This is a genomic window from Castellaniella sp., assembly GCF_034675905.1.
GTDB lineage: Bacteria > Pseudomonadota > Gammaproteobacteria > Burkholderiales > Burkholderiaceae_B > Castellaniella.
Genome location: NZ_JAUCCV010000009.1, coordinates 111,349 through 169,019 on the forward strand (window position 1 = coordinate 111,349; position 57,671 = coordinate 169,019).

Genomic DNA, 57,671 nt, shown 5'->3' on the forward strand with positions numbered 1-57,671 from the left:
CAAGACCGAGGTCGCCCGCCAGTTGGCCTTTGTGTTGGGCATCGAGCTCTTGCGTTTCGATATGTCCGAATACATGGAACGTCATACGGTATCGCGCCTGATCGGGGCGCCGCCGGGCTACGTGGGATTTGATCAAGGGGGCTTGCTGACCGAAGCCGTGACCAAGCAGCCGCATTGCGTGCTGCTGCTCGACGAAATCGAAAAAGCCCATCCGGATGTCTACAACATTCTGCTGCAGGTCATGGACCATGGCACGCTGACCGACAACAACGGTCGCAAGAGCGATTTCCGTAATGTGATTCTGGTCATGACGACCAATGCCGGCGCCGATACCCTGAACCGCAATGCCATCGGTTTTGCCACACCGGCGCGCGCTGGCGACGAAATGTCCGAGATCAAACGCCAGTTCACACCGGAATTCCGCAACCGCCTGGATGCCATCATCGGCTTTTCCGTGTTGCCGCGTGACGTCATCCTGCGGGTGGTGGATAAGTTCCTCATGCAGCTGGAAGACCAGTTGCATGAAAAGCATGTGGATGTCCTGTTCACGACCGCGTTGCGGGAACACCTGGCGCATGCGGGCTTTGATCCGACCATGGGGGCGCGGCCCATGCAGCGCCTGATCCAGGACACCATCCGCCGGGCGCTGGCCGACGAGCTGCTGTTCGGACGGCTGGTGCATGGCGGGCGGGTGCAGGTCGACCTGGATGCTCAGGATCAGGTGGTGCTGAGCTTCCCGGACGGTCCGGATGACGCCGGCGCAGTGCCGACACCGTCCCATCCTGAGCCCGAGCTCGTGGATTGATGGGGGCAGGCAGGGGTTTGCGGCCGCTGATCGCCTGCCCGCATTGCGATACGCTGCATCAGCGACTGTTCCTGGAGGTTCGGGGGCAGGCCGCCTGCCGCTGCTGCGACACGGTGCTATACCGGCGCGGCATCTTCAGTCTGAACCAATGGCTGGCTCTGGCATGGACGACGCTGCTGGTCTTTGCCCTGGCTCAGGGCTTTCCTTTGGCGGTGTTGTCGGTTCAGGGGCTGGACATCACCTTGACCTTCTGGGGTGCTTTGCGCCTGTGCTGGGATCGGGGCTATTACGGCGTCTCGGTCATGACCGGCCTGGTCGGTTTCTGGATTCCGCTGCTGCAGATTGTGCTGACGCTCTGGGTGATGCAGGCGATTGTCAGGCGGCGTCTGCCGCCGGACATGGGGCGTACTTTGCGTTGGCTGGCGCGTCTGGCCCCTTGGTCGATGGCGCCCGTTCTGGTGCTGGGGGTGCTGGTGGCGGTCGTCAAGGTGGCCGGTATGGCTCGCTTGCAGATTCAGCCGGGGCTGCTGGGATTTTTTGCGCTCAGCTTCCTGCTGTCGGGCTTGTCCCGATGGGATGCGCAAGCGCTGTGGCGCGAGGCTGAAGACGCTGGCATGGCGCCGATGTCAGGCGCGCAGGGGGCGGGAGCGGTGTGCGAATCCTGTGGCTATGTGCAGGCGCCTGGCGGGCGGCGTTGCCGGCGGTGTGCTGCTTCCATGGGGCCGCATCGCCACGGTACCGCCCCCGAGGTCTGGGCGCTGCTGCTGGCGGCGACGATTTTCTATATTCCGGCCAATGTACTGCCTATCATGCGGGTGCAGACGCTGCTGGGCAGCAGCAATCACACGATCCTGGGCGGCGTGATCGAGCTGTGGCGCATGGGATCCTGGGATCTGGCCGTGATCGTCTTTGTCGCCAGTGTCTTGGTGCCGGTCACCAAGCTGCTGGCCTTGTCCTTTCTGTTGCTGCGCACCGAGCCGCGCGGAGGGCGCATTCAGCGCCAACGCACCCGTCTATATGCGGTGGTGGAATTCATCGGCCAGTGGTCGATGCTGGATGTCTTTGTGGTGGTGCTGATGGTGGCCATGGTGAATTTTCCGGGATTGTCACGCATCGATGTCGGCCCGGCCGCCTTGAATTTCGGGGCCGTGGTGGTTCTGACCATGTGGGCGGCCATGCGTTATGATCCCCGTCTGGGTTGGGACCGTCTGCGGGCGGCGAATGTCCGCGAGAAAAACCATGACGATTGACGAAGACGGCAAGCAACAGCCGATATCCGATGCGCCTGCGGCGCCGGTGATCCGGCCTGGGCGGGCGCTGCGGTGGTCCTGGGTGTGGCTGGTGCCTTTATTGGCTTTGGCCGTGGCCCTGTCCCTGTTGGCTTCGGTCTGGGTGCGCACCGGTCCGGTCATCACCATCAGTTTTGTCTCGGCGGCCGGCATCGAAGCGGGCCAGACCAAGCTGCGCTACCGCGATGTCATCGTGGGCGAAGTCAAGGATGTGCGCATGGCCGAGGACCGGCAGCATGTGCTGGTCGATGTGCAGCTGGCCCGTGAAGGCGCGGCCTACATTACGCAACCGGATGCAAAATTCTGGATTGTGCGTCCACGCGTCGGCCTGACGGGGGTTTCAGGCCTGGATACCCTGTTTTCCGGCGTCTATCTCAGCGTTGATGCGCCTGCTGCATTGCCCAAAGAGGATGCCGTCACCTCGTTTCAGGGGCTGGCCAATCCGCCCGAGGTGCTCAGTGGTCAGGTCGGCACGCGCTTCCAGTTGACCACTCAGTCCTTGGGGTCGCTGGCGGTCGGTTCACGGGTCTATTACCGTCGCCTGGAGGTCGGGCGCGTCGTCAACTACGAGATGACGCCCAACGGGCGTTCCATCAATCTGCAGATTTTTGTGGAATCGCCCTATGATCGCTATGTAACGGCAGATACGCGATTCTGGAATGACAGTGGAATCGACATGTCGCTGTCGCCTGATGGGGTGCAGCTGCGCACCAGCGGCCTGTCGGCGATCCTCAATGGCGGTGTGGCGTTTGCTCAGGCGGATGAGTCCATGTCCTACGAAGGGCAGGTGAGTACAGCGCCAGCCGCACCGGGCAGTTCTTATGCCTTGTTCGATTCGCGCGATCAAGCGCTGGCTGACTCTGATGGAGAGCCTTTCCCGATCGAACTGCGGTTTACCGACGCTGTCCGTGGTTTGCGGGTGGGGGCCGAGGTGGATTATCACGGGATGTCCATCGGGAGGGTCGTGGATATCGATCTGGAACTCGACCGCACTCGTCAGCGTTTTTATTCCCGGGTGCGGGCTCAGGTGTATCCCATGCGCTTTAGCCAGGCGTACCTGGCGCTGGTGGATTCCACCAATGGCGCGGAAGGGGGCGCATTGCTCAAACCCTTGGTGCGGCGAGGCTTGCGGGCGCAGCTGCGTTCGGCCAGCTTATTGACCGGCCAGCAGTATGTGGCGCTGGATTTCTTTCCGAATACGGATCCCGATAAGCTGCAGATTCCGGGTGATCCCGATAAAACGACGGGGTATCTGATTCCGACCGTGCCGGGGGATTTCGCAGAATTGCAGCGGCAGTTGAGCAGCGTCGTGACCAAGCTGGACAAGGTCCCCATCGAGTCGCTGGGCCGGGAATTGCAAGGCAGTCTGAGCAGTCTGCACAAACTGCTGCGGCGCCTGGATACGCAGCTGGCCCCGCAGGCCAGTCAGACGCTGGAATCCGCCCGGAAATCGCTGGATCGGATGGGGGAAATCCTGGGGCCTGATGCGCCGATGATTGGTAATCTGCAGGACACGCTGAAGGCTTTGGATGGCGCCGCTCGCGGCTTGCGTCTGTTGGCGGATGCCTTGCAGTCGCATCCCGAGGCGCTGCTGCGCAGTCCTGCTCCGGATCGCTTGCGTTGATCGGGCCATGAATAGAAAGGCGCCATATCAGGCTGCGGGCCCGCAGCACGGATGGTTTGCGTTGGGAGAGGACTGATGCGAGGCAAGATTCTGGGAGCAATATGCGGGGCGGGCGTGCTCCTGAGCGCCTGCTCGGTGACGCCCAGCAATTATTACAGTTTGGCCACCCCCGCAGCAGTGTCGGCGATTGCGGTCAAGGCGCCGTCCGGCATGCAAGCGGCGTCTTATGGCGTGCGGGTACAGGTGCTCAGCATCCCTGCCGAGTCAGATCGTCCGCAGCTGTTGATCCGCGATCCGGCGCAGGATCCTGAAGTCGACATCTTGCGCCAATCCTTGTGGGCCGCCCCCTTGGCGGATCAGATTCAGGCGGTACTGGCCGATCGGGTGTCAGCAGGCCTGGGCGTGCCTGATGTGCAGAAACTGCCGAATCTGGCAGATCAGCCGCTGCGGCAGATACGGGTTCGCGTCACGCGCTTCGATCTGATCTGGGGGCGCGGCGCTGATTTGGCCGCCGTCTGGATGGATCGCAGTCCCGAGGCTGCGGATACCCAGGTCTGCCAGGCGCAGATCCGGGTGCCTGCCGGTCAGGCGGTGGCTTCCCTGGTGGATGCGCAGCGGCAGGCGCTGCAGGCGCTGGCGGCCCTGATGATCAGCCAGGGGGCGACGGGCATGGTTGGTTCACCCGATTCAACACATATCGTTCAATCGGGTTGTACCTAATCGATTTTGGGGTTATCCATAATGGCTGAAATGGGGTTAACCTCATACCATGCCAGCTGGTGAGCGGCTTCTTGTCATGAGGGGCTGCGCGATTCAATCCCCCATTCGAGAGCCCGATCATGGCGACTGTTACCCTGGGTGTCAAGGTCGATGAGACCTTGCGCGAACGTCTTCGGCAGCAAGCCGACAAGCTGGGGTGCACCCCGCATTGGCTGCACAAACAGGCGCTGACGATCTACGTCGAAGCCATCGAGCGCGGCCAGCTGCCGGCCGACATCGATCATCGCCCGGATGCAGCCGACCCCGGCGCGGTGACGGAAGCCGACCCGCAAACCCCGTTTTATGAGCTGGCCCTGGAAATTCAGCCGCAGTCAGTGCTGCGTTCTGCCATCACGGCGGCCTACCGCCGCCCCGAAGCCGAATGTGTGGCGATGCTGCTGGATCAGGCGGGTTCTTCCCAGGCCGATCAGGTGGATGCGCTGGCGCGGCGCCTGGTGCAGACTTTGCGCGACAAACGCACCGGCGGCGGGGTTGAAGGCCTGATCCAGGAGTTTTCCCTGTCTAGCCAGGAAGGCGTCGCCCTGATGTGTCTGGCCGAAGCCTTGCTGCGCATTCCTGATCAGGCGACCCGGGATGCGCTGGTGCGCGACAAGATCAGCCGGGGCGATTGGCGGGCGCATGTCGGCGAATCCCGGTCTCTTTTCGTCAATGCGGCAACCTGGGGCCTGCTGGTGACGGGCAAGCTGGTCAGCGTCAACAGCGAACAGAATCTGTCCCAGGCGCTGACGCGCCTGATCGCCAAAGGCGGCGAGCCCCTGATCCGGCGCGGCGTGAACATGGCGATGCGCTTGATGGGTGAGCAGTTCGTCACCGGCCAGACGATTTCTTCGGCCCTGGCCAACAGCCGCAAGTTCGAGGAAATCGGTTTCCGCTATTCCTACGATATGTTGGGCGAAGCGGCCACCACGGCCGAGGACGCCGCCCGTTACTATCAGTCCTACGAACAGGCGATCCATGCCATCGGCAAGGCGTCCCAGGGGCGTGGCATCTACGAAGGGCCCGGCATTTCCATCAAGCTGTCCGCCTTGCATCCGCGCTATGCCCGGGCCCAGCGCGATCGTGTCATGGCCGAACTGCTGCCGCGCATGGCGGAACTGTCGGCATTGGCGCGGCACTATGACATCGGTCTGAATATCGATGCCGAAGAAGCCGACCGCCTGGAATTGTCTTTGGATCTGCTGGAAGCCCTGTGTTTCGATGACCGCCTGCGCGGCTGGAACGGCATCGGTTTCGTGATTCAGGCCTATCAGAAGCGCGCGCCTTTCGTCATCGATTTCGTCATTGACCTGGCGCGGCGCAGCAAGCACCGCCTGATGGTGCGGTTGGTCAAGGGCGCCTATTGGGATTCTGAAATCAAACGCGCCCAAGTGGATGGCCTGGAAGGCTTTCCGGTCTATACCCGCAAGGTCCATACGGATGTTTCTTATCTGGCTTGCGCCCGCAAGCTGCTGGCAGCGCCCGAAGCGGTTTTTCCGCAGTTCGCCACGCACAATGCGCAGACCCTGTCGTCCATCTATTACCTGGCGGGCGAAAATTACTATCCCGGCCAGTATGAATTTCAATGCCTGCACGGCATGGGTGAACCTCTGTACGAACAAGTCGTCGGGCCGCTGTCCAAGGGCCGGCTGAACCGCCCTTGCCGGGTCTATGCGCCGGTGGGCACGCACGAAACCCTGCTGGCGTATCTGGTGCGCCGCCTGCTGGAAAATGGCGCGAATACCTCTTTCGTCAATCAGATCGGCGACAAGGACCTTCCGATTGACCGTCTGATCGAAGACCCGGTACACAAGGCGCGGGCGATTCAGCCGCTGGGCGCACCGCATGATCGGATCCCGCTGCCGCGCGATCTGTATCGGACGCACGAAAATCGCGCCAATTCCGCCGGCCTGGATCTCAGCAACGAACATCGGCTGGGATCGCTGGCGGCCGCATTGCTCAGCACGGCGGATCAACCTTGGCGGGCAGCTCCTCCGGGAGACTGGCAGGCGGATCGCGCTCGGGACATCCTGAATCCGGCGGATCGGCGCGATGTGGTCGGTCAGGTGGTCGAGGCCGACGACGCCGATGTCCAGGCAGCCCTGAAGCGGGCCGAATATGCGGCGCCCATCTGGCAGGCGACCCCGGTGGCGGAACGCGCCCAGTGTCTGCGGCATGCGGCGCAGCTGCTCGAAGACGAAATGCAGATCTCGATCGGCTTGATCGTGCGTGAGGCCGGAAAGTCCTTTCCCAATGCAGTCTCCGAAGTCCGCGAAGCCGTGGATTTCCTGCGGTATTACGCCGTGCGTATCGAAGAGGAATTTTCCAACGACAGTCACCGTCCGCTGGGTCCGGTCCTGTGTATCAGCCCCTGGAATTTCCCTCTGGCGATTTTCACAGGGCAGGTCAGCGCTGCGCTGGCCGCTGGCAATGTAGTGCTGGCCAAACCAGCCGAACAAACCAATCTGGTCGCAGCCTACGGTGTGTCGGTGCTGCATCGCGCCGGTATTCCGGCCGACGCCGTGCAACTGCTGCCGGGGCAGGGGGAAACCGTCGGCGCCGCCCTGACGGCCAGCCCGGTAGTGCGCGGGGTCATGTTCACCGGTTCGACCGAGGTCGCCAGACTGATTGCTGCTACCTTGTCGCAGCGTCTGAACGGGGCGGGGCATCCGGTGCCGCTGATCGCCGAAACCGGCGGCCAGAATGCACTGATCGTCGACTCGTCCGCATTGACCGAGCAGGTCGTCTACGATGTGCTCAGTTCCGCCTTCGACTCGGCGGGCCAGCGTTGTTCCGCCTTGCGGGTGCTGTGCGTACAGGAAGACTGCGCCGACCGCACCTTGTCGATGTTGCGCGGCGCCATGCGCGAACTGCGCGTAGGGCGCCCGGAACTCTTGTCGACGGATATCGGACCGGTCATCGATGCGGATGCGCAGACCATGATCGAGCGTCATGTGCAGACGATGCAGGCCGCTGGTCATGTGATCGACCGCCAGGTATTGGATGACGAACACGTGCGCTTCGGCACTTTCGTGGCGCCCACCTTGATCGAGATTGCGGATATCGCCGAACTGGAACGCGAGGTCTTCGGGCCGGTGCTGCACGTGCTGCGTTACCGGCGCGAAGCGCTGGACAGCGTCATCGATGCCATCAACGAGCGGGGCTATGGCCTGACATTCGGCGTGCATACCCGGCTGGACGAAACCGTGCATCACGTCACTGAACGCATTCGGGTCGGCAATATCTACGTCAACCGCAATATCGTGGGGGCGACGGTGGGCGTGCAGCCCTTCGGCGGCGAAGGCTTGTCGGGCACGGGGCCGAAGGCAGGCGGGCCGCTGTATCTGCATCGCCTGTTGTCGGTGTCGTCGAATACCCTGCCGGTCGAAGGCGTGGTGGGAACGGACGCCCAGCCGCTGGATCTGCCGGGGCCGACCGGCGAGACCAACCGCTATCATCTGAAACCCCGGGGTACGGTGCTGTGCAGGGCCGTCAGCGTTGCGGGCGTTCAGGCTCAATTGCAGGCCTGCCGGCGCACCGGCAACACCATGCTGTGGGTGGATACCCCGGAAATGCGATTGTTACGCGAACAGGAAGGACTGCAGGCCATGCAGTGGGTGAATACCGGCGATCTGGATGCCGCCGATTTCCAGGTCGTGCTGTTCGAAGGCGACGGCGATGATCTGCTGGCGCTGACGCAGTCAGTGGCGACTCGCTCCGGGCCGATCGTCCCGGTACTGGCCCGCCGCTCGCACGAGCTGTCCAGCGGGCAGGGCTATCCCCTGGAAATGCTGGTGCGCGAGGTATCCGTCTGCATCAATACCGCCGCCGCCGGCGGCAACGCCACCTTGATGATGGTGGGATGATTCCGGACAGAGAAGGGTCCCTGCGGACCCTTCTCTGCCGGAATCATCCGAGTCGCTTGCAAGCGACGAGGTGGGGGGCATCACGATGTTAAAAGGGTCCCTGCGGACCCTTCTCTGCCGGAATCATCCGAGTCGCTTGCAAGCGACGAGGTGGGGGGCATCACGATGTTAAAAGGGTCCCTGCGGACCCTTCTCTGCCGGAATCATCCGAGTCGCTTGCAAGCGACGAGGTGGGGGGCATCACGATGTTAAAAGGGTCCCTGCGGACCCTGCCGGAATCATCCGAGTCGCGTGCAAGCGACTCAGTCTTCCCGGTCTGTCACTTCCACCAGGTGGTAGCCGAACTGCGTGCGCACCGGGCCTTGCACCACGCCGACCGGGGCGCTGAAGACGACCGTGTCGAATTCCGGCACCATCTGGCCGCGACCGAACGTCCCCAGATTGCCGCCATCGCGGTTGGACGGGCAGCTGGAATGTTCGCGGGCGACGGCGGCGAAGTCGGCGCCGTTTTCAATGTCGGCCTTCAGTTGCAGGCATTGTTCTTCGGTATCCACCAGAATATGGCGAGCGGAAGCTTGAGTCATGAGAGGCTCCTGTAGCGGGTGAAAAAAGAATGCGACAGCATAACCCGGATCGTTCCCGGCCCGCCCGGGCAGGTGGATGGAATACACAAGGCCGCCTCGAAGGGCGGCCTTGTTGCGCAGAGAAAAGTCCCGCTGGTTCAGTGGCCCAGATACGCAGCCTGGATTTCGGGCGAGGCCAGCAGTTCGCGGGCGGGGCCTTCGTGCGACAGCTTGCCGACTTCCAGCACATAGCCGCGATCGGCCAGCTTCAAGGCCATGCGGGCGTTCTGTTCGACGATCAGGATGGTGACGCCGGTCGCGCGCACGTCACGCAGCACCTGGAAAATATTGCGCACGATGATGGGGGCCAGCCCCAGACTGGGTTCGTCCAGCAGCAGCAGGCGGGGTTTGGTCACCAGCGCCCGGCCGATCGCCAGCATCTGCTGTTCGCCGCCCGACAGTGTGCCGGCTAATTGGGCGCGGCGCTCGTACAGGCGCGGGAAGATCTGATAGACGTGTTCGCAGCTCTCGGTGATTTCCGTCGGCGGGCGGGTAAAGCCGCCCATGCGCAGGTTTTCCGCCACTGACAGTGTGCCGAAGACACGCCGGCCTTCGGGGGACTGGCCGATGCCCAGGCGCACGATCCGATCAGCGCCCATGCGGGTGGTGTCGTGGCCGGCAAAGGTGATCTTGCCTGAATGCGGCGTCAGCAAGCCGCTGAGCGTGCGCATCAGAGTGGTCTTGCCGGCGCCGTTGGCGCCCAGAATGGCGACGACCTCGCCTTCGGCGACCTGTAGCGAAATGCCCTTCAGGGCCTGGATATGGCCGTAGTTGACACGCAGATCTTCGATTTCAAGCAGATGGGTCATGACTGGGCCTGTTCTTCGTGGATGGCGTGCATCAGGGGATCGTCTTCGTCGTCGTCCTGGCCCAGGTAGGCCTCGATCACCAGCGGGTTGGTGCGGATGTCTTCCGGCTTGCCTTCGGCGATTTTCTTGCCGAAATTGATGACGACGATATTGTCGGTGACGTTCATCACCACGCTCATGTCGTGCTCGACCAGGATGACGGTGACGCCAGTGTCGCGGATGGCGCGGATAGTATCGTTCAGTGTTGCGGATTCCTGCTCGTTCAGGCCGGCGGCGGGCTCATCCAGGATGATGAGTTCAGGTTTCGCCACCAGTGTGCGCGCCATCTCGACGCGGCGCTGCGCGCCATAGGGCAGGGACGTGGCGATTTCTTGGGCGACATCGGCCAGATCCAGCTGTTCCAGAACAGCCATGGCGCGTTCGACCAAGGCGTGTTCTTCGTGGCGCTGGGCGGGGGTGCGCAGCAGCCCTTGCCACCAGGATTGCCGGATCAACAGATGCTGGCCGGCAATGACATTTTCCAGCACGGTCATGTCGGTGAACAGGCGGATGGTCTGGAATGTGCGCCGGATGCCGGCCTTGGCAACCAGGTGAGGAGGCTGGCCGGTCATGTCCTGGCCGCGCCAGCGAATATGCCCATCCGTAGGGCGGTAGACCCCGGTGATCATATTGAAGACGGTCGTCTTGCCGGCGCCGTTGGGACCGATCAGGCCGACGATCTCGCCGCGCTTGACCTGGAAGCTGAGGTCATCGACCGCCCGAAGGCCGCCAAAGCTGATGCCGATATGATCCAGCTCCAGCAGGACATCGGATGAGGAAGTAGAGGACAGGGGCGAATTCATAGGGCTCCCTTGCGTGCGGGCCAGATGCCCTGCGGACGCAGAATCATGACCAGGATCATGGCGATGCCGAAGACCAGATAGCGGTATTGGGCGAATTCAGTAAAGATCTGCGGCACCACGAACATCATGGCGGTGCCCAGCAGCACGCCCGGCACCGACGCCTGGCCGCCGACCAGCACGATGGCAAACAGCACAACCGAATCCGTGAACTGGAAAGATCCGGGGCTGACCGCCGATAATTGCATGGCGAACAGGGTGCCGGCCAGGCCGGCCAGCCCTGCCGACAGGGCGAATGCGGCGACCTTGTAGTTGCGGGCGTTGACCCCCAGCGTGGTGGCGGCCAGTTCATCGTATTTGATATAGCGGAATGTGCGCCCCAGCGAGGAACGGTCCAGATTGCGCATCAGCCACAGCACGATGGCCAGGACCACCCAGTTCATGTAGAACAGATCGCTTTGCGAGCCGAACATGTGGCCAAAGAGCGTCGGACCGCTGACGCCGAACAGGCCGTCGGCCCCGCCCGTCAGACCGAACAGATTGTTCTTCATGGCCAGCACGAAGATCGCATTGAAGCCGATCGTGACCACCAGCAGGTAGTCGCCGCGCAGTTTGACGATGGGAGCGGACAGAATCGCGCCCAGGGCCGCCGACACGACAATGGCGACCGGGATGGTCCAGAGAATGGGCCAGTTGAAGGACAGCGACAGGATGGCGCTGACATAGGCGCCGACGCCGAAGAATACGGCGTGGCCCATGTCGTACATGCCTGCGCGACCCAGCACGATGTCCTGCGACAGGGCCACGATGGCGTAGATGGCGAAGATGCCGCCGATCGTGATCCAGGCGGGGGACATGACGGACGGGACAGCCAGGCCGGCGACCCATAGCACAGGACCCAGCACGCGTAGAAGCCGGACACCGGCGCTGGGCGCCGTGGTAGCGGCTGTCGTCTGGGCGGGAGTTTGATTGGCGTGATTCATGGCTTAGACCTTTTCCGCGACGCGTTCGCCCAGCAGACCTGAGGGGCGTACCAGCAGGATGGCGATCAGCAGCGTAAACGTGATGGCATCCTGCCAGGAGCTGGAGATATAGCCGGCTGCGAAGGCATTGAACAGACCCAGGACCAGGCCGCCCAACATGGCGCCGGGGATATTGCCGATCCCGCCGATGATGGCGGCGATAAAGGCATTCAGGCCGTAGGACCAGCCCATGGTGAAGAAGGTCTGGCGGTAGTAGAGGCCGATGAACAGGCCGCCGATTGCGCCCAGAACCGGCCCGATGATGAACACCATGGCGATGACGCGATTGACGTTGATGCCCATCAGGCGAGCGGCATCCTGGTCAATGGCGGTGGCGCGGATCGCGGTGCCCAGACGGGTGTGATGCACGAAAGAATACAGACCGGCCATCAGCAGGAAGGCGCAGATGATGATCAGCAGCTGTACGAAACTGAGATACGCGCCGCCGATCTGCCAGGTGATATTGGGCAGCAGGTTGCTGGGAAATACTTGTACGTTGGGGGACCAGATCAGCATGATGCCGTTTTCGATCAGCATGGATGCGCCCAGAGCGGAGACCACGGCCGACAGGCGGTGCGCCTTGCGCAGCGGCTTGTAGGCGAATTGGTCGAGCAGTGTGCCGGCGATGCCGACAACGATCATGGCGATCAGGAACGCCAGAATCAGTAATACGGGTGTGGACAGGCCGCCGAAGGCGCCTGATGTCAGGGTGGTCAGGCCGATGAAGGCACCCAGGATGCACAAGTCGCCGTGGGCGAAGTTGATCATCTTCAGCACCCCGTAGACCATCGTATAGCCCAGGGCGATCAGGGCGTAAATGCCCCCGACCGTAACCCCGTTGATGAATTGCTGGAGGATAAAGTCCATCGGTCGGTTTCCGTGGTGGTTTGCGAGGCGCCGTGGCGAAAGATCTGCCAGTCCTGCGTGAAAACTGCGGTCCCCGCACCAGGTGGCGCGGGGGGCAGAGAAAGACGCGACGCCGGCGGCAAGGCCGGTCCGGCGTCAGGTTCCAGAGACCTTATTTGTCTGCCGGATAGATGGTCTTGTAGCCGCCGGTCGCCAGGACCTCGAAGGCGGACATCGGGCTGCCGATGCGTTCGCCCTTGTCGTCCCAGGTGAAGGGGCCGGTCAGACCTGCGAAGGGCTGCTTCATATTGTGCAGCCAGGGGATGAGCTTGGCGGTGTCCGTGCTCTTGGTGTCTACGATCGCAGCCAGCACGGCGCGGAAGCCGTCCGCATTGGTAAAGGTGTAGATGCTGGGAGGCGGCGCGCCAAAGGCCTTGATGTAGTCGGCCAGGAACTGCTTGGCTTCCGGATAGGGCAGGTTTTCCGGCGCAGGCACGTTGACGATCACGGCCCCAGCGGCGGCGTCGCCGGCGATCTTGGCGAAGTTTTCGTTCTGGTTGGCGTCACCGCCCACGAACACGGCTTCCATGCCCAATTGCTTCATCTGAGCGCGGATCAGGCCGCCATCGGTGTAGTAGCCCGAGAAGAACAGCACGTCCGGGTTCTGGGCCTTCAGTTTCGTCAGCACGGCGCTGTAGTCCTGCGTGCCGGCGTTGATGAAGTCTTCCCCGACGATATTGCCGCCTTCTTTCTTGATGGCGTCCGTGGTGGCTTTGGCCAGGCCCGTGGCGTAGCTGGAGTGATCGCTCAGGACAGCGATGCGCTTGTACTGCTTGACCTTGACGAAGTAATTAGCGACGAATTCGGCTTCATCGCTGTTGGGCGGTGCATTGCGGAAGAAGGTTTTCCAGCCCTTTTGCGTCAGCTCGTCGCTGGTGCCGTCGGACGTCTGGATGACATTGGCGGCGGAATAGATCGGAGCGGCAGCCAGGGCGGCGCCGCTGGTGTAGGTGCCGATCACGGCGACGACGCCGTCATTGACCAGTTTGCGACCGCAAATGGCGGCCTGAGCGGCTTTGCCTTCGTCGTCGCAGACGACGACTTCGATCTGGCGGCCCAGCACGCCACCGGCTTCGTTATGCTGCTTGGCGATCAGTCGGACGCCGTTTTCGATGCCCTGGCCTTCGGCCGCGTATTCGCCGGTAATGGGGGCCTGCACACCGATCTTGATGGGGCCGTCAGCCGCCACTGCCGTACCCACGCCCATCAGGGCCAAGGAAACTGCCGCCGAAAGCGTGGAAAGTTTTGTCAGCCTGCTCATGTCTGGATTCTCCTTTGCATGGACCCGGATGGAACCATATATTCGTAATATATTAATAGCGCGCTTCTGACACCATGAGGGTATTCCCGATGGCAAGGCGCACCTGCTGCAGGGAAGCGGAAAGCCGGGGTGCGGTTCGGATGCGTTTCCGGCTTGGTTCGACTGGCTTGATCAGGCAGGTTGCTCTAAAGGTGCAACCTGTTGAGGACAGCAGAACCGTTCTGAAGTTTAACTATCGCTGCTGTCAGGTACAACCAGGGGTTTTACTAATAGGAGAGGCTTGAGTCAGACAGGTGCAAGCAAGGGCCATGGCGGCCCTGACAGGCGGTTCAGAGCTGTCCAGTACTGCCGAAGCCGCCCGCGCCGCGCTCGGTTTCGGTATCGAAGGTGTCCGTCAGGCGCAATCCGACCTGCACGACAGGCTGAAACAGCAGTTGGGCAATGCGCTCGCCCGGCTGGATCGTATAGGTTTGATCGCTGTCGTTGGTCAGCAGGACTTTGATCTCGCCATGGTAGTCGGCGTCGATGACGCCGATGCCTTGCGCCACGCGAATACCGTGTTTCAAGGACAGCCCCGAGCGAGAGGCGACGATAGCGACCAGGCCGGGGTCCATCATGTTCAGCGCCAGGCCGGTGGGAACCGGCAGGCGGGCGCCTGGCAGCAGCGCCTGCGGTGCGTCCAGGCAGGCGCGCAGGTCCATGGCGGCCGATCCGTTGGTGGCGTAATCCGGCAGGGGAATGGCGTCCGTGCCCAGCAGCGGGTTGACGATGCGGGCCTGGATGAGTCGTCGATGCATGGTGAAATCCAAGGGAAAAAAGGGAGCGGCAGATTGGCGCTGGCGCGGGGCGAGCGGCAGCCTACCGTGCGGCGGAAGGCAGGCGTGGCGCAAGCCATGCCAGCAGTTGGCGGGCGGCCTGGAGTTTGGGCTGTCGGGGCAGCGGGTGGGCGCCGTCGTCGTCGAAAAGGATCAGTTCGGTATCGGTGGCGTCCATGGCCTGTTGCGCCAGATTGCCGACGATGACGGGAATGCCTTTGCGTTGGCGTTTGGCCTGGGCGTGCTCGTGCAGATGATCGGTCTCGGCGGCAAAACCGACGCACCAGGGGCCGTTGGGCAATGCGGCGACATCCGCCAGGATGTCGGGGTTCTGCACGAAGTCCAGGACAGGCGCTTGCTTGTCGGCTTGTTTTTTCAGTTTGGTGGCCGAGGGGTTGGCAATGCCCCAGTCGGCGACGGCGGCGACAGCGATGAACAGGTCTGCTTCGTGAGCGCATTCCAGCACGGCGGCGTGCATGTCGCGCGCCTGGGTCACGTCGATACGCCTGACGCCGTCAGGGCAGGGCAGCGCCGTGGGGCCGGAGATCAAGGTGACGCGGGCGCCGGCTTCGGCAGCGGCTCGCGCCAGGGCATAGCCCATCCGCCCGGATGATCGGTTGGTCAGTACGCGCACCGGGTCGATGGTTTCGCTGGTGGGACCTGCCGTCAGCAGGACGCGCCGGCCGGCCAGGATCTTGGGCTGGAAAAATGCGATCACGGCGCGCAGGATCTGGTCCGGCTCCATCATGCGGCCCGATCCGCTTTCCCCGCAGGCCTGGCTGCCCTCAGCCGGACCGATCAGGGTAATGCCGTCGGCCTGCAGCTGGGCGGCGTTGCGTTGGGTGGCCGGATGCGTCCACATCTCGTGGTTCATGGCAGGCGCGAGCAGCAGCGGAACCGAACCCCGGGCCACGCATAGCGTTGCCAGCAGGTCGTCGGCCAGGCCATGGGCCAGTTTTGCCATGAAGTCGGTGCTGGCCGGCACGATCAGCACCGCATCGGCGCCGCGCGTCAGATTGATGTGGGCCATGCGGTTGTCCATGCGGCTGTCCCACTGATCAAGCCAGACGGGACGTCCGGACAAGGCTTGCATCGTGGCCGGCGTGATGAAGCCGGTGGCGGCCTGGGTCATGACCACGTCCACTGTCGCGCCTTCATCCTGCAGGCGGCGCAGCAGTTCAGCGGATTTGTAGCAGGCGATCCCGCCTGTCAGCCCCAGGATGATGCGTTTGCCTGATAGGTCGGGCATGGCGGTTCCCCTATGATCGATGGGCGCGGCGGCTGCGCAGGATTTCGTCCAGGATCAGCAGCACGGCGCCGCAGGTGATGGCGATGTCGGCCACATTGAAGGCCGGGAAATACCAATCGCGCCAGTAGAACAACAGAAAATCCACGACATGTCCATGCATCAGGCGGTCCAGGGCGTTGCCCAGGGCCCCGCCCAGGATGCAGGCCAGGGCGGCGCATAGCAGGCGCTGGCCGCTGTGCGTGTAGAGCCAGCGCACGATCAGGACGGCGACCACCAGGGCGATGCCGGTGAAGATCCAGCGCTGGTATCCGTCGCCGTCGGCCAGAAAGCTGAAGGCCGCGCCGGTATTGAACAGCAGCGTCAGGTCGAAGATCGGCAAGACAGGGATGCGTTCGGCGTAGACCAGCGTATCCGATACCCAGGTCTTGGTGGCCTGATCCAGCAAGATGAGCAGGGCGGCCGCCAGCAGCCAGCCCGCCAGCGAGCGCAGCCGGTGCGCCGCCGCCGGACTCGCTGCAGGCGCTGTCAGGGCGGACGGGATGACCGGCCCCACCTCGCGGCGGGGGGAGGGCGGTGTGGGCGGCGTGTCAGGCATGGCGGCGGGTTTCGCCTTGGCCGAACAGATTGTCCACGCAGCGTCCGCACAGTTCCGGATGCTGGTCGTCGTGGCCGACGTCGGCGCGGTGGTGCCAGCAGCGCCCGCATTTGTCGTGGCCCGTGGCCTGCACCTGGATCGTCAGGGCGCCGTCGCCGGCATGCACGTCGGCGCGGGACACCAGCATCACGAAGCGCAGGTCGTCGCCCAGGCTTTGCAGCAGGGCCAGATCGTCGCCGCTGGCGCGGTAGTCGATTTCCGCCGCCAGAGAGGAACCGATTTCCCCTCGGGTGCGCACGGCTTCGATTTCGCGCATGGTGTCGGCGCGAATGACGCGCAGGCGGGTCCAGCGGGCAGCCAACTGGTCGGCGTCCGGCAGCGCCGGCACGTCGTGGAATCGTTCGGTGAAGATGGTGGGAGATGCGGGATTGCCGCCTAGATCGACCCAGGCCTCTTCCACCGTGAACGACAGGATCGGCGCCAGCAGCTTCAGCAGCGCGTGCGTGATGTGGTGCAGGGCGGTTTGTGCCGCTCGGCGGGCCGTGCTGTCCTTGCCGGTGGTGTACAGGCGGTCTTTCAGAATATCCAGATAGAAGGCGCCCAGGTCTTCGGAACAGAAGATCTGCAGCCGGGCGACCGCTGTGTGGAATTCGTAGCGTTCGTAGGCGGCCAGGACTTCGGCCTGCATGGCGGCGGTCATCTGCAGCGCGTAGCGGTCGATTTCCAGCAGGGCTTCCGGGGCGACGGCATCTGTGGCGGGGTTGAAGTCCGCCAGGTTGCCCAGCAGGAATTTCAGGGTGTTGCGGATGCGCCGGTAGGATTCGACGACCCGGTCCAGGATCTGTTTGGAGATCGACAGCTCGCCCGAATAGTCGGTCGATGCCGTCCACAGCCGTAGAATTTCTGCGCCCAGGGAATTGGAAATTTCCTGGGGATAGACGACGTTGCCGACGGACTTGCTCATTTTCTTGCCCTGGCCGTCGACGACGAAGCCATGCGTCAAGAGCGCCTTGTAGGGCGGACGGCCGTAGAGCATGCAGCCGGTCAGCAAAGAAGAATGGAACCAGCCCCGATGTTGGTCGGAGCCTTCCAGGTACAGGTCGGCCGGCCAGGCCAGCTGTTGAGCGTGAGATCCCTTCAGGCTGTGGTCCTGGCCGCCCAGTACGGTGGCGTGCGTGGTGCCGGAATCAAACCAGACATCCAGGGTGTCGCGGTTCTTTTCATAGAGATCGGCCTCGTCGCCCAGCAGATCGCGCGAGTCCAGCGTCTGCCAGGCTTCGATGCCCTCGCGTTCGACGCGGTCGGCGACCTGATCCAGCAGTTCCGGGGTGCGCGGATGCAGGGCGCCGGTTTCTTTATGCACAAAAAAGGCCATGGGCACCCCCCACTGGCGCTGGCGTGACAGCGTCCAGTCAGGGCGGTTGGCGATCATGGCGTGCAGGCGGGCGCGGCCCCAGGCCGGGTAGAAAGCTGTGTCGTCTATGCCTTTCAGGGCCATGTCGCGCAGGGTCGGGCCCTCGGCCGGCGGCACGTCCATTCCGGCGAACCATTGGCTGGTGGCGCGATAGATGATGGGTGTCTTGTGGCGCCAGCAATGCATGTAGCTGTGCGCGTGCGCTTCGGTGTGCAGCAGGCTGCCGGCCTCGCGCAGGGCATCTACGATGGTCGGATTGGCTTTCCAGATCAGTTCGCCGCCAAAGAGCGGCAGGCTGTCGGCGTAGTGCCCGTTGCCCAGGACGGGATTGAGCATGTCCGCATCGGTCAGGCCGTGGGCCTTGCAGGAAATGAAGTCTTCCACCCCGTAGGCGGGGGCGGAGTGCACGACGCCTGTGCCGGAATCCAGGGTGACATAATCGCCCAGATAGACGGGAGACAGGCGGCGGTAGCCTGGGTCCGCTTCATAGAGCGGGTGGCGGAAGCTCAGGCCGGCCAGCGTCTGGCCGGGCGCGCGGGCGATGATGTCGCCTTGCAGGCCCCAGCGTTGCAGGCAGGATTGCACCAGTTCACTGGCCACCAGCAGCAGCGGTCCGGTGGCGCGGGGTTCGCTCAGGCGCACCAGTGCGTATTCGTGATCCGGGTGGATGTTGAGCGCCTGATTGGCGGGAATGGTCCAGGGGGTGGTGGTCCAGATGACGATGGCGCCGGCATCGACTTCCCCCGTCAGGCCAAAGGCGCGAGCCACTGCCGCCCGGTCGTCAAAGGCAAAGGCGACGTCGACGGAAGGATCTTTGCGGTCGGCATATTCGACCTCGGCTTCGGCCAGAGCCGAACCGCAGTCGAAGCACCAGTTCACGGGCTTCAGGCCGCGAAAGACGAAGCCTTTTTCCATGATGCGAGCCAGCGCCCGCAGTTCGTCCGCCTCGTTGTGCGGGTTCATGGTCAGGTAGGGGTTGTCCCATTCGGCCAGCACGCCCAGGCGCTTGAAGTCGGTGCGCTGACGTTCGATCTGTTCGGCGGCGTAGGCGCGGGCCTTGGATTGGACTTCGGCTACCGGCAGGTGCTTGCCGTATTTCTTTTCGATCTGGATTTCGATCGGCATGCCATGGCAGTCCCAGCCAGGCACGTATTGAGCGTCAAAACCTGCCATGTCGCGGCTTTTGACGATGATGTCCTTGAGGATCTTGTTGACCGCGTGGCCGATATGGATGTCGCCGTTGGCATACGGCGGCCCATCGTGCAGAATGAATTTCGGCCGTCCCTGGGCGGCCTCCCGGATGACTGCATAAATCTTTTTTTTCCTCCCAGGCAGCGATCCAGCCCGGCTCGCGTTTGGCCAGGTTGCCCCGCATGGGGAAGGGGGATTCGGGCAGATTCAGGGTGTCTCTATAGTCCATGGGAGGCGAAATAGTCGCGAGCGCCTTGCACGTCCTGGCGGATGGCGGCGATCAGGGTGGTTAAGTCGGGGAAGGATTCCTCGTCGCGCAGAAACTCGAGAAATTCAACACATACCAGTTTACCGTAGGCGTTTACCTGCTGATCAAGGAGGTGGGTTTCCAGCAGCAGGGGGCCGTCGCGGGTCACGGTGGGGCGTACGCCCAGGCTGGCGACCCCCGGCAAGGGGCTGTCCAGCAGGCCGTGCACCCGCACGATATAGATGCCGGACCGCGCGGCGCAGGGGGCGGGGACGCGCAGATTCAGGGTGGGAAAGCCCAGGTCGCGGCCCAGTTTCTGGCCGTGGATGACATGGCCGCTGATGCGAAAAGGGCCGCCCAGCAGCTGGCTGCTGTGAGCCAGATTGCCGACAGCCAGCGCGGTGCGCAGGGCGGAACTGGAAATGCGTTGTCCGTGGCTGTCGTTGATATCGGCGATGGCGTCTACCGTAAAGCCATATTCCCGGCCCATGCGACGCAGCAGATCGATGTCGCCGCTGCGCTTGTGGCCATAGCGAAAGTCCTCGCCCACCAGCAGCCAGCGGGTGTTCAGGCCCTGCACCAACAATTGGCGGATGAAATCTTGCGCGCTCATGTCGGCCAGATGCCGGTCGAAGCGCTGGATGACGATCTGGCGCATGCCCTGGGCCGCCAGCATGGCGACCTTGTCGCGCAGGCTGCTGATCTGGGTGGGGATGAGTTCCAGCCGGCCCCCCTGGCGGGCGAAAAAGGCGCGCGGATGGGGGGCGAAGGTCATGACCGTGGGTTCCAGCCCTTGCGTGTGCGCCTGGCTGCGCACCTGCGCCAGGATGGCCTGGTGCCCCCGGTGCACCCCGTCGAAGTTGCCGATGGTCAGGGCGCTGGGGGCGGTGGTGTCGCGCCGGGGCAGCGCACGGTAGAGGCGAGGAACGGGTTTCACGTCAGAGAGTTTACAATTTCACGTTTGGCTTTGATTTTATGTCGGAGAGCACGCGCATGGAGCATACCCCCGAACGGCCGCTACGGGTGGCCATCCTGATTTCGGGCCGGGGCTCGAACATGCAGGCGCTGGTGCGGGCCATTGCCGCCGAACGCCTGCCGGTGCAGGTCTGCACCGTGCTGTCCAATCGGGCCGATGCGGCAGGGTTGGATTGGGCGCGCGCGCAGGGCCTGCCGGCTGAGTCCCTGTCGCATCGGGATTACGACAGCCGCGACGCCTTTGATGCGGCCTTGTTGGCCCGCCTGGACGCCTTGGCGCCCGATGTGATTTTGCTGGCGGGTTTCATGCGGGTGCTGGGCAGCGATTTCGTGCGTCATTTCGATGGCCGCATCATCAATATCCATCCGTCTCTTTTACCGGCTTTCCCAGGTTTGCATACGCACCAGCAGGCGCTGGCTCAGGGGGTGCAGTGGCATGGCTGCACGGTGCACTTCGTCACGCCTGTGCTCGATCACGGCCCCATCATCGCCCAGGGGGCCATCCCCGTACTGGGCGGCGATACCCCTGACGATCTGGCGGCCCGGCTCTTGCCGGTAGAACATCAGATCTACGTGCAGGTGCTGCGCTGGCTGGCACAGGGCCGGGTCAGCCTGTACGACGATGGGCGCGTCGAGGTGTCGGATGCGCCGCACCGCGCCTGGGCAGGCGCCACCATATTCCATTTACAGGATTGCCATGAGCACGAATGAATCACGGGATCGATCCCGCAAACGCCCTGCCGATGGCCGTCCCAGACGCGCCGATGATCGGCGGGAAACGGACGCAGGGCGCGAGCGCGCTGCAAAACGCCCCTCGGGCGATCGCCCCGCACGGTCGGCCGCCGGTCGGTCCGGCGCGGGTCAGGCGCAGGCGCCAGCGCGGCCCTACGTCATGGCTGCCGCCCGCATCGAGCAGGTCCGCCAGGTGCTGGGCGAAGCTCTTCAGTGGCAATATCCGGCCGATGCCGTGTTGTCGCACTGGTTTCGCGGACATGCGCAGGTCGGTCAGCGGGATCGGGGCGAGATCGCCGAAGCCGTCTTCGATGTGCTGCGGCATTTGCGCCGCTACCGGCAGTTCGCCGAAAGCGGACAGGGGTCGGCGACCCGCAGACTGGCGGTGCTGGGCCTGGCGTCGGTCTGGCCGCGCAGCACCCTGGATACGGGCCTGGACGAGCATGAACGCACCTGGCTGGACTATGTGCAGGCCTTTTCGGTGGACAGTCTGCCCCTCGGGGTGCGTTACAGCATGCCGGATTGGCTCGAGGCTCGCCTGATCGGCCTGCCGGATGCAGAATCCCTGTTGCAGGCTTTGAATCAGACGGCCCCGCTGGATCTGCGCGCCAATCCGCTAAAGACCGACCGAGACGCCGTTTTGGCCGCCTGGGCGCAGGGTCCCGAGGCCCGCTGGGCGGCGCGGCCTACGCCGTATTCGCCTTGGGGCATCCGCATTCAGGGGCGCCCGCCGGTGAACCGCTGGACAGCGTTCGAGCGCGGCGAAATCGAGGTCCAGGACGAGGGCAGCCAGCTGCTGGCCGCGCTGGTCGCCCCCAAACGCGGGGAAATGGTCATCGATTACTGTGCGGGGGCGGGTGGCAAGACGCTGCTGCTGGGGGCGTTGATGCGCTCCACCGGGCGGCTGTACGCCTTTGATGTGTCGGCAGCCCGCCTGGCGCGGGCCAAGCCGCGCTTTGCCCGCAGCGGCCTGTCCAATATCGTGCCGGTGGCGATTGCCGAGCGCCATGACCAGCGGGTCAAACGTTTGCGCGGCAAGGCTCATCGCGTGCTGGTGGATGCGCCTTGCAGCGGCTTGGGCACCTTGCGGCGCAATCCCGATCTGAAGTGGCGCCAGCATCCGGAATCCCTGGAGCAGCTGTGCGCCACGCAGGCTGCCATTTTGCGGGATGCCGCGGCATGCGTGCGTCCGGGCGGGCGGCTGGTGTATGCCAGCTGCAGCCTGCTGCCGGAAGAAAACGAGTTGCAGGTTCAGGCCTTTCTGGCGGAACACCCGGAATTCACGCTGCTGGACGCGGGCGCGGTTCTGGCCGACCGGGGCATCGCGCTGACGTTTGACGGGCCCATGCTGCATCTGCGCCCGGATGTGCATGGCACGGATGGTTTTTTTGCCGCTGTGATGCAGCGTCGCCAGGCTGAAGCACCGGAACCCAAGGCGCCGCGCGCTGCGGAAGCGCCGGCTGACAAGGACCCGCTGGCCGATGACCCGGCCGCCGAGGCGCCGGACCAGGCTTGATGGCTGGCCGCGCCGGGATGGCGCGGCCCCTTTCTTTCCGTGCCGGCCATCGTGGTCTACACTGAAAGCATCCCCTCTATCTATCGAGCCTCATGAACACTTGGCTATCCTTTCTGCAGGGCGGCGTCCTGCAGCTGGGCCCTTGGGCTCTGCTGGCCGTGACTCTGATTCTGACCCACATCACCATTGCGGCCGTCACCCTGTATCTGCATCGCAGCCAGGCGCATCGGGGGGTGGACCTGCATCCGGTGATCGCGCATTTTTTCCGTTTCTGGCTGTGGCTGACGACCGGCATGATCACGCGGGAATGGGTGGCCATTCACCGCAAGCACCACGCCAAATGCGAACGGGACGGCGACCCCCATTCGCCCGCCGTGTTCGGCTTGGCACAGGTGTTTTTCCGCGGGGCCGAACTGTACCGCGACGAGGCGCAAAACTCGGAAACGCTGCAGCGCTACGGCCACGGGACACCAGACGATTGGGTGGAACGGCAGGTCTACGGACGGCACAATCTGCTGGGCATCTTCATCATGCTGGCGGTGGATCTGGCCTTGTTCGGCGTCATCGGCCTGACCATCTGGGCCGTGCAGATGGCCTGGATTCCATTCTGGGCCGCCGGTGTGGTCAATGGTTTGGGCCATGCCTGGGGCTATCGTAATTTCGCCTGCCCCGACGACAGCACCAATGTGTCTCCCTGGGGCATCCTGATCGGCGGCGAAGAACTGCACAATAATCATCACGCCTACGGCACCTCGGCCAAATTTTCATCCAAATGGTATGAATTCGACCTGGGTTGGGCCTATATCCGAGTGCTGCAGGTGCTGGGCCTGGCACAGGTGCGCCGCGTGGCGCCGCGCCTGCAGTGGCAGCCAGACGGGCCGGTAGCTATCGAATCCCTCAGTCAGGATCAACTGCAGGGCATCATCGCTCACCGCTACGACGTCCTGGCCCGCTATTCCCGCATGGTCAAAGCCTCTGTGGGGCACGAGCTCAAGGCCCTGAAGGTACGCCGCTGTCTGGCTGAACGCCGGCTGCTGCGGCGCTGCCGCAAGTGGCTGGTGCGCGATCCGCAGGCGCTGGCGCCCCTCGAGCAAGCCCAGGTAGCGCATGTGCTATCCATGACGCCGGCCTTGTCCACCTTGCTGCAGATGCGCCGCGAACTGACTGCTCTGTGGGAATCCTCCAGCGCCAGCAGCGATCAGCTGCTGGCGGATCTACGGGCCTGGTGCCAGCGGGCTCAGGCCAGCGGCATCGACGGCCTGGAACAATTCGCGTATCGACTACGCTCTTATGCTGCATGATTGAAGGTCTGAACGAACAACAACGCGCTGCTGTCACCCTGCCGGCGCAGCATGCCCTGGTCCTGGCGGGCGCGGGCAGCGGCAAGACCCGGGTGCTGACGACGCGTATGGCCTGGCTGATCCAGACCGGGCAGGTCGGTCCTTTCGGTCTGCTGGCGGTCACATTCACCAATAAGGCCGCCCGCGAAATGCTGTCGCGCCTGTCGGCTCTGCTGCCCATCAATACGCGCGGCATGTGGGTGGGCACTTTTCACGGCCTGTGCAATCGCCTGTTGCGGGCGCATTTTCGCGAAGCCGGCCTGCCGCAGACCTTTCAGATCCTGGACAGCGCCGATCAACTGTCGGCTATCAAGCGCATGTTGAAGGCCAACGGGGTGGACGACGAACGCTTCCCGCCGCGCGACGTGCAGCGCATGATCAATAGCGCCAAGGAAGACGGCCTGCGCCCCAAAGACCTGGACGTGCGCGACAGTCATGCGCGGCGGCTGGCCGACTTGTACCAGCGTTATCAGGATCAGTGCGAACGCGAAGGCGTGGTGGATTTCGGCGAATTGCTGCTGCGAGCGTATGAATTGCTGCAGCGCGAGGCTCCGATCCGGGAACATTACCAGCGCCGTTTTCAGCATGTGCTGGTCGATGAATTCCAGGATACGAACGTGCTGCAGTATCGCTGGCTGATGCTGCTGGCCGGCAATCATTCGCCGGTATTTGCCGTCGGCGACGATGATCAGTCGATTTATGCCTTTCGGGGCGCCAATGTCGGCAATATGGCCGATTTCGAACAGCGCCATGCCCATGGCAATGTCATCCGTCTGGAACAGAACTATCGTTCGCAAGGCCATATCCTGGATGCCGCCAATGCCCTGATTGCGCACAATACCAAGCGCCTGGGCAAAAACCTGTGGACCGAGGCGGGCGAGGGCGAGCCTCTGCGGGTCGTCGAGCAGGCATCCGATCAGATGGAGGCCCAGTGGCTGGTGGACGACATCCGGGCGCTGTTGCGCGAAGGCCGGCCTGCTCACCAGATCGCCATTCTGTATCGCAGCAATGCGCAATCGCGACCTATCGAACATGCCCTGTTTTCGGCCCGTGTGCCGTATCGGGTCTATGGCGGCCAGCGGTTTTTCGAACGCCAGGAAATCAAGCATGTCCTGGCCTATCTGCGCCTGATCGACAATCCGCACGACGATACATCCTGGATGCGGGTGGTGAATTTTCCGGCACGCGGCATCGGCGCGCGTACGCTGGAACAGTTATCGGATGCCGCTGGACAATATGGCGTCAGCCTGGCCGGCGCGCTGGCCTATGTCAGCGGCAAGGGCGGCGCCAATCTGGCCCGTTTTGCGACGATGATCCGGGATATGGCGGCATCCGCGCAGTCTCTGGATCTGCCTGAATTGATCGGCCAGGTGGTGCATGACAGCGGCCTGGAAGCCCACTATCAAGCCGACCGCGAAGGCCAGGAACGGCTGGAAAACCTGCAGGAACTCGTCAATGCCGCTGCCGCTTTCGTGGCGGAAGCCGGCTTGCAGGGGCTGGTAGCGGGCAGGATTCCGGAATCCGCTGCGGCCTTTCCGCCGGACGCCCTGGATGTGGGTGACGGCATCGCACCTCCTGCCGTCATGTCGCCGCTGGGCGCTTTTCTCAGTCACGCCTCGCTGGAGGCCGGCGACAATCAGGCCCAGGCGGGCGAGGACGCCGTACAGCTGATGACCGTGCATGCGGCCAAGGGGCTGGAATTCGACGCCGTCTTCATCACTGGCCTGGAGGAAGGCCTGTTTCCGCACGAGAACAGCTTGCTGGATGCCGGCGGTCTGGAAGAAGAACGCCGCCTGATGTACGTGGCGATTACCCGGGCGCGCGAACGGCTGACCCTGACTCTGGCGCAAAGCCGCATGCTGCATGGCCAGACGCGCTATGCGCTGCGCTCGCGCTTTCTGGATGAAATCCCGGAACAGGATTTGAAGTGGATCACGCCGCGTCAGCGCGCCGCCGTCCCGGAACAGCAGCCCGCCTGGCGCGGCGCTTTCCGCCGGGGCATGGGAGGCTGGCAAGGCGAGGGCGGCAGCAATTTCGCGCCGCGCGTGCCGCGCACCCGGACGCCGGACGTTACTGTCGGCGATCAGTGTTTCCGTATTGGCGCTGCCGTGCGCCATGGGCGCTTTGGCGAAGGCACTATCGTGGCGTTAAGCGGCAGCGGCGCCGAAGCCCAGGCCCGCATCGAATTTCATGATGTAGGGACCAAGACTCTGGCGCTGGGTGTGGCGAAGCTGGATATCCTGGGGTAGCACGTGCTGTCGGTCAGCGCCCCCGCCCCCAGCGGCGGTGCAGGCGCTGGGCGGTGGCGTCCAGCGCGAAACCCAGCGCACCGATCAGCACGATGACGGCCATCAGTTCCGAATAAGCCAGACGGTCGCGGGTGTCCAGAATGAAATAGCCCAGTCCGGAACTGACGCCCAACATCTCGCAAGGCACCAGAATGATCCAGACGATGCCGATGGCCAGGCGCAGGCCTGTCAGGATGTGGCCCAGAGAACCGGGGATCACGATCTTCCACAGGATCTCAGCGCGGGTAGCGCTCAGGCTGCGGGCCAGCATCAGCCAGCGGGCGTCCAGCTGCCGGACGCCGGCGCTGGTGTTCAGGATGATGGGCCAGACGGCGGCAAAGCTGAGCAGAAAATAGATCGGCGCGTCGCCCACGCCGAACAGCATCACGGCGATCGGCATCCAGGATAGGGGCGAAACCATGCGCAGGAACTGAAAAGCCCCGCTGGTGGCGGATTCCAGGCGCTTGGACAGGCCGATGGCCAACCCCAGGGGGATGCCGAACACCAGCGCCCAGAACAGACCTACCGCCACCCGCCGCAGGCTGACCAGAGTGTGCATGGTCAACTGATTGTCCGCGATCAGGTGCGCCAGGCTGGGCAGCGCCTGAGCGGGGGCGAACAGGCGCGCCATGGCCAAATCCTGGCCCAGCAGACCGATGCCGGCAGCCCATAACAGCAGCAGCGTCAGCAGGCCGCCCAGGCTGAGCAGCAGGCGCTGACGGGACGACAGGACGGATGGGCGGGAGTTCATCAGCTGACCTCGAAGGTTTCTGTGCGGGTGTAGCCGCCTTCGATGCCGAACGCCGCCAGACCGCCTTGCGCTTCGATGGCCTTGCGCACGTAGCGGTCGTCCACCAGGTCGCGGGCGACATGGGCGGGGTCCAGGTTTTTCAGAAAGGCGTTCTCGCCCAGCACGTAGGTGTCTTTCAGCAGCGACACCAGTTTTTCCGTATAGCTGGGATAGGGGTAGGGACGGAAATCGATGCGCAGCTCGTTCCAGTCGGTGTGACGGATGGCGCCGGTCTTGGCATAGGCGGCATCGCGCTCGGGCGACGCCAGCAGCACGCGCGCCAGGGTGGACGGTTCGTGCGGCGTATAGGCGGCCGGGTTGTTGCGGGCCAGAATCTGGACCGTATCTTCGCGGTGGTCGCGCACCCAGGCCTGGGCCTGGACGATGGCGTTGACGACTTTTTGCGACCATTCCGGGCGTTCTTGCAGATCGCGCTCGTGCATGGTGACAACGCAGCAGGCGTGATTGCGCCAGACGTCGCCGGTAAAGCGCCAGACCTTGCCCACGCCCAGTTCTTCCGCCTTGGCATTGAAGGGCTCCGCCACGATGTAGCCGGAAATCCGCTTGCTGCCCAAGGCTGGCAGCATGTCGCCCGGCGACATCACCACCAGCTTCACCTGCTGCTTGGTGGGTTCGCCGTCGTTGATGAATTCCAGGCCGGCCTGGCGCAGGATCGCCTGCAGCACGATGTTGTGCACCGAATACCAGAAGGGGATCGCCACTGTGGTGCCGCCCAGGTCTTCCAGCTTGTTGACGGTCGGCAGAACAGTCAGGCAGGAACCTTCCGTGTGGTTCCAGGCCACGACCTTGGCGGGCGACTGGCTGCCGTAGCGCGACCAGATGGTCATGGGCATCAGCAGGTGCACCACATTGACCTGGCCGCTTAGAAAGGCTTCGACGATCTGCGACCAGCTGCGAAAGCGGCGTGGCGCCTCGACCTGCAGGCCTTGTTTTTCGAACAGACCGTTGTGGTGGGCGACCAGTAGGGGCGTGGCGTCCGTGATGGGCAAGTAGCCGATCCGCACCGGTGCGTCGGGCTCCGCTGCGTGGGCCAGCCGGCCGGCCTGCAGCAAAGGCAATGCGCCGGCGGCGGTGAACATGGCCGACAGTTTCAGGAACTGGCGGCGGCGGGCCAAGGTGCTGTCGGCGGCGCCGCAGCAGGTATCGATGGGTGTGAAACGGCTCATTAGGATCTCGGTAAGCGGGCGGTGCGCAGCGTTTGCAGAATATCCACGCGCAGGGTGGTCAGGTCGGAGGTGGTTTCGTCCCGAGGGTGCGGCTGGGTGACGGACCAGTGGCCGATCAGTCGGCCGGGTTGGCCGCCGATCAGCAGGATGCGGTCGGCCAACAGCAGGGCTTCGTCGATGTCGTGCGTTACCAGCACAGCCGCAGCCTGGTGCTGGGAAGTGATTTGCAACAGCAGGGATTGCATTTCATGCCGCGTGACTTCGTCCAGGGCGCTGAAGGGTTCGTCCAGCAGCAGAATTTCCGGGGCGCGGGCCAGGGTGCGGGCCAGTGATGTCCGCTGGGCCATGCCGCCCGACAGTTCATCGGGATAGCGGGTGCGGGCGGATTGCAGGCCGACCTCATGGATGGCCTGGTGTACGCGCTGCTTGCGCGTGGCGATATCCAGGTGCGGCTGGTGATGGAAGTCCAGGCCGAAAGCGACGTTTTCTTCCAGCGTCAGCCAGGGCAGCAGGCTGGGGTCCTGGAATACCAGCCCCAGCGCCGGGTTGGGGCCATTCAGCGGCCGGCCCTTGATGCGGATGTCGCCGGCCTGGGCGGCTTGCAGGCCGGCCAGCACGCGCAGCAGCGATGATTTGCCCACGCCGCTGGGCCCCAGCAGAGCGATGATTTCGCCGGGCTGCAGTTCCAGGGAGAAATCAGCCAGCACGGTCGTGGCAGCCTGACGTCCGCTGGATGCATAACCCAGGGAAATATCCTGAACGCTCAGCACGCTGGCGTGTTCCGAGGCAGTGCAGTGTGAGGAAAGCGTCTGGGCGGATGCGTTCATGTCAGGCTGCCTGGCGCTGTTCCAGCGTGTGGATTTCTTTGCGCAGGTGCTTCAGGGCAGGGGTGACGATGGCGACGAACAGGGCCTCGCGCAGCCGGCGCTGGGTGGGGCTGCTCATCAGGTAGCCGGCAGCGCCTGCATGCAGGGCGGCAGACTGGGTGGCCCGCAGGCTCAGTTCGGATCCCAGCGCGCGGGCGCGCAGGATGTTGAGCAGCGGGGCGTCCTGTCCCTGACGAGCCAGGGCATGTGTCTGATCCAGCAGTTGCTGCAGGTCTTGTCCCAGATCGCCTTCCTGATCGTCCAGGTAGCAGTTCACATGCTGCAGCCGCTGGTTGGTGGCGTGGATGGTATCCAGGCTGGCCTGCACCAGGCCCGCGCCCATGCCGATCTGCATCAGCAGAAAACCGGGCTTGAAGCCTTGCACATAGGCGTCGAACCGTTCCGGGCCGGACAGCACGTCCTGGGCCGGCACGAAAACGTCTTTGAGGCGGACGCCATAGGTGCCGCTGCCCTCCAGCCCCGCAAAGGTCGGGCAGGCGCGCAGCGTCAAGCCATCGGCGCCGGGCGGGACGGCGAACATGACGTAGCCGCCTTCATCCAGGGCGGCTGCCACGATCAGCAGGTGATCCGGTCCCAGGTTCGAGACCCAGGGCAAGGCGCCGCTGATGCGGTAGCCATCACCTTCGCGGTGGCCGCGCAGGTTGATGCGTTCGATGCCGGCCAAGTGTTTGACCGCGTTGGACATGCCGGTACCCGCCAGCAGGCGGCCGCTGGTCACTGCGTTCAAGTAGCGGTCCTTGACGGCCGGGTTGTCGCTGCGATGCAGGTACCAGGCGCAGGTGGCCTGGCACCAGGCCAGAAAAGCAGTCGATCCGCAGGTGCGGGCGACTTGGGCGATGATGTCGATCTGAGCCGGCAGATCCCGACCCAGGCCGCCGGCCTCGGTCGGCAGGGCGGCGCCAAAGCCGCCCAGGCCGCCCAGGGCCCGCATGAAGTCGCCGGGGTAGCGCCCTTGATCGATGGCTTCGACCTGGGGAGCCAGCGCGTCGTGAATCAGCTGGCCAATGCTGTCGCCCTCTGCGGCAGGCGATGTGGCGTATGTCATGGTGTGTCCCTGAGGCTCAGGCGTAGGCCTGGAGTTCCGGATTGATGGGGGTGCGGGCCAGGTTGTTGGCGTAGTTGCACAGGGTGGCCAGGCTGACGCCCAGCACCACATCCAGCGCCTGCGCGTCGGTGTATCCGGCTGCACGCAAGTCGGCCAGGGCATCATCGCCGACCTGGCCGCGGTGTTCCAGCACCTGCAGGGTGAATTGCGCCAGGGCGTTGAGTTTGGGGTCGGACAGGGCTTGGGTGCCGCGCAGGGCATCGACGAGTTCCTGTGGCAGTTGCAGTTTCTTGGCAGCGATCTTGGTATGCCCGGCGACGCAGAAGCCGCAGCCGTTATAGGTGGCCGCTGTGATCTGGACGACTTCCCGTTCGGTCGGGGTCAGGCTGTTGCGCCCGTTGATGGCGCCGACGACTTGATAGGTTTCCAGGGCCGTGGGGGCGTTGGCCAGCACGCCCAGCAGGTTGGGCAGAAAGCCGCTGGCCTTTTCAGCGGTGCGCAGGCGTTCCTGGGCTTCGGCGGGGGCGGATTCGACGGACTGGATGGGAAGACGGCTCATGACGATGGAATGGACAAGGTTTAGACCTGTTCATTCTATGGAGCCGACCTCTCATAGCGAACGACTATAAGAGAATTAAATTATTCAGATTTGGAATATAGAGGGTGTTGTTTGTTCGTTGTTGGGAGAGCTCATCGCTGCGGCCAGGGGCTTGCGGGCGCCGGTCGCAATTTAGCGGCTGCGCCGGGGACGTAGGGGTGGGCTCCAACAGCGCCCGCAAGCCCCTGGCCGCAGCGATTGACGAGCCATGTGGCAATCCGGCTGCGGAGGAGAGGGTTGCGGTAGTGCCTTGGCGCACGAGATCCGCATGGCAGGGCGTGGCCGTTGGAGTCGATCAGAGCGCCTCGATGGCCGCTTGGACGTCCAGCCATTCTTCCTCTGCAGTCTGCAAGGTCTTGGCGAGCTCGCCGTGTTCGGCCAGCAGGCCGGGGCGGTCGTCTTTGTGCGCGTCGGTGTAGAAGGCGGGATCGGCGATCAGGGTGTCCAGTTCGGCCAGTCGGGTTTGGGCGCGGGCCATGGCGTCCTCGATTTTTTTCAAGCGGGTTTCCAGCGGTTTGCGCTGGGCAGCCAGCTGTTGGCGGGCCTGGGCTTCCTCGCGTCGCTGGGCCTTGCGGTCTTTTTCCGAGGCGGCGATAGCGCGATTTTCCTGGTTTTTCCGCGTTTGGCGCTGCTGCAGCCAGTCGCGGTAGTCTTCCAGGTCGCCGTCGAAAGGCTGGATCTGGCCGTCGGCTACGATCCAGAAAGTGTCGACGGTGGTGCGCAGCAGGTGCCGATCATGCGAGACCAGCAGTACGCTGCCGGGGAATTCCGCCAGCGCGCGCGCCAGGGCCTCGCGTGTATCCACGTCCAGGTGGTTGCTGGGTTCGTCCAGCAGCAGCAGATTGGGTTTGCGCCAGACGATCAGGGCCAGGGCCAGGCGGGCTTTCTCGCCGCCGGAAAAGGGGGCGACGGGCTGGTTGACCATGTCGCCGCCAAACCCGAAGCGGCCCAGCATATTGCGCAGTTCCTGTTCGCGGGTATTGGGGGCGATGCGGGCGAAATGCTGCAGGGGACTGGATTCCGGGTCCAGCACGTCCAGCTGCTGTTGGGCGAAATAGCCGATTTCCAGGCCTTTGGCGGGCTGGGTCTGCCCCGCCAGCGGGGCCAGTTCCTGGGCCAGCGTCTTGACCAGCGTGCTTTTACCGGCGCCGTTGACGCCCAGGATGCCGATGCGGCTGCCGCCGCGCACCATCAGGCTGATGTCTTTCAGAATGACGCGGGGCTCGCCGCCGGCAGGGTCTGCATATCCCAGGATGGCATCATCCAGGCGCAGCAAGACGTCGGGGGTCTGGAGCGGGTCGGGCAGGCGGATGTCGATGCCGGATTCCACCGACAGCGGGGCCAGCGTCTGCATGCGGGCCATGGCCTTGACCCGGCTCTGGGCCTGCTTGGCTTTGGATGCCTTGGCCTTGAAGCGGTCGATGAAGGACTGCAGGTGGGCGGTTTCGCGCGCCTGTTTCTGGCGGGCCAGCTGGTTTTGCCGCAACCGCTCGGCGCGTTGTTCCAGAAAGTCCTCATAGCCGCCTTTGTACCGGACCAGCTTGTCGTGTTCGAAATGCAGGATGGTGCGGGCGACCGCATCCAGGAATTCCGTGTCGTGCGATATCAATAGGACGGTGCCCGGGTAGCTGGTCAGCCAGCGCTCCAGCCACAGCATGGCGTCCAGATCCAGGTGGTTGGTCGGTTCGTCCAGCAGCAGCAGGTCGGATGGCGCCATCAAGGCGCGGGCCAGCGCGATGCGCATCTGCCAGCCGCCGGAAAAGCTGGCGACAGGGCGCGACCACTCATCCGGGGCGAAACCCAGGCCGGCCAGCAGTTGTTCGGCGCGGGACGGGGCGCTCCAGGCATCGGCCTCGATCAGTTCGGCTTCCAGCTCGGCAATCTGCTGGCCTTGATCGAGGCTCAGCGCCGCCCGCTGAGCTTGCAGGCTGCGCAGGTGGCGATCGCCATCGATGACGAATTCGCTGGCGGCGCGGTCCGTGTCGTGCAGGATCTGCTCGACGCTGGCCAGCCGCCAGGCGGCGGGCATGTCCAGCGATCCTGCATCCGGGTCGAGGTGGCCTTGCAGCAGGGCGAACAGCGACGACTTGCCGGCGCCGTTCTTGCCGACGAAACCGACCCGCTCACCAGGGTGTACGACGAACTCGGCGTCTTCCAGTAGAACCTTGACGCCGCGCCGCAGGGTCAGGCCGCTGGCGCGGATCACGCTGTCAGCTGCGCGCGGCGCAGCAGCAGGATCTGATCGCTGGCGGTTTCCGTGCTCAGCCAGACGGGGTCCAGCGTCGGAAAGGCCGCCTGAAAATGCGTTTGCTCGTGACCGATTTCCAGCACCAGCAAGCCATCGTCCGTCAATCGGTCGGCTGCGCCAGCCAGGATGCGGCGCACCAGGTCCATGCCGTCATTGCCGCCGGCCAGTGCCAGCCGCGGCTCGTGCCGGTATTCGGGCGGCAGCGCAGTCATGGCCTGGCTGTTGACGTAAGGCGGGTTGCAGAGGATCAGGTCATAGCGGCGCCCGGCAGGAATCTGCGTGAGCAGGTCGCTGCGCAAGGCATGGACGCGATCCTGCAGGCCGTGCAGGGCGATGTTGGATTGGGTGACGGCCAGTGCGTCGGCCGACAGATCGACGGCATCGACCTGGGCGGCATCAAAGGCCAGAGCCGCCAGGATCGCCAGGCAGCCCGATCCGGTGCACAGGTCCAGCACCTGGGCGATCGCATCCGGGTCTTCGACCCAGGGAGCCAACTGTTCGGCCAGCAGTTCAGCGATGGGGGATCGCGGCACGATGACGCGCTCGTCCACCAGAAAGCGCTCGCCCTGCAGCCAGGCTTCGCCCGTCAGATAGGCAGCGGGTTTGCGGCTGTTGACCCGTTCATGGATCAGATCGACACAGCGCTGGCGCTCGCGTTCCAGCAGTCGCGCGTCCAAAAAGGGTTCCAGCGTATCCAGAGGCAGGTGCAGGGCGTGCAGCAGCAGATAGACGGCCTCGTCCCAGGCATTGTCGCTGCCGTGGCCAAAGACCAGATTGGCGCCCTGAAAACGGGTCACGGCCCAGCGCAGCAGATCGCGCAGGGTCAGCAGTTCGGTATGGGGAGAGGCCATGTGAGGTATGCGTTTCCGGTGAGGCAGGGCTGGCGCCGGCACGGCGCCGGCAGCGCATCAGTCGCGCTTGGCGTCGGGCAGCAGCGTTTCGAGCGCTCTGCGATAAATGTTCTTCAGGGGGACTAGCTGATCCAGCGGCAGGCATTCGCCCACCTGATGGATGGTCCGGTTCAAAGGGCCGAATTCGACGACTTGAGGGCACAGGCGGGCCAGGAAGCGGCCATCGGACGTGCCACCCGTGGTCGACAGTTCGGCCTGCACCCCGGTCTCATCGGCGATGGCCGATTGTAGCGCAGCGCACAGCGGTCCTTGCGGGGTCAGAAACGGCAGTCCGCTGATGGTCCAGTCGATGTCGTAGTCCAGGTCGTGGCGGTCCAGAATCGTGCGAACGCGCGCCTGCAGGCCGTCGGGCGTGCTGGCGGTAGAAAAGCGGAAATTGCAGTCGATCACGGCTTCGCCGGGGATGACGTTGCCCGCGCCGGCGCCTGCATGCAGATTCGATACCTGAAAGGTCGTGGGTGGGAAATAGTCGTTGCCCTCGTCCCATTGCTCGGCAGTCAGCGCCGTCAGGGCGGGAGCCATTTCATGGATGGGATTGCGGGCCAGGTGAGGGTAGGCGACATGGCCCTGGATACCGCGCACCGTGATGCGGGCCGACATCGAGCCGCGGCGCCCGTTTTTGATCGTATCGCCCAGGCGATTGGCCGATGTCGGTTCGCCGACGATGCAGTAATCGGGTGTATCGCCGCGGGATTCCAGTATCCGGCAGACATGGACCGTGCCGTCGGTGGCCGGGCCTTCCTCGTCAGAGGTCAGCAGCAGGGCGATAGAGCCCGTGTGCTGCGGGCGGGCGGCGATGAATTCCTCGGCAGCCACGACGAAGGCGGCGAGGGAGGTCTTCATGTCGGCGGCGCCTCGGCCCACCAGCATGCCATCGGTTTCGGTAGGCTGGAACGGGGGGCTGGGCCAGGCAGATTCCGGGCCGGGCGGCACGACGTCGGTGTGGCCGGCGAAGACCAGCAGCGGCGTTTGATCGCCGCGCCGGGCCCAGAGATTGCTGACGCCGCCGCTGGGCAGCGATTCGCAGACAAATCCCAGGGAATGCAGCCGTTCGGCGATCAGGCCCTGGCAGCCGGCGTCGTCCGGCGTGACCGAGGGGCGGGCGATCAGTGCATCGGTCAGTGCGCGGACATCTGTATCGGCCATATCAGCTCCTGAGCAAGTCGTTGATGCTGGTCTTGGCGCGGGTCTTGGCATCCACGCGCTTGACGATCACCGCGCAGGCCAGGCTGTGGCTGCCATCGGCGGCGGGCAGCGACCCCGGCACGACGACCGAACCGGACGGCACCCGGCCGTAGTGGATTTCGCCCGTGGTACGGTCGTAGATCTTGGTGCTTTGCGAGATGAACACGCCCATGGCCAGCACGGAGTTCTCCTCGATCACCACGCCTTCGACGACTTCGGACCGCGCGCCGATGAAGCAGTTGTCCTCGATGATGGTCGGGCCAGCCTGCAGCGGTTCCAGGACGCCGCCGATCCCGACCCCGCCCGACAGGTGCACGTGGCGACCGATCTGGGCGCAAGACCCTACCGTAGCCCAGGTGTCCACCATCGAGCCTTCGCCCACGCGGGCGCCGATGTTCACGTAGGACGGCATCAGCACCACATCGGGCGCGATATAGGCGCCGCGCCGCACGGTGGCTGTCGGCACGACCCGGATGCCGGCCTGCTGGAAGTCGGACGGCGAATAGTCCTGGAATTTGAGTGGAACCTTGTCGTAATACAGTTGGGGGGCTTGACCCATGACGCGGTTGTCCGTCAGGCGAAAGGACAGCAGCACGGCTTTTTTCAGCCATTGATGCACTTGCCATTGACCATCGATTTTTTCTGCGACCCGCAGCGAGCCGTCATCCAGGCCCGCTAGCGTGTGTTCGATGGCCTGGGCGAGCGCGTCCGGTGTCAGGCCTGCCTGGATCGAGGCCCGGTCTTCCCAGGCGGCCTCGATGAGATTCTGATGAGCAGTGTGCATAGCGGCGGGCCTTTAGTTGGGGCAGATAAAAAAATGGGGCCGATTATTTTATCAGTGCCGCCGCCGCCTGTTGCACCTATATTCAATTAGCTGTCAGGCGGCATCCAGCCCCATTTGCCAGAAGTCGATTTCCAGGCGGGTGGCATCCTGGAACAGGCGGGCCAGTTCGTCCAGCCGGCGCGGCGGCAGGTCCGCCATCTGTGCGTTCAACCACAGGCGTTCCTGTTGAGCGGCTGCCTGGAATTCAGGGCTGATGTACATGGCCAGCCAGGCCTCGTAGGGATTGTCCGGCCCGCGCACGGTGAAGCGCTGGGCGTTCAGCCACACGGCGATGTCCGCATAACCGATCAGGCAGGGCGCCAGGGCCACGTGCAGATCCAGCAGATCGCCGCGCAGACCGGCATCCAGCACATAGCGGGTATAGGCCATGGTTTGAGTGGCTTCGGGCAGTGTCGCCAGTTCGGCTTCGCTGATGCCCCACTGGCGACAGTAGTCCACGTGCAGCTGCATTTCCAGATCGACGATGGCCTTCAGGCTGTCGCAGCCCTGGCGCAGTTCGTGGATATTGCGGCTTTTATAGACCGCCAGGCCCCAGGCGCGGGCGAAATGGACCAGGAACAGGTAATCCTGTTTCAGATAGTGGCGAAACGCTGCCGCTGGCAAGGTTCCCGCCGCCAACTGGCGCACGAAATCATGTTGGCAATAAGCCTGCCAGTCAGCTTCGTGGCGTTGGGTCAGAGTCTGGATGGATGGGGTGGCAACGGGTGCGGTCATGGGCGGTCGGTATCGGTGTGCGTCAGTCGTGGTGGGCGCAAGGCTGCGTGAGTGAGGGCATGGTAGCAGGCGGCGCGACGTCAATCATCCGCCTGTTTGCTAAATCGTTGCGCCAGATGGTCGACCAGCAGGCGCACCGACGGCAGCCGCATCGGCATAGCGGGGCGTGTAATTAATGCACAATACCTGCATAGATCAACATGAACGGAAAAGCGCCATGAAGACGTCTTTGGACGCGATCGATCTGGACGATTTACGCGTTGCTCGCCAGTTGCTGGAGAACCCTGGCCTGGCGGCCCGGATGACGGATCTGCTGGGCGCGCCAATTGAAAAAGCCCTGGATATGCTGCCGACCGGTTTGCATGGCCGGATCGCCGATGTGACCCGGGCGGCGCTGAGCAAGGCTGCCGACGCAGCGATCTTGACTCTGGGTGATGCACCGGGCGGCGGCAGCGCCGATAAGTGGCATAAATGGGGTGCGGCGCTGAGCGGCGGAGTAGGGGGTTTTTTTGGTATCGCCGGCTTGACCGTAGAGCTGCCGGTCTCGACAACGCTCATGATGCGCTCCATCGCAGCCATTGCCCGCAGCGAAGGCGAGTCGCTGCAGGATGCCGATACGCGGCGGGCTTGTCTGATGGTCTTTGCCATGGGCGGCAAGGCAGACACGGACGACGCTGCCGAAAGCGGTTACTACGCCGTGCGTGTTGCACTGGCCCGCGCAGTCGGGCAGGCAGTCGATTATGTGGGCGCCAAGGTAGCGGCGGACAAGGCGGCAGCCCCCGCCATGGTCCGTCTGATTGCCGTCATTGCGGATCGTTTCGGCATCCAGGTCACGGAGAAGGTCGCAGCGCAAGCCGTTCCTGCCTTGGGCGCTGCGGGCGGTGCGTTGGTCAATACGCTGTTCATTGATCACTTCCAGAGTATGGCGCGCGGCCATTTCACTGTGCGTCGGCTGGAACGCAAGTATGGGGAAGAGACCATCCGTGCCGCCTATCTGGCATTGGGCCGTGAGTGAGGGGCGGTTGTCCCGATGATGCCGATCCTCAGAGATCCTCCCAGCCGCCGCCGACAGCGCGGATCAGTTGCACTGCTGCGTGTGCGCGCAGGCCGTCCAGTTGCACGACGGCGCGTTGGCGTTGCAGTACGCTGCGGTCCGCATCGATGACCTCCAGGTAGCTGATCGACCCGGCTTCGTATTGCATTTTTGACAGTTCAGCCGCGCGAGCGGCGGACGCCACAGCGATATCCTGCGCGGTGGTCTGTTCGCCCAGCAGCCGCAGCGCAGACAGGCCGTCTTCGACCTCTCCGAAGGCCTTGAGCACGCTCTGCCGGTACAGGGCGACGGCTTCCTCGTAGCGGGCGCGCGCACGGTCCACGCCGGCTTGGCGCCGTCCGCCGTCGAAGATCGGCAACGACAGCGCCGTTCCTACCAGCGGCCCCAGCAAGAAGCTGCGGCTCGACCAGCGCAGCAGATCATCCAGGTCAGATGACTCCAGGCCGAAGGTTCCCGTCAGGAACAGTTGCGGGAACAGCACCGCCTGGGCGGCGCCGATGCGGGCATTGGCGGCAGCGAGCGCTCTTTCTGCGGCGGCAATGTCAGGGCGCCGTTCGAGCAGGGCTGACGGCAGACCGGCCGGAATGGCGACCGGAACCCTGCTGAGAGACTGTTGCGGCAGAGAGAAATCGGCTGGCGGCTGTCCGAGCAGCAGCGCCAGCCCGTGTTCGGCAGCAGCGCGTTGCCGCTCGATGTCCAGCGCCACGGCATGTGCCACGGCGAGTTCGGAGCGGGCCCGTGCAACGTCCAGTTCGCTGATGCCGCCTTCGTGAAAGCGGGTTTCGACTAGGTCCAGGCTCTGGCGGCGCAAAGAGATCGCACGGTCGTAGAGCAGGGTTTCTGCGTCCAATTGCCGGGCCAGGAAGTAGGTCTGCGCCACGTCGGCTTGCAGCGCCAGCAGCACGGATTGGTACAGGGCTTGAGCACGTTGTGCATCGGCGCTGGCGGCATCGGTTTCAGAGCTCACGCGGCCAAAGAGATCGACCTCGTAGGACAGGCCGGTCTGCGCGCGCCACAAGGTGGCGCTGTCGCCTGCATCTGCCGCGCCCTGGATGGCTTCCGAGGTGCGCTGGCGGCTGGCGCCCAGTCCGGCGGTCAGCTCTGGCCAGCGGCCGGCGCGCGCGCCGCTTTGCATGGCGCGCGCCTGCTTCACGCGTGCGGCAGCGGCTTGCAGATTCTGGTTTGCCTGCATCGCCTGTTCCTGCAGCGCATCCAGCGCCGGGTCCTTGAAGATGGCCCACCAGCGCCCTCGGCTCAGCTCGTCGGCTGGCTGGGCTTCTTTCCAGCGCTGCCGTTCAGCAGCAGTCAGACTGGCCTCCTTGAAGGCGGCAGGCGTCTCGATGGCCGGCCGTTCGTATATGGGGCCGACGGCGCATCCGGTGAGCAGGATAGCCAGCAAGCCCGAGGCGATGGCCGGATGAATGCGTGTGTTCATTGACGGGGTTCCACGGTGGGGTTCGTGACAGGCACGAGGGGGGCGGGTGTAGCAGGCTTGGCGCGTCGGGCAGGAATGCGTCCGGCGATCGTGCGCAGCAGCACGTAGAACACCGGGGTCAGATACAGGCCGAATGCGGTGACGCCCAGCATGCCGAAGAAGACGGCGATACCCATGGCGTGGCGCATTTCCGCGCCTGCGCCGGAGGACAGTACCAGCGGCACGATGCCCATGATGAAGGCGATGGACGTCATCAGAATGGGGCGCAGCCGCAGGCGGCTGGCTTCCCGGGCAGCCTGCGCCGCCGACATGCCTTGGGCCTCCAGTTCGCGTGCGAATTCGACGATCAGGATGGCGTTCTTGCAGGCCAGGCCGACCAGTACCATAAGCCCTATCTGGGTGAATATATTGTTGTCACCCTGAGTCAGCCAGACGCCGGTCAGCGCCGCCAGCGCGCTCATGGGCACGATCAGGATGACCGCCAGCGGCAGCGCCAGACTCTCGTAGAGTGCAGCCAGCACCAGAAAGACCAGCAGGACGCTGATGGGAAACACCCAGAGCCCGGCGTTGCCGGCCAGGATTTCCTGGTAGGTCAGATCCGTCCATTCAAACTTGATGCCTTTGGGCAACGTCGATGCAGCGATGCGTTCGGCGCTGGCCTGGGCTTCGCCGGATGAGTAGCCAGGGGCGGGGCCGCTATTGATGTCGGCGGCGGTGTAGCCGTTGTAGCGCACGACCATCTCAGGTCCATAGGTCGGCGTCAGGGTGGCCAGGGACCCCAGCGGCACCATGGCGCCTGAAGCGCTGCGCGTCTTCAGCTGCAGAATGTCTTCTGGACGTGAGCGGAAGGGCGCATCGGCCTGAGCCTTGACCTGGTACACACGCCCGAAGCGGTTGAAGTCATTGACGTAGAGCGAACCCAGGTAGATCTGCATGGTGTCGAACACGTTCGTGATGGGCACGCCCAGCTGCTTGGCCTTGACCCGGTCGAGATCCACGTCGAGCTGGGGCACATTGATCTGATAGCTGGAAAAGGTGGGCCCCAGCTCAGGCGCCTGCGCAGCTTTGGCCAGAAAGCTCTGGACTGCGTCGTTCAGGCGGTCGTAGCCCAGGCCGGCCGTGTCCTCGATCTGCAGCTTGAATCCGCCGACCGTGCCCAGGCCCATGACTGGCGGCGGCGGAAAGACCGCGATGAAAGCTTCCTTGATCCCGGCAAACTGCTGGCTGAGCGAGGCGGTAATGGCTTGTGCCGACAGGGCTTCGTCGCGGCGCTGATCAAAATCGTCCAGCGCCATGAAGACAACGGCGGCGCTCGAGCTGTTGGTGAAGCCGTTGATCGACAGGCCGGGAAAGGCGATGACGTTCTTCACGCCCGCTTGGGCCATGGCGATGTCGCTCATGTGGCGGACGACGGCGTCGGTGCGCTCCAGCGAGGCGCCGCTGGGCAGTTGCGCGAAACTGACCAGATACTGCTTGTCCTGTCCGGGTACAAAGCCGCTCGGGACGATGTGAGCCACTGCAGCCGTGAGTGCGAGCAGGACCAGGTAGACGCCCAGGGTCGTACCCTTGCGTCGCACGACTGCCTCGACGCCTTGAGCGTAGCGATCGGAGGCTCGTCCGAACGCGCGGTTGAATGCGCGGAAGAAACCGCCCAGGATGCGGTTCATGCCCCGGGTCAGCGCATCAGGCCTTGCCCCGTGGGGCTTTAGCAAGAGGGCGGCCAGCGCCGGCGACAGCGTCAATGAGTTGAACGCCGAAATGACCGTCGAGATGGCGATCGTCATGGCGAACTGCTTGAAGAACTGTCCGCTCAGCCCTGTCATGAAGGCCAGCGGCACGAATACGGCCACCAGTGTCAGGGCGATAGCGATGATCGGGCCGCTGACTTCACGCATGGCGCGGTAGGTCGCGTCGCGCGGGCTCAGGCCGGCTTCGATATTGCGTTCCACGTTCTCGACGACCACGATGGCGTCGTCCACCACGATGCCGATCGCCAGGACCAGGCCGAACAGGGACAGCGCGTTGATGGTGTAGCCGAACGCCAGCATCAGGGAGAAGGTGCCGATGATCGAAATCGGCACCGCGAGCAGCGGGATGATGGAAGCGCGCCAGGTCTGCAGGAAGACGATGACGACGAGCACCACCAAAGCGATGGCCTCGAGCAGCGTCGATATCACCGCCTGGATGCTGGATCGCACGAACTGGGTAGGATCGTAGACGATACGGCTTTCCAGTGAGGCGGGGAAATCCGCCGACAGCGTTTGCATGGTGTCGCGCACGGCATCGGAAATAGCCAGCGCATTGGCGCCCGGCGCCGCCATGATCGCCATGCCGACGGCCGGTTTGTTATCCAGCAGGGATCGCAGCGCATATTCGGAGGCCGCGAGTTCGATGCGCGCCACGTCGTGCAACCGGATGATGCCGCCGTCCGGCGAGGATTTCAGAACAATGTCGCCGAATTCCTCTTCCGTTTTCAGGCGGCCTTGCGCGTTGACCGAGAGCTGCATGGCGACGCCGGGGCTGCTCGGAGAGGCGCCGATGACGCCGGCGGCCACCTGGACGTTTTGTTCCCGAATGGCGGCGACGATGTCGCTGGCGGTCAATCCGCGTGCCGCGACCTTCCCCGGGTCGAGCCAGACGCGCATCGCATAGTCGCCCGCGCCCCAGACCTGCACTTCGCCCACGCCGGGGATGCGCGCCAGCCTGTCCTTGACGTTCAGGACGGCATAGTTGCGCAGATAGGTCAGGTCGTAGCGCTGGTCGGGTGAGATCAGATGCACGACCATCGTCAGGGCGGGGGTGGCCTTGATCGTCGTCACGCCCAGGCGCTGCACGTCCTCGGGCAGGCGGGGCAGGGCTTGTGCAACCCGGTTCTGCACCAGTTGCTGGGCCTTGTCGGGGTCCATGCCCAGATGAAAATTGATCGTCACCGCCAGGTTGCCGTCGCTATTGGCCTGCGACTGCATGTACAGCATGTTCTCGACCCCGTTGATGGCCTCTTCCAGCGGCGCAGCTACCGTCTCGGCGATCACCTTGGGGTTGGCTCCTGGGAACTGGGCGCGTACCACGACCGAAGGCGGGACAACTTCCGGGTATTCGGAAATCGGCAACTGGAAAACGGAGAGCAGGCCGGCCAGCAGGATCAGGACGGAGAGCACGGCCGCGAAGATCGGCCGGTCGATAAAGAATCTGGAAATATTCATGGGATTTTTCAGGATTGCTGCTGTTGGTCCGGTGCGGTGGGGGGGATGGCGTCAGGGGCGTGCGCTGCGAGCCTGCCGTCATCGGCAGCGACGGGTGTGGGCGCGACCGTGTCTCCCGGACGGATACGCTGTATGCCGTTCACGACGACTCGGTCGCCAGCCGTCAAACCGGCACGGACGACGCGCCAGCCCTCGCGTCCGGCTCCCAGGGTCACTTCCCGGTAGGCCACTTTGTTGGCGTCGTCCAGGACCAGGACGAAGCGCTTGGCCTGATCGGTGCCGATCACCTTTTCCCGCAGCAGCACGGCATCGTGAGACGCGCCGGTTCCCAGCCGGACCTTGGCGTAGAGCCCGGGCCGCAGCAGGCCGTCCGGGTTGTCAAATAGCGCCCGCACCCGGATCGTTCCGCTGTTGGGGTCCAGGCTGTTGTCCAGGAATGCAAGCGTGCCTTGGCGCGGATATCCCTGTTCGTTGGCCAGGCCCATCGAAACGGGGATGGAGGCTCGAGCGTTCGCCGAGGCGGCGCCGTTCATCTGCAGAAAGGCCTGCTCGTCTATGTCGAACGAGGCGTAGAGTTGCGAGACGGAGACTAGGGTGGTCAGAGGCTGCGCGCGCCCGATGCGGACCACATTGCCTGCAGTCGCCTCTGCTTTCGAGACGCGGCCGCTGATGGGCGCCGTGATGTGGGTGTGTTCCAGATCGAGGCGCGCTGATTGCAGTGCGGCTTGTGCGGCCTGCTGGCGGGCGGCTGCTTCGCGCGCTGCGTTGCGTTTTTCCTCGAAGTCCTGTCGGGCAATGGCATTGCCGGCCAGCAGGCGTTGGGCTCGGCTCAGGTCCGCTTTGGTGTAAGCGACTCTCGCGCTGGCCGCCGTCAATTGGGCTTGCGCCTCGTCCACGGCGGCCTGATAGGGGCGTGGGTCGATGGTGAACAGCGGGTCGCCGCGCTGGACCAGTGCGCCATCCTTGAAATGGATCCGCGTCAGGGTGCCGGAGACCAGCGGCTGGATATCCACCTGGTCCACCGCCTCCAGGCGTCCGGAATACTCGCGCCAGTCCGTGATTTCCTGATATTGGATCGTGGCGACGTCCACCGGGATGGCAGGCGTGGCGGACGACTCACCGCTGGCGAGCCCGCCCTCGCTGTCGCGCATGAGCAGGAGACCGCCGGCCAGCAGCAGCCCGGCGAGAGCAACAGCGGCATGTCGTGCATGGAAAGAGAACATGAGGATTCCTTTTGAACAGTGCGCTATTATTTGTTTTTCGCGGATTTGGATAAATCCTCTGTTTTTATAATCACTGTTTAATAAAACTAAACAATGGCGCGCCGCCGATATCGCGCTACGCCCGGAGTACGGATATGGATCATCTTCAAGCGATGCGCGTGTTTACACGGGTCGTTGATGCCAACAGCTTCACCCTGGCTGCCGACAGCCTGAACATGCCGCGCGCTACCGTGAGCACGGTCGTTCGCAGGTTGGAACGTCACCTGGGGGCGCGTTTGTTGAATCGCAGCACCCGTCGCCTGAGCCTGACGCCTGATGGCGCGGCTTATTACGAGCGCTGTACCGGTATCCTGGCCGATGTCGAGGATGCGGAATCGGCTTTTCGGGATCGCGCTCGAGGCCCGCGTGGCCGTTTACGCATCGATGCGCCGCCCTCGCTGGGCCGGCTGATTCTGATCCCCAAACTATGCGATTTTCATCATCGCTATCCCGATATCGAGCTGGTCGTCGGCCTGAGCGACCGGCAGGTCGATATGGTGCAGGATGCCGTCGACTGCGTGCTGCGGATCGGCGAACTGCAGGATTCCTCGCTGATCGCCAAGCGCATCGGCATCTTCAAGACGGTCACCTGCGCGGCGCCTTCCTATATCGAGCGCTACGGGTCGCCACAGGCTATCGAGGATCTGGACCGTCATCGGGCGGTCAACTATTTCGTGACGCGCACCGGGCGCAATCTGGACCTGAGCTTCAAGGTCGGGGACGAAATCGTGAACGTCCCGCTCAAGGGCGCCTTGTCCGTCAACGATGCCGAGGCCTACGTCAGTGCGGGGGTGGCTGGGTTCGGCCTGATTCAGCCTCCGCGCTACATGGTCGAGCCACTGCTGGAGTCTGGTGAACTGGTCGAGATTCTGGAGGCATGGTCGCCGCCATCGGTGCCGATTTCCGTCGTCTATCAGCAAAATCGTCACCTGTCATCCAAGGTTCACGTGTTCGTGGATTGGATCACCGATGTCTTCCAGGGATGCGAGCGAATGAAGAAATGCGGGGGGGATGGGGGTGACCGGCTGGATCGGGATTGCCGTTTTGCCGCAAATCCGGCGGCTGCCTATGGACTGCAGGAACTGCTGGAGCAGCGCAATCTGCTGGAAAGCGTGCTGTAGTGCTTGGGATGGATCTTGGCCTGTTTGTCCCGGGTCGGCATCGGCGGCGTCGCATCCCATCCGTACCGCAGCATCAGGCTAGTCTTGATAAGCCACTGATTTTATTAATTATTGGTGCTATGCTGTCGACCGAGCAATTAAGCTGGTGGTGCGAACGGAGAGACTTGAACTCTCACGCCTTTCGGCGCCAGAACCTAAATCTGGTGCGTCTACCAATTCCGCCACGTTCGCTAGGTTAGCCGAGCATTATAGCGTGAAACCCCTTGCATCCCGGCGCTTCTACGCCGCCTTCGACTTTCCGCTAAAATAGCCCGTTCACTGTCCATTACTATCAATAGGTTCCGAATGCAGCCCGTGGTTGAAAAACTGTCCGGCCTGGAGCGCCGTGTCGATCTGAGCGTTTCTGTGGCCGACATCGAGAAAGAAGTCCAGGCACAACTCAAACGCGTCGCCCGCACAGCCAAGGTCCAGGGGTTTCGCCCCGGCAAGGCCCCGCTGTCCGTGATCGAGCGCAGCCATGGCCCCTCGGTGCGCTATGACGTCATCAATACCCAGATCGGTAAGTCTCTGGACAAGGTCATCGCCGACGCCAATCTGCGCGTCGCCGGTTCCCCCAGCCTGGAACCCAAGGTCGATGACGCCGAAGAAGGCGTCATGGCGTTTTCCGCCACCTTCGAGGTCTACCCCGAGGTCGAACTGCCGGATCTGTCCAGCCTGAAGATCACCCGCAGCGCCGCCCAGGTGGGCGATGCGGAAGTGCAAAAGACCATCGACATCCTGCGCCAGCAGCGCACCATTTTCAAGGCGGCCGCTGACCGCGCGGCCCAGGACGGCGATCGCGTCACCCTGGACTTCGTCGGCACCATCGATGGCGTAGCCTTTGATGGCGGCACCGCTCAGGACTTTCCCTTTGTGTTGGGTCAGGGCCGCATGCTGCCCGCTTTTGAAACCGCCGCAACCGGTCTGAAAGCCGGCGAAACGAAAACCTTCCCGCTGGATTTCCCGGAAGACTACGGCAGCGCGGCTGTGGCCGGGAAGCAGGCTGAATTCACCATCACGGTGAAAGAAGTCGCCGAACCCGAATTGCCCGCTATCGACGCTGATTTCGCGAAATCCCTGGGCCAGGCCGAAGGCGACGTTGACGCCTTGCTGGCCGATGTGCGCGGTAATGTCGAACGCGAAGCCCAGGCTCGCGCCAAAGGCCGCACCAAGGCCAGCGTGATGGACGCCCTGGCGTCGGCTTGCACCTTCGACCTGCCCAAGGCGCTGGTGGACAACGAAGTCGCCGGCCGCACCGCTGCCGCCCGCGAAGAACTCAAGCAGCGCGGCCTGCCCAATGCCGACTCCATCCCCATCCCGGAAGACACCTTCCGTCCGGAAGCCGAACGCCGCGTGCGTCTGGGCCTGCTGGTCGGCGAACTGATCAAGGCCGCTGACCTCAAGGCCAAGCCCGAACAGGTCCGCGAGCGCATCGAGGAATTCGCCAAGAGCTACGAGCAACCGGCTCAGGTCGTCGCCTACTATCTGTCCGATCGTCAGCGCCGCGCTGAAATCGAATCGCTGGTGCTCGAAGACAACGTCGTCGATCATGTCCTGGCTGCCGCTCAGGTGACCGACGAAACCGTGGATTTTGATACCTTGATGGGAACACGTTGATGTCCAGGTTCACCGATTTCTATGCATCGATGTATGGGGGCGACTCCGTCACTCCCACCGGCTTGGGCTACGTGCCCATCGTCATCGAGCAGTCCGGTCGCGGCGAACGCTCTTACGATATCTATTCGCGCCTGCTGCGTGAACGGGTGATTTTCTTCGTGGGGCAGGTCAACGATCAGTCGGCCAATCTCGTCGTGGCCCAGCTGCTGTTTCTGGAATCGGAGAACCCTGATAAAGACATCTCCCTGTATATCAACTCGCCGGGCGGGTCGGTGTATGCGGGCATGGCCATCTATGACACCATGCAGTTCGTCAAACCGGCCGTCTCCACCCTGTGCACCGGCCTGGCCGCCAGCATGGGGGCGTTCCTGCTGGCAGCGGGCGAAAAGGGCAAGCGCTATGCCTTGCCCAATTCCCGCATCATGATTCACCAGCCTTCGGGCGGGGCCCAGGGCCAGGCATCCGACATTCAGATTCAGGCCAAGGAAATCCTCAGCCTGCGCGAACGTCTGAACGGCATTCTGGCGAGCCGCACCGGGCAGGACATCGAACGCATCGGTGTCGATACCGAGCGCGATAATTTCATGTCTGCCGACGAGGCTCAAGCCTACGGGCTGATTGACAAGGTCCTGGTTTCGCGCACTGACGAGACCAAATAAGTACGGGTTTGCCATGACCGATAAAAAAGGATCCAGCGAGGACAAAACCTTGCACTGTTCCTTCTGCAACAAAAGCCAGAGTGAAGTCCACAAGCTGATCGCGGGTCCTTCCGTGTTCATCTGTGATGAATGCATCAGTCTGTGCAACGACATCATCCGGGACGAAAAGCAGGAAGCCGCCCGCGATGCCGTGCGCAATGAACTGCCCACCCCCCAGGAAATCAAGACCTTCCTGGATGGCTACGTGATCGGCCAGGAAACGCCCAAGCGCAATCTGGCCGTGGCGGTCTACAACCACTACAAGCGCATCCGCTATGCCGAAGCCAAAAGCGGCGATGTGGAATTGTCGAAAAGCAATATCCTGCTGATCGGCCCGACCGGTTCGGGCAAGACGCTGTTGGCGCAGACGCTGGCCCGCATGCTGGATGTGCCGTTCGTCATGGCTGATGCGACCACGCTGACCGAAGCCGGTTACGTGGGCGAAGACGTCGAAAACATCATCCAGAAGCTGCTGCAGAACTGCAACTACGAGGTCGATAAGGCCCAGCGCGCCATCGTCTACATCGATGAAATCGACAAGATTTCCCGTAAATCGGACAATCCTTCGATTACCCGCGATGTGTCGGGCGAAGGCGTGCAGCAAGCGCTGCTGAAACTCATCGAAGGCACGGTGGCGTCGGTGCCCCCGCAAGGCGGGCGCAAGCACCCCAACCAGGACTTCGTCCAGGTGGATACCACCAATATCCTGTTCATCGTGGGCGGCGCCTTCGACGGGCTGGAAAAGATCATCCGTGATCGCAGCGAACGTTCCGGTATCGGCTTTTCCGCGACGGTGCGTGCGCGCTCCGAACGCGGCGTGGGCGAACTCTTCGCCGAAGTCGAACCCGAAGACCTGATCAAATTCGGCCTGATCCCCGAATTGGTTGGTCGCCTGCCGGTGGTTGCTACCCTGGAAGAGCTCAAGGAAGACACGCTGGTGCGCATCCTGACCGAGCCGCGTAATGCCGTGGTCAAGCAGTTCCAGAAACTGTTCGAGATGGAAGACGTGGCGCTCGACGTCACGCCCGACGCCCTGACGGCAATCGCCAAACGCGCCATCAAACGGCGCACAGGGGCCCGAGGCTTGCGTTCCATCATGGAACAATCGCTGTTGGCGACCATGTTCGACCTGCCTACCCGCCAGGAGATCAATCGTGTCGTGTTGGACATGGATGCCGTCGAAGGGCAGGGAACGCCCCAGCTCATCGAGGGACCTCGCAACACCCAGCACGCCGAAGACGAAAAACCCCTGCGTACCGCTGCTGCCTGATCGCCGTTTCAAGCGGATCGATTGCCTTTATACTGAATGGACAGGCGTAGGGCCTTGAAAGGCCCGCACCTGACTCCATATGGATAGGCAGGCAACACACAAAAAAGGAAGCCTGTGCTTCCTTTTTTATTGGAATCAATCGTTTTAGGAAGCAACCATGTCTGCTAGCCAGATTCTGACCCAGGAACCTGCGGATTTGCCGCTGCTGCCGCTGCGCGATGTCGTGGTCTTTCCTCATATGGTCATCCCGCTGTTTGTGGGGCGTCCTCGCTCCATCAAGGCGCTGGAACTCGCCATGGAAGGCGGCAACAGCATTATGCTGGTTGCTCAGAAATCCGCCGGCAAGGATGACCCCACTCCCGATGATCTGTACGAAATCGGCTGTGCCGCCAGCATCCTGCAGATGCTCAAGCTGCCTGACGGGACGGTCAAAGTCCTGGTCGAAGGACAGCAGCGGGCACGCATCCATGCCGTCTCGGATGCCGAAACGCACTTCACGGCCCGCGTCACCGGCATTGATGAAGAAGCTTCCGATCAGGCCGAAGCCGAGGCCTTGCGCCGCGCGGTATTGGCCCAGTTCGAGCAGTACGTCAAACTGAACAAGAAGATCCCCCAGGAAATCCTGACCTCGTTGACCGGCATCGAAGACGCCGGCCGGCTGGCGGACACGATTGCCGCCCATCTGCCGCTGAAGATCGAACAAAAGCAGTCCTTGCTGGACATGGCTGGGGCCGTGCAGCGCCTGGAAGCCCTGCTGGCGCAGCTGGAATCCGAAATCGACATCCTGCAGGTCGAAAAACGCATTCGCGGCCGTGTCAAAAAGCAGATGGAAAAGAGCCAGCGCGACTATTATCTGAACGAGCAGGTCAAGGCCATCCAGAAAGAACTGGGAGAGGGCGAGGAAGGCGCGGACCTGGAAGAACTGGAACGCAAGATCGCAGCTGCCCGCATGTCCAAAGAGGCCCGCAAAAAGGCCGACAGCGAGCTGAAAAAACTGAAGCTCATGTCGCCCATGTCGGCGGAAGCAACTGTGGTGCGTAACTATATCGATACCCTGTTGGGTCTGCCCTGGTATAAAAAGAGCCGGGTCGACAATACCTTGCAAAACGCCGAAGAAGTCCTCGACGCAGACCACTATGGTCTGGAAAAGGTCAAGGAACGCATCGTCGAATACCTGGCTGTGCAGCAGCGCGTCGAAAAACTCAAAGCGCCCATTCTGTGCCTGGTCGGGCCTCCGGGGGTGGGGAAAACGTCCCTGGGGCAGTCCGTGGCGCGAGCGACCAACCGCAAGTTCGTGCGCATGGCCCTGGGCGGCGTCCGTGACGAGGCCGAGATCCGTGGTCACCGCCGCACCTATATCGGTTCCATGCCGGGCAAGATCCTGCAGAACATGAGCAAGGTCGGCGTGCGCAATCCCTTGTTCCTGCTCGACGAGATCGACAAGCTGGGTGCGGATTTCCGCGGCGATCCGTCGTCGGCGCTGCTGGAAGTGCTGGATCCGGAACAGAATCACACCTTCCAGGATCATTACATCGAAGTCGATTTCGACCTGTCCGATGTGATGTTCGTGGCCACCAGCAATACGCTGAATATTCCGCCGGCGCTGCTGGACCGGATGGAAGTCATCCGCCTGTCGGGCTACACGGAAGACGAAAAGGTCCATATCGCCTTTGATCATCTGCTGCCCAAGCTGATGAAGAACAATGGCGTGCAGGACGGCGAATTGACGGTGACAGAATCCGCGATCCGCGACATCGTGCGCTATTACACGCGCGAAGCCGGGGTGCGGGCGCTGGAACGTGAAATCTCCAAGATCTGCCGCAAGGCCGTCAAGCGCTTGTTGTCAGCCAATCCGATCAGCAAGGGACGCAAGACTGCAAAGGCTGCGAAGGTCCTGGAATCCTTGACGGTCGATTCCGACAATCTGGACGACTACCTGGGCGTGCGCCGCTTCAGTTTCGGCGTGGCTGAAAAGGAAGACCGCATCGGACAGGTGACGGGATTGGCCTGGACGGAGGTCGGCGGCGATCTGCTGACCATCGAGGTCGCCGACATGCCGGGCAAGGGCGTCGTCACGCGCACGGGTTCCCTGGGCGACGTGATGAAGGAATCTGTCGAAGCCGCCCGCACCGTGGTGCGCGCTCGCGCCCGCCACTGGGGTATTGCCGATCAGGTCTTTGAAAAACACGATCTGCACGTGCACTTCCCGGAAGGCGCCACGCCCAAGGACGGTCCTTCGGCCGGGGCCGCGATCACCACGGCCATGGTGTCGGCGCTGACCGGCATTCCGGTGCGCGCCGACGTCGCCATGACAGGGGAAATCACCCTGCGTGGCGAGGTGCTGGAGATCGGCGGCCTGAAGGAAAAGCTGCTGGCGGCGCATCGCGGCGGCATCAAGACCGTGATGATCCCGGAAGAAAACGTCAAGGATCTGGCTGAAATCCCGGATAACGTGAAAAACCACCTGGAGATCATCCCGGTGCGCTGGATCGACCGGGTGCTGGAAGTCGCCTTGCAGCGCATGCCGACGCCCTTGTCGGACGAGGAAGTCGCCCGCTTGGCCGCCGAGGCCGTCGCAGCGGCCAAGCCTTCGGGTTCAGGCTCGGGGGATGTGATCAAGCACTGATCGGCATCAGTGCAGGTTCGTCGTGCGGATCAGACCGACGGCAATGCCTTCGATGGCAAAGTCGTCGCCTGCGCCCACGATGATCGGATCAAAATCAGGATTTTCCGGCAGCAGGCGGATGCGCTGGCCTTGGTGGTCCAGCCGTTTGACCGTGACGTCGTCGCCCAGGCGGGCCACGACGATCTGCCCATGGCGGGCATCGGGCGTGCTGTGCACCGCCAACAGATCGCCATCCAGAATGCCGGCATCACGCATGCTGCTGCCGCGCACGCGCAGCAGATAGTCGGGTGCGGAGTCAAACAGCTGTGGCGCCAAGGGAATTTCGCGTTCGATGTGTTCGGCGGCCAGGATCGGGTGGCCGGCGGCGACGCGCCCGATCAGCGGGATCAGTGACTGATCGGACGCAGCGGTCCAGATCGGCGCCCCCTGTGGGGCTTGGATCGCCCGCGCCGCTGCGAGCAGACCGACGCCTGCCGAGGGCTGCGCGGTTTGCGGGGTTGCTGCCGGTGTTTGAGGCGCCAATGATTGCGCCAGGGCGGTCAATTGGATGCCGCGCGACGTGCCGGCGGTCAGCAGGATATAGCCTTTGCGCTCCAGAGCGCGCAGATGGTCTTCGGCGGCGTTGGCGGAACGAAACCCCAGTGCACGGGCGATTTCAGCGCGGGTCGGCGGACGCCCCGTCTGGGCGATGGCCTGAGCGATCAGGGCCAGGATCTGGGATTGCCGGGCAGTGAGCTTTAAAGACATGGCAGGCTACTGGATGAAAACACAGCCTGTATTTTGTCGGAATGCTTAGGATAAGGCAAGCGGCCGGTGTCTCTGTCTGTAAAAGCGCGCTCGGCACGCCGCCAATGAAAAAGGCCCGGACGTACTGTCCGGGCCTTCGAGAGCCATGAGGCCGTTGCGATCAGCCCTTCAGTACCTGAGCGATGGCGCGAGCCACATAGTCGACGTTGGCGCTGTTCAGGGCGGCCACGCAGATGCGACCGCTGCCCACGGCATAGATGCCGAAATCTTCACGCAGGCGTTCGACCTGGGGCTTGGTCAGACCGGAATACGAGAACATGCCGCGCTGCGCCTTGACGAAGCTGAAGTCGCGATCGACGCCTTGGGCGTGGATCTGTTCGACCAGCTGATGGCGCATGCTGCGGATGCGGTCGCGCATGCCGGCGAGTTCTTCAGTCCACAGGGCAAACAAGGCTGGCGTGTTCAGCACTGCGGACACCAAGGCGCCGCCGTGGGTGGGCGGATTGGAGTAATTGGTGCGGATGACGCGCTTCAGCTGGCTGAGCACCCGGGCGCTTTCCTCGTCGCCGCTGGTGACCAGGGTCAGGGCGCCGACACGCTCGCCATACAGCGAGAACGATTTCGAGAACGAGGAGCTGATGAACATCGTCATGCCCAGATCAGCGAACAGGCGCACGACGGCGGAATCTTCTTCCAGGCCGCTGCCAAAGCCCTGATAGGCGATGTCCAGGAAGGGCACCAGCTGGCCGGCCTGCAGGGTCTGGGCGATGTCGCGCCATTGTTCCGGGGTGGGGTCCACGCCGGTGGGGTTGTGGCAGCAGGCGTGCAGCACGACGATGGTGCCGGCGGGCAGGGCCTTCAGCGAGGCCAGCATGCCGTCGAAGTTCAGGCCATGGGTCGCGGCGTCGTAGTAGTCGTAGCTGACGACCGGGAAGCCGGCCGTGGAGAACAGCGCTTCATGGTTGGCCCAGCTGGGGTTGCTGATGGCGACCTGGGCGTTGGGCAGGATGTGTTTCAGGAAATCGGCGCCGACCTTCAGCGCGCCGGTGCCGCCCAGGGTCTGGACCGTGACGGAACGATGCGCTGCCAGCAGCGGCGATTGCGCGCCCAGCAGCAGGGCGGCGGCGCCCTGGTTGTAGCCGGGGATGCCGTCGATGGGCAGATAGTTGCGCGGCGCAGCCTGTTCGAACAGAGCGGCTTCGGCCTGGCGGACGGCTTTCAGCAGGGGAATGCGGCCAGCGTCGTCGGTGTATACACCCACGCCCAGATTGACCTTGGTGGACCGGGTGTCGGCCTTGAATTGTTCGTTCAGACCCAGAATGGGGTCGCGAGGGGCGAGTTCGACAGAAGCGAAAATAGAGGACATGGGGTACCGTTGAGACAGAAGGGGAATAGTTCTTGGTCACATAGGCCAACGATGGGATAATAAGGGGTTTACCCGAATAGTGTCTAGACGAACCATGGAGAACGGCATAAATACCCCGGGTTTTGTGCATTTCCCGGACAGCCCGTTTCAGCTGTACCAGCCTTATCCGCCGGCCGGCGACCAGCCGGCAGCCATCGCCGCCCTGGAATCCGGAGTGCGCGACGGTTTGATGTGCCAGACGCTTCTGGGGGTGACGGGGTCGGGCAAGACCTACACCATGGCCAACCTGATCGCCCGCACCGGGCGGCCCGCCATCGTGCTGGCGCCCAATAAAACCTTGGCCGCCCAGCTGTATGCCGAAATGCGCGAATTCTTCCCCCGCAACGCGGTGGAATATTTCGTGTCCTATTACGATTACTATCAGCCCGAGGCCTATGTGCCTTCGCGCGATCTGTTCATCGAAAAAGATTCGTCCATTAACGAACACATCGAGCAGATGCGCCTGTCGGCTACCAAAAGCCTGCTGGAACGCCAGGACACCATCATCGTGGGGACAGTGTCCTGCATCTACGGGATCGGCAATCCGGCGGACTATCACGCCATGGTCCTGACGCTGCGCACGGGCGACCGGATCGGCCGCCAGGAAATCCTGGCGCGGCTGGTCTCCATGCAGTACGAACGCAATGATGCGGATTTCGCGCGAGGCACTTTCCGCGCCCGGGGCGAGATCATCGACGTCTTTCCCGCCGAACACGCCGAGCAGGCTCTGCGCATCACCCTGTTCGACGATGAAATCGAATCCCTGGATCTGTTTGATCCCCTGACGGGCAAACTGGTGCAGAACCTGGTGCGTTTCACGATCTTTCCCAGTTCGCATTACGTCACGCCGCGCGAAACGGTGCTGCACGCGATCGAGACCATCAAGGAAGAACTGCGCGACCGCCTGGCCGAATTGACAGCCGATGGCCGCCTGGTCGAGGCCCAGCGTTTGGAACAGCGCACCCGTTTCGATCTGGAAATGCTGCAGGAACTGGGTTTCTGCAAAGGGATCGAAAACTATTCCCGTCATCTGTCCGGGGCCGCGCCGGGCGAACCGCCGCCCACTTTGATCGACTATCTGCCGGCCAATGCGCTGATGTTCATCGATGAAAGTCACGTCACCATCGGCCAGCTGGGCGGCATGTACCGGGGCGACCGGTCGCGCAAGGAAACCCTGGTGCAATTCGGTTTCCGTCTGCCCTCGGCGCTGGACAACCGGCCTTTGCGACTGGAGGAATTCGAGGCCCGCATGTCGCAGTGCGTCTTCGTGTCGGCGACGCCGGGAGCCTACGAGGCCGAACACGCCGACGAGATCGTCGAGCAGGTGGTGCGCCCGACGGGCCTGGTGGACCCGGAAGTCGAGCTGCGCCCGGCCGCGACCCAGGTCGACGATCTGCTGGGCGAGGCCAAGCTGCGTATCGCCGTGCATGAGCGCGTGCTGGTGACGACGCTGACCAAGCGCATGGCCGAGGATCTGACCGAATATCTGCAGGAAAACGGCCTGAAGGTGCGCTACCTGCATTCGGATATCGACACGGTCGAGCGGGTGGAGATCATCCGCGACCTGCGTCTGGGCGCTTTTGACGTGCTGGTGGGCATCAACCTGCTGCGCGAGGGGCTGGATATCCCGGAAGTCTCTCTGGTGGCGATTCTGGATGCCGACAAGGAAGGTTTCTTGCGTTCAGAGCGCAGCCTGATCCAGACCATCGGCCGGGCTGCCCGCAATCTGAATGGCCGCGCCATTCTGTATGCGGACCGGGTGACGGATTCCATGCGTCGGGCCATGGACGAGACCGCCCGCCGCCGGGAACGGCAGCAGGCGTTCAATATCGCCAATGGCATCACGGCCCGCAGCGTCACCAAGGCGGTGCGCGACCTGATCGATGGCGTGTCGGCCGCTGCCGGGCCGGTGTCGGATGCAGCAGGGTTCGATGCCAGCGTGCTGGGCGACGAAAAGGCCCTGGCGCGGGAAATCAAGCGGCTCGAACAGCGCATGAATGACCATGCACGCAATCTGGAATTCGAACAGGCCGCTGCTGTGCGGGATGCCCTGCGCACCTTGAAAGACCAGGCGCTGCTGTCCTGATGGCAAGGTCCCATGGCGGCGTAGCGCCATCTGCGGCAAAGTTGCTGACGCAACAGGATTTTTTGTAGATTTCGTTGGAAAAAGCTTGCCAATTATCGGGTTTTCCCGCACACTTTCACCTATCATGCATAAGGTACTTTTTGTCTGTACGGGCAATATCTGCCGTTCCCCCTCTGCCCAGGGTGTATTCCAGCACCTGATCGATGAAGCCGATCTGTCGGATGCTATTTGTGTCGACTCGGCGGCCACCCACCAGTTCCATGTGGGCGAGGCCCCCGATGCGCGTGCGCAGACGGCGGCCCGCAAGCGCGGCTACGATCTGTCCACTCATGTGGCGCGGCAGATTGACGCCGATGATTTTCGCGATGCGGATCTGATCCTGGCCATGGATTGGGAAAACCTGTCTGCGTTGCAGCAGCGTTGCCCGAAAATCTATCAGCACAAATTGATGCTGCTGATGCGCTTTTCCAACGAATACGAAGAGGCCACCGTGCCCGACCCCTATTATGGCGGCCCCGAAGGCTTCAACAAGGTCCTGGACTACATCGAAGACGCCTGCCAAGGGGTCCTGGAATTGGTCCGCAAGCGCGCCTTACAATATCAGGCGGCTTGATCCTGTCCGTATTCATTCTCCTGCCCACTGCTGCATCTGATCGACGCCCTGCCTGACAGGGCGTTTTGTATTGCGCGCACGGCACGAGCGCATTTCCGCGTGAGGTCGGGGCAGGCCCGGCAATCACCCGATCTTCAACGCTTGCGGCTTTCGAGCATGCGCTGAAGCAGTGTCTGAAGCTGTTGCCGATCTGATGCGCAGAGCTGCTCCGTCAGTGGCGTCAGTGCCTGTTGTGTTTGTGCATGCAGGCGCTTGACTAGTTCGGCGCCAGCATCAGTCAGAAAAACATCGGTTGCCCTGCCGTCTTCCGCATTGGGCGCGCGCGCCACGAGTCCCTTCTTTTCCGCTCGGGCGATCAGCCCCGACATCGTCTGTTTCTCCAGTCCCAGGTAGTCGGCCAGTTCGCTCATCCGCGGGCGCCGGTCCCACAGAATGCCCAGCGCGCGCATCAGCGTGAGAGACAGGTCATTTTCGGCGCCGAGCTTGTTGAGAACGGCCATCGTGACAAAGGCAGTCGGTACGAGCACGTCGGCCAGTCCTTCGTCGATTGGGGGAGGTGGTGCCATGATTGTTTGCTGTTTCATGTTGGCTCTATCTTGACATAGTTCGTATTGCGCATCAATAATAGATCGTAATACGAACTTTTAGGAATGCGTGTTCATCGCAGGAGAGTCCCTTGAAAACAGTCGCCATCATCCCATTCAAATGAGCCTCTGTCTGAGTGTTCGTCTATCTTTCCTGGCGCTGTCCAGTGGTCTGATCCTGATGCTGACCGCATGCACGGGTATGCCGGTGCGCGCTCCGGCGGTCGTTGATCTGCCCGAGGCGTGGCGCGCGCCCTTGCCTCATGGCGGGTCGACAGTGGCGCTTGCCGACTGGTGGAGGGCATTCTCCGATCCCTTGTTTGTTTCGCTGATTGAACGCGCCCAGGCAGCCAACCCGAATCTGCGGGTGGCTGCCGCCAGGCATCGGCGGGCGCGTGCTATGGTCACCGAATCCCGCGCCGACCTGCTGCCGACAGTTGACCTCGACGCCACCTCCAGCCGTGGCAAGAACCTCAACAGCATTCCGGGCGTTTCCACCCAGTCGGACGCCCGATTCAATGCCAGTTGGGAGATCGACCTCTTTGGCGGCAAGCGCGCTGCAGCCGATGAGCAAGCGGCGCGGGCCGATGCCGCGCAATATGATTGGCATGCGGCACGGGTGACGCTGGCAGCCGATGTCGCCGGGGCCTATCTGGACCTGCGCTTGGCACAGGCGCGCGAGGAAATCGCTGCACTCGATGGCTTATTGGCGGCGCAGCTGCTTGCCTGGGGCCGCCGGCAGCAGGCGGCCGGTCTCTTCAGTGCAAATGATGTCGCCTTGCTGCAGGCCGATGCTGCGTTGGCTTCGGCCCGCCGCAATGCCGAACGGGCAGAGGCGCAGGTGGCGTTGCAGGGACTGGCTTTGCTGCTGGGCATATCGGCGGCCCCCTTGGCGCTTGAGCTGCAGGCCGCCGCCTTGCCCACAGCCTGGGCCTGGCCGCGCCGTGGGCTGCCCAGCGTCCCTGGATTCGAAGTCTACGCGCTGCCGGCGCAGTTGCTGGCGCAGCGTCCTGATGTGGCTGCTGCCCATCAGCGCTGGCTGGCGGCGCAGGCCCACTACCGCGGCGTGGATGCTCAACGGTATCCGCAGCTGAGTCTGGGCGCCTTGGCCGGTGAAGCGCGCCTCAGTGTGGGGGGGATGAGCACACTGAGTTCTCTCTGGTCGATCGGCCCGAGTCTGACATTGCCACTTTTCGATGGTGGAAGGCGCCGGGCCCAAGGCCGGGCCGCACAGGCGTCGATCGATGAAGCGGCGGCGGCGCTGCAGTCGAAGTGGCAAACCGCCGTCGCCGAGGTCGAGGAAGCGTTGGAGCGCATGGTTGCTGCTCGTGATCGCAGAC

44 protein-coding genes, 1 tRNA gene and 1 pseudogene (2 of these 46 only partly in view) are annotated in these 57,671 nt (G+C 63.4%); 18 read left to right on the top strand and 28 right to left on the bottom strand.

The genetic code is table 11. The features are described 5' to 3' along the window. The 5 genes from clpA to putA all read left to right on the top strand — a co-directional run. Window positions 1–805: the end of an ATP-dependent Clp protease ATP-binding subunit ClpA gene (gene clpA, locus VDP79_RS09370; protein WP_323017943.1), read on the top strand. 1,514 nt of this gene lie to the left of the window's left edge; only the last 805 of its 2,319 coding nucleotides appear in the window; its start codon lies off the left edge, out of view; it ends in the stop codon at window positions 803–805. Between the two features lie 17 nt (window positions 806–822). Next, window positions 823–2,055 (top strand): PqiA/YebS family transporter subunit, encoded by a 1,233-nt coding sequence (locus VDP79_RS09375; RefSeq protein ID WP_323017944.1) that lies wholly within the window; start codon window positions 823–825, stop codon window positions 2,053–2,055. Next, entirely contained in the window at window positions 2,045–3,718 is a 1,674-nt protein-coding gene (locus tag VDP79_RS09380; protein ID WP_323017945.1) for an intermembrane transport protein PqiB, read from the top strand. The genes VDP79_RS09375 and VDP79_RS09380 overlap by 11 nt, the downstream gene beginning before the upstream one ends. 75 nt (window positions 3,719–3,793) lie before the next feature. Continuing rightward, window positions 3,794–4,438 carry a PqiC family protein gene (locus VDP79_RS09385; RefSeq protein ID WP_323017946.1) on the top strand — a complete coding sequence of 215 codons (645 nt, stop codon included), beginning with the start codon at window positions 3,794–3,796 and terminating at the stop codon, window positions 4,436–4,438. A gap of 119 nt (window positions 4,439–4,557) precedes the next feature. Next, window positions 4,558–8,340: a trifunctional transcriptional regulator/proline dehydrogenase/L-glutamate gamma-semialdehyde dehydrogenase gene (gene putA / locus VDP79_RS09390; RefSeq protein WP_323017947.1), complete on the top strand. Its 3,783-nt coding sequence runs from the start codon at window positions 4,558–4,560 to the stop codon at window positions 8,338–8,340. Between the two features lie 302 nt (window positions 8,341–8,642). On the opposite strand, the gene VDP79_RS09395 is transcribed toward putA, so the two are convergent. The 11 genes and pseudogenes from VDP79_RS09395 to VDP79_RS09445 form a co-directional block, all read right to left on the bottom strand. Beyond that, window positions 8,643–8,924 carry a peptidylprolyl isomerase gene (locus VDP79_RS09395; RefSeq protein ID WP_323017948.1) on the bottom strand — a complete coding sequence of 94 codons (282 nt, stop codon included), beginning with the start codon at window positions 8,922–8,924 and terminating at the stop codon, window positions 8,643–8,645. 137 nt (window positions 8,925–9,061) lie between these two features. Continuing rightward, entirely contained in the window at window positions 9,062–9,772 is a 711-nt protein-coding gene (locus tag VDP79_RS09400; RefSeq protein WP_323017949.1) for an ABC transporter ATP-binding protein, read from the bottom strand. Beyond that, complete coding sequence (locus VDP79_RS09405; RefSeq protein ID WP_323017950.1) at window positions 9,769–10,614, bottom strand: ABC transporter ATP-binding protein; 846 nt, start codon at window positions 10,612–10,614, stop codon at window positions 9,769–9,771. The genes VDP79_RS09400 and VDP79_RS09405 overlap by 4 nt, the downstream gene beginning before the upstream one ends. After that, a complete protein-coding gene (locus VDP79_RS09410; RefSeq protein WP_323017951.1) occupies window positions 10,611–11,594 on the bottom strand; it encodes a branched-chain amino acid ABC transporter permease in 984 nt (327 codons plus the stop codon). Before VDP79_RS09410 ends, VDP79_RS09405 begins: the two co-directional genes overlap by 4 nt. 3 nt (window positions 11,595–11,597) lie before the next feature. After that, window positions 11,598–12,500 (bottom strand): branched-chain amino acid ABC transporter permease, encoded by a 903-nt coding sequence (locus VDP79_RS09415; RefSeq protein ID WP_323017952.1) that lies wholly within the window; start codon window positions 12,498–12,500, stop codon window positions 11,598–11,600. 151 nt (window positions 12,501–12,651) lie between these two features. Then, the gene (locus VDP79_RS09420) at window positions 12,652–13,800 is read right to left on the bottom strand and encodes a branched-chain amino acid ABC transporter substrate-binding protein (protein ID WP_323017953.1); all 1,149 of its coding nucleotides are present in this window, start codon (window positions 13,798–13,800) and stop codon (window positions 12,652–12,654) included. Between the two features lie 329 nt (window positions 13,801–14,129). Further along, window positions 14,130–14,597: a dUTP diphosphatase gene (gene dut, locus VDP79_RS09425; RefSeq protein ID WP_323017954.1), complete on the bottom strand. Its 468-nt coding sequence runs from the start codon at window positions 14,595–14,597 to the stop codon at window positions 14,130–14,132. Between the two features lie 61 nt (window positions 14,598–14,658). Then, window positions 14,659–15,864 (bottom strand): bifunctional phosphopantothenoylcysteine decarboxylase/phosphopantothenate--cysteine ligase CoaBC, encoded by a 1,206-nt coding sequence (coaBC, locus tag VDP79_RS09430; RefSeq protein WP_323017955.1) that lies wholly within the window; start codon window positions 15,862–15,864, stop codon window positions 14,659–14,661. Window positions 15,865–15,874: 10 nt separating this feature from the next. Continuing rightward, window positions 15,875–16,459, bottom strand: a complete 585-nt coding sequence (gene lspA / locus VDP79_RS09435; protein ID WP_323017956.1) for a signal peptidase II — start codon at window positions 16,457–16,459, stop codon at window positions 15,875–15,877. Further along, window positions 16,452–19,293 (bottom strand): annotated as a pseudogene (gene ileS / locus VDP79_RS09440) (isoleucine--tRNA ligase). Before ileS ends, lspA begins: the two are co-directional and overlap by 8 nt. Further along, complete coding sequence (locus tag VDP79_RS09445) at window positions 19,283–20,248, bottom strand: bifunctional riboflavin kinase/FAD synthetase (protein WP_323017957.1); 966 nt, start codon at window positions 20,246–20,248, stop codon at window positions 19,283–19,285. Before VDP79_RS09445 ends, ileS begins: the two are co-directional and overlap by 11 nt. Window positions 20,249–20,304: 56 nt before the next feature. On the opposite strand from VDP79_RS09445, the gene purN reads away from it, so the two are divergent. The 4 genes from purN (at window position 20,305) to VDP79_RS09465 (ending at window position 26,123) form a co-directional block, all read left to right on the top strand. Then, on the top strand, window positions 20,305–20,997 hold the full coding sequence (gene purN, locus VDP79_RS09450; RefSeq protein WP_323017958.1) for a phosphoribosylglycinamide formyltransferase: 693 nt from the start codon (window positions 20,305–20,307) through the stop codon (window positions 20,995–20,997). A 214-nt stretch (window positions 20,998–21,211) separates the two neighbouring features. After that, on the top strand, window positions 21,212–22,534 hold the full coding sequence (locus VDP79_RS09455; RefSeq protein WP_323018082.1) for an RsmB/NOP family class I SAM-dependent RNA methyltransferase: 1,323 nt from the start codon (window positions 21,212–21,214) through the stop codon (window positions 22,532–22,534). A 92-nt stretch (window positions 22,535–22,626) separates the two neighbouring features. Further along, window positions 22,627–23,835 (top strand): fatty acid desaturase, encoded by a 1,209-nt coding sequence (locus tag VDP79_RS09460; RefSeq protein ID WP_323017959.1) that lies wholly within the window; start codon window positions 22,627–22,629, stop codon window positions 23,833–23,835. Then, window positions 23,832–26,123 (top strand): UvrD-helicase domain-containing protein, encoded by a 2,292-nt coding sequence (locus VDP79_RS09465; RefSeq protein WP_323017960.1) that lies wholly within the window; start codon window positions 23,832–23,834, stop codon window positions 26,121–26,123. Before VDP79_RS09460 ends, VDP79_RS09465 begins: the two co-directional genes overlap by 4 nt. 13 nt (window positions 26,124–26,136) lie before the next feature. On the opposite strand, the gene VDP79_RS09470 is transcribed toward VDP79_RS09465, so the two are convergent. From VDP79_RS09470 to tenA, 10 genes are all read right to left on the bottom strand, one after another. Further along, window positions 26,137–26,913 (bottom strand): ABC transporter permease, encoded by a 777-nt coding sequence (locus tag VDP79_RS09470; protein ID WP_323017961.1) that lies wholly within the window; start codon window positions 26,911–26,913, stop codon window positions 26,137–26,139. Continuing rightward, the gene (locus VDP79_RS09475) at window positions 26,913–28,139 is read right to left on the bottom strand and encodes an ABC transporter substrate-binding protein (protein ID WP_323017962.1); all 1,227 of its coding nucleotides are present in this window, start codon (window positions 28,137–28,139) and stop codon (window positions 26,913–26,915) included. Before VDP79_RS09475 ends, VDP79_RS09470 begins: the two co-directional genes overlap by 1 nt. Continuing rightward, window positions 28,139–28,966 (bottom strand): ABC transporter ATP-binding protein, encoded by an 828-nt coding sequence (locus VDP79_RS09480; protein ID WP_323017963.1) that lies wholly within the window; start codon window positions 28,964–28,966, stop codon window positions 28,139–28,141. Before VDP79_RS09480 ends, VDP79_RS09475 begins: the two co-directional genes overlap by 1 nt. Before the next feature lies 1 nt (window position 28,967). Beyond that, the gene (locus tag VDP79_RS09485; protein WP_323017964.1) at window positions 28,968–30,071 is read right to left on the bottom strand and encodes an acyl-CoA dehydrogenase family protein; all 1,104 of its coding nucleotides are present in this window, start codon (window positions 30,069–30,071) and stop codon (window positions 28,968–28,970) included. A gap of 16 nt (window positions 30,072–30,087) precedes the next feature. Further along, the gene (locus VDP79_RS09490) at window positions 30,088–30,630 is read right to left on the bottom strand and encodes a carboxymuconolactone decarboxylase family protein (protein WP_323017965.1); all 543 of its coding nucleotides are present in this window, start codon (window positions 30,628–30,630) and stop codon (window positions 30,088–30,090) included. A gap of 334 nt (window positions 30,631–30,964) precedes the next feature. Then, window positions 30,965–32,875, bottom strand: a complete 1,911-nt coding sequence (locus VDP79_RS09495; protein ID WP_323017966.1) for an ABC-F family ATP-binding cassette domain-containing protein — start codon at window positions 32,873–32,875, stop codon at window positions 30,965–30,967. Continuing rightward, window positions 32,872–33,768 (bottom strand): 50S ribosomal protein L3 N(5)-glutamine methyltransferase, encoded by an 897-nt coding sequence (prmB, locus tag VDP79_RS09500; protein WP_323017967.1) that lies wholly within the window; start codon window positions 33,766–33,768, stop codon window positions 32,872–32,874. Before prmB ends, VDP79_RS09495 begins: the two co-directional genes overlap by 4 nt. Before the next feature lie 57 nt (window positions 33,769–33,825). Next, window positions 33,826–34,974: a succinyl-diaminopimelate desuccinylase gene (dapE, locus tag VDP79_RS09505; protein ID WP_323017968.1), complete on the bottom strand. Its 1,149-nt coding sequence runs from the start codon at window positions 34,972–34,974 to the stop codon at window positions 33,826–33,828. 1 nt (window position 34,975) lies between these two features. Continuing rightward, on the bottom strand, window positions 34,976–35,797 hold the full coding sequence (gene dapD / locus VDP79_RS09510; protein WP_323017969.1) for a 2,3,4,5-tetrahydropyridine-2,6-dicarboxylate N-succinyltransferase: 822 nt from the start codon (window positions 35,795–35,797) through the stop codon (window positions 34,976–34,978). Window positions 35,798–35,890: 93 nt separating this feature from the next. Beyond that, window positions 35,891–36,571, bottom strand: coding sequence for a thiaminase II (gene tenA, locus VDP79_RS09515; RefSeq protein WP_323017970.1), 681 nt, complete (start codon window positions 36,569–36,571; stop codon window positions 35,891–35,893). A gap of 217 nt (window positions 36,572–36,788) precedes the next feature. Here tenA and VDP79_RS09520 point away from each other — a divergent pair, with 217 nt between their 5' ends. Continuing rightward, window positions 36,789–37,586, top strand: a complete 798-nt coding sequence (locus VDP79_RS09520) for an EcsC family protein (protein ID WP_323017971.1) — start codon at window positions 36,789–36,791, stop codon at window positions 37,584–37,586. A 28-nt stretch (window positions 37,587–37,614) separates the two neighbouring features. Here VDP79_RS09520 and VDP79_RS09525 read toward each other — a convergent pair whose 3' ends face one another. From VDP79_RS09525 to VDP79_RS09535, 3 genes are read right to left on the bottom strand one after another with little or no spacing between them, the layout of a single operon-like run. Then, entirely contained in the window at window positions 37,615–39,060 is a 1,446-nt protein-coding gene (locus tag VDP79_RS09525; RefSeq protein WP_323017972.1) for an efflux transporter outer membrane subunit, read from the bottom strand. Next, complete coding sequence (locus VDP79_RS09530) at window positions 39,057–42,263, bottom strand: multidrug efflux RND transporter permease subunit (protein WP_323017973.1); 3,207 nt, start codon at window positions 42,261–42,263, stop codon at window positions 39,057–39,059. The genes VDP79_RS09525 and VDP79_RS09530 overlap by 4 nt, the downstream gene beginning before the upstream one ends. Window positions 42,264–42,271: 8 nt before the next feature. Next, entirely contained in the window at window positions 42,272–43,486 is a 1,215-nt protein-coding gene (locus tag VDP79_RS09535) for an efflux RND transporter periplasmic adaptor subunit (RefSeq protein WP_323017974.1), read from the bottom strand. A 134-nt stretch (window positions 43,487–43,620) separates the two neighbouring features. Between VDP79_RS09535 and VDP79_RS09540 the strand changes: the two genes are divergently transcribed. Next, complete coding sequence (locus VDP79_RS09540; protein ID WP_323017975.1) at window positions 43,621–44,646, top strand: LysR family transcriptional regulator; 1,026 nt, start codon at window positions 43,621–43,623, stop codon at window positions 44,644–44,646. Window positions 44,647–44,792: 146 nt separating this feature from the next. On the opposite strand, the gene VDP79_RS09545 is transcribed toward VDP79_RS09540, so the two are convergent. Further along, window positions 44,793–44,877 (bottom strand) — tRNA-Leu (locus tag VDP79_RS09545). Between the two features lie 114 nt (window positions 44,878–44,991). On the opposite strand from VDP79_RS09545, the gene tig reads away from it, so the two are divergent. The 4 genes from tig (at window position 44,992) to lon (ending at window position 50,896) form a co-directional block, all read left to right on the top strand. Next, complete coding sequence (gene tig, locus VDP79_RS09550) at window positions 44,992–46,302, top strand: trigger factor (RefSeq protein WP_323017976.1); 1,311 nt, start codon at window positions 44,992–44,994, stop codon at window positions 46,300–46,302. After that, window positions 46,302–46,961 carry an ATP-dependent Clp endopeptidase proteolytic subunit ClpP gene (gene clpP / locus VDP79_RS09555; protein ID WP_323017977.1) on the top strand — a complete coding sequence of 220 codons (660 nt, stop codon included), beginning with the start codon at window positions 46,302–46,304 and terminating at the stop codon, window positions 46,959–46,961. Before tig ends, clpP begins: the two co-directional genes overlap by 1 nt. Window positions 46,962–46,974: 13 nt before the next feature. After that, window positions 46,975–48,270, top strand: coding sequence for an ATP-dependent Clp protease ATP-binding subunit ClpX (gene clpX / locus VDP79_RS09560; RefSeq protein ID WP_323017978.1), 1,296 nt, complete (start codon window positions 46,975–46,977; stop codon window positions 48,268–48,270). A 157-nt stretch (window positions 48,271–48,427) separates the two neighbouring features. After that, on the top strand, window positions 48,428–50,896 hold the full coding sequence (lon, locus tag VDP79_RS09565; RefSeq protein WP_323017979.1) for an endopeptidase La: 2,469 nt from the start codon (window positions 48,428–48,430) through the stop codon (window positions 50,894–50,896). A gap of 6 nt (window positions 50,897–50,902) precedes the next feature. Here lon and lexA read toward each other — a convergent pair whose 3' ends face one another. After that, the gene (gene lexA / locus VDP79_RS09570; RefSeq protein WP_323017980.1) at window positions 50,903–51,643 is read right to left on the bottom strand and encodes a transcriptional repressor LexA; all 741 of its coding nucleotides are present in this window, start codon (window positions 51,641–51,643) and stop codon (window positions 50,903–50,905) included. A 160-nt stretch (window positions 51,644–51,803) separates the two neighbouring features. After that, complete coding sequence (locus VDP79_RS09575) at window positions 51,804–53,009, bottom strand: amino acid aminotransferase (RefSeq protein WP_323017981.1); 1,206 nt, start codon at window positions 53,007–53,009, stop codon at window positions 51,804–51,806. A gap of 106 nt (window positions 53,010–53,115) precedes the next feature. Here VDP79_RS09575 and uvrB point away from each other — a divergent pair, with 106 nt between their 5' ends. Both uvrB and VDP79_RS09585 read left to right on the top strand, forming a co-directional pair. Further along, the gene (gene uvrB / locus VDP79_RS09580) at window positions 53,116–55,134 is read left to right on the top strand and encodes an excinuclease ABC subunit UvrB (RefSeq protein WP_323018083.1); all 2,019 of its coding nucleotides are present in this window, start codon (window positions 53,116–53,118) and stop codon (window positions 55,132–55,134) included. Between the two features lie 121 nt (window positions 55,135–55,255). Next, complete coding sequence (locus tag VDP79_RS09585) at window positions 55,256–55,747, top strand: low molecular weight protein-tyrosine-phosphatase (RefSeq protein WP_323018084.1); 492 nt, start codon at window positions 55,256–55,258, stop codon at window positions 55,745–55,747. Between the two features lie 134 nt (window positions 55,748–55,881). On the opposite strand, the gene VDP79_RS09590 is transcribed toward VDP79_RS09585, so the two are convergent. After that, the gene (locus tag VDP79_RS09590) at window positions 55,882–56,331 is read right to left on the bottom strand and encodes a MarR family winged helix-turn-helix transcriptional regulator (RefSeq protein WP_323017982.1); all 450 of its coding nucleotides are present in this window, start codon (window positions 56,329–56,331) and stop codon (window positions 55,882–55,884) included. A 121-nt stretch (window positions 56,332–56,452) separates the two neighbouring features. Between VDP79_RS09590 and VDP79_RS09595 the strand changes: the two genes are divergently transcribed. Further along, on the top strand, window positions 56,453–57,671 hold the 5' portion of the coding sequence (locus VDP79_RS09595; RefSeq protein ID WP_323017983.1) for an efflux transporter outer membrane subunit. 245 nt of this gene lie beyond the right edge of the window; only the first 1,219 of its 1,464 coding nucleotides appear in the window; it begins with the start codon at window positions 56,453–56,455; its stop codon lies off the right edge, out of view.

Bases quoted from the DNA above. Each gene is read 5' to 3' on its own strand.
- VDP79_RS09380 (WP_323017945.1), top strand. From the start codon at position 2,045: ATGACGATTGACGAAGACGGCAAGCAACAGCCGATATCCGATGCGCCT.
- VDP79_RS09385 (WP_323017946.1), top strand. From the start codon at position 3,794: ATGCGAGGCAAGATTCTGGGAGCAATATGCGGGGCGGGCGTGCTCCTG.
- putA (WP_323017947.1), top strand. From the start codon at position 4,558: ATGGCGACTGTTACCCTGGGTGTCAAGGTCGATGAGACCTTGCGCGAA.
- VDP79_RS09395 (WP_323017948.1), bottom strand. From the start codon at position 8,924: ATGACTCAAGCTTCCGCTCGCCATATTCTGGTGGATACCGAAGAACAA.
- VDP79_RS09400 (WP_323017949.1), bottom strand. From the start codon at position 9,772: ATGACCCATCTGCTTGAAATCGAAGATCTGCGTGTCAACTACGGCCAT.
- VDP79_RS09405 (WP_323017950.1), bottom strand. From the start codon at position 10,614: ATGAATTCGCCCCTGTCCTCTACTTCCTCATCCGATGTCCTGCTGGAG.
- VDP79_RS09410 (WP_323017951.1), bottom strand. From the start codon at position 11,594: ATGAATCACGCCAATCAAACTCCCGCCCAGACGACAGCCGCTACCACG.
- VDP79_RS09415 (WP_323017952.1), bottom strand. From the start codon at position 12,500: ATGGACTTTATCCTCCAGCAATTCATCAACGGGGTTACGGTCGGGGGC.
- VDP79_RS09420 (WP_323017953.1), bottom strand. From the start codon at position 13,800: ATGAGCAGGCTGACAAAACTTTCCACGCTTTCGGCGGCAGTTTCCTTG.
- dut (WP_323017954.1), bottom strand. From the start codon at position 14,597: ATGCATCGACGACTCATCCAGGCCCGCATCGTCAACCCGCTGCTGGGC.
- coaBC (WP_323017955.1), bottom strand. From the start codon at position 15,864: ATGCCCGACCTATCAGGCAAACGCATCATCCTGGGGCTGACAGGCGGG.
- lspA (WP_323017956.1), bottom strand. From the start codon at position 16,459: ATGCCTGACACGCCGCCCACACCGCCCTCCCCCCGCCGCGAGGTGGGG.
- purN (WP_323017958.1), top strand. From the start codon at position 20,305: ATGGAGCATACCCCCGAACGGCCGCTACGGGTGGCCATCCTGATTTCG.
- VDP79_RS09460 (WP_323017959.1), top strand. From the start codon at position 22,627: ATGAACACTTGGCTATCCTTTCTGCAGGGCGGCGTCCTGCAGCTGGGC.
- VDP79_RS09465 (WP_323017960.1), top strand. From the start codon at position 23,832: ATGATTGAAGGTCTGAACGAACAACAACGCGCTGCTGTCACCCTGCCG.
- VDP79_RS09470 (WP_323017961.1), bottom strand. From the start codon at position 26,913: ATGAACTCCCGCCCATCCGTCCTGTCGTCCCGTCAGCGCCTGCTGCTC.
- VDP79_RS09475 (WP_323017962.1), bottom strand. From the start codon at position 28,139: ATGAGCCGTTTCACACCCATCGATACCTGCTGCGGCGCCGCCGACAGC.
- VDP79_RS09480 (WP_323017963.1), bottom strand. From the start codon at position 28,966: ATGAACGCATCCGCCCAGACGCTTTCCTCACACTGCACTGCCTCGGAA.
- VDP79_RS09485 (WP_323017964.1), bottom strand. From the start codon at position 30,071: ATGACATACGCCACATCGCCTGCCGCAGAGGGCGACAGCATTGGCCAG.
- VDP79_RS09490 (WP_323017965.1), bottom strand. From the start codon at position 30,630: ATGAGCCGTCTTCCCATCCAGTCCGTCGAATCCGCCCCCGCCGAAGCC.
- prmB (WP_323017967.1), bottom strand. From the start codon at position 33,768: ATGGCCTCTCCCCATACCGAACTGCTGACCCTGCGCGATCTGCTGCGC.
- dapE (WP_323017968.1), bottom strand. From the start codon at position 34,974: ATGGCCGATACAGATGTCCGCGCACTGACCGATGCACTGATCGCCCGC.
- dapD (WP_323017969.1), bottom strand. From the start codon at position 35,797: ATGCACACTGCTCATCAGAATCTCATCGAGGCCGCCTGGGAAGACCGG.
- tenA (WP_323017970.1), bottom strand. From the start codon at position 36,571: ATGACCGCACCCGTTGCCACCCCATCCATCCAGACTCTGACCCAACGC.
- VDP79_RS09520 (WP_323017971.1), top strand. From the start codon at position 36,789: ATGAAGACGTCTTTGGACGCGATCGATCTGGACGATTTACGCGTTGCT.
- VDP79_RS09525 (WP_323017972.1), bottom strand. From the start codon at position 39,060: ATGAACACACGCATTCATCCGGCCATCGCCTCGGGCTTGCTGGCTATC.
- VDP79_RS09530 (WP_323017973.1), bottom strand. From the start codon at position 42,263: ATGAATATTTCCAGATTCTTTATCGACCGGCCGATCTTCGCGGCCGTG.
- VDP79_RS09535 (WP_323017974.1), bottom strand. From the start codon at position 43,486: ATGTTCTCTTTCCATGCACGACATGCCGCTGTTGCTCTCGCCGGGCTG.
- VDP79_RS09540 (WP_323017975.1), top strand. From the start codon at position 43,621: ATGGATCATCTTCAAGCGATGCGCGTGTTTACACGGGTCGTTGATGCC.
- tig (WP_323017976.1), top strand. From the start codon at position 44,992: ATGCAGCCCGTGGTTGAAAAACTGTCCGGCCTGGAGCGCCGTGTCGAT.
- clpP (WP_323017977.1), top strand. From the start codon at position 46,302: ATGTCCAGGTTCACCGATTTCTATGCATCGATGTATGGGGGCGACTCC.
- clpX (WP_323017978.1), top strand. From the start codon at position 46,975: ATGACCGATAAAAAAGGATCCAGCGAGGACAAAACCTTGCACTGTTCC.
- lon (WP_323017979.1), top strand. From the start codon at position 48,428: ATGTCTGCTAGCCAGATTCTGACCCAGGAACCTGCGGATTTGCCGCTG.
- lexA (WP_323017980.1), bottom strand. From the start codon at position 51,643: ATGTCTTTAAAGCTCACTGCCCGGCAATCCCAGATCCTGGCCCTGATC.
- VDP79_RS09575 (WP_323017981.1), bottom strand. From the start codon at position 53,009: ATGTCCTCTATTTTCGCTTCTGTCGAACTCGCCCCTCGCGACCCCATT.
- VDP79_RS09590 (WP_323017982.1), bottom strand. From the start codon at position 56,331: ATGAAACAGCAAACAATCATGGCACCACCTCCCCCAATCGACGAAGGA.